At 42.6% G+C, this 56,110-nt stretch carries 58 protein-coding genes, 1 tRNA gene and 2 pseudogenes (2 of these 61 cut by a window edge); 51 read left to right on the plus strand and 10 right to left on the minus strand.

Going from position 1 to position 56,110, the window contains the following annotated elements; all coding sequences use genetic code 11:
* The 5 genes from FKX92_RS05835 to FKX92_RS05855 form a co-directional block, all read left to right on the plus strand.
* Window positions 1-807, plus strand: partial view of a hypothetical protein gene (locus tag FKX92_RS05835; protein ID WP_149565792.1) — the 3' portion only. Its footprint begins 207 nt before the window's first position; only the last 807 of its 1,014 coding nucleotides appear in the window; its start codon lies beyond the left edge, outside the window; its stop codon occupies window positions 805-807.
* Window positions 808-1,155: 348 nt separating this feature from the next.
* On the plus strand, window positions 1,156-1,854 hold the full coding sequence (gene dapD / locus FKX92_RS05840) for a 2,3,4,5-tetrahydropyridine-2,6-dicarboxylate N-acetyltransferase (RefSeq protein WP_072074703.1): 699 nt from the start codon (window positions 1,156-1,158) through the stop codon (window positions 1,852-1,854).
* Window positions 1,855-1,930: 76 nt separating this feature from the next.
* Window positions 1,931-3,064 (plus strand): N-acetyldiaminopimelate deacetylase, encoded by a 1,134-nt coding sequence (locus tag FKX92_RS05845; RefSeq protein WP_149565793.1) that lies wholly within the window; start codon window positions 1,931-1,933, stop codon window positions 3,062-3,064.
* Between the two features lie 20 nt (window positions 3,065-3,084).
* Entirely contained in the window at window positions 3,085-3,621 is a 537-nt protein-coding gene (locus tag FKX92_RS05850; RefSeq protein ID WP_149565794.1) for a 5-formyltetrahydrofolate cyclo-ligase, read from the plus strand.
* A complete protein-coding gene (locus FKX92_RS05855; protein WP_002902117.1) occupies window positions 3,605-4,288 on the plus strand; it encodes a rhomboid family intramembrane serine protease in 684 nt (227 codons plus the stop codon). Before FKX92_RS05850 ends, FKX92_RS05855 begins: the two co-directional genes overlap by 17 nt.
* A 98-nt stretch (window positions 4,289-4,386) precedes the next feature.
* Here the strand turns inward: FKX92_RS05855 and galU are convergent, their stop codons facing one another.
* Window positions 4,387-5,292, minus strand: coding sequence for a UTP--glucose-1-phosphate uridylyltransferase GalU (gene galU, locus FKX92_RS05860; RefSeq protein WP_002893959.1), 906 nt, complete (start codon window positions 5,290-5,292; stop codon window positions 4,387-4,389).
* Between the two features lie 16 nt (window positions 5,293-5,308).
* Window positions 5,309-6,331, minus strand: coding sequence for an NAD(P)H-dependent glycerol-3-phosphate dehydrogenase (locus FKX92_RS05865; protein WP_002922579.1), 1,023 nt, complete (start codon window positions 6,329-6,331; stop codon window positions 5,309-5,311).
* Window positions 6,332-6,490: 159 nt separating this feature from the next.
* On the opposite strand from FKX92_RS05865, the gene FKX92_RS05870 reads away from it, so the two are divergent.
* The 4 genes and pseudogenes from FKX92_RS05870 to FKX92_RS12240 all read left to right on the plus strand — a co-directional run bounded on the left by FKX92_RS05870 (window position 6,491) and on the right by FKX92_RS12240 (window position 9,968).
* The gene (locus tag FKX92_RS05870) at window positions 6,491-8,197 is read left to right on the plus strand and encodes an ABC transporter ATP-binding protein (RefSeq protein ID WP_187759398.1); all 1,707 of its coding nucleotides are present in this window, start codon (window positions 6,491-6,493) and stop codon (window positions 8,195-8,197) included.
* Window position 8,198: 1 nt separating this feature from the next.
* Window positions 8,199-8,337 (plus strand): annotated as a pseudogene (locus FKX92_RS12230) (ABC transporter ATP-binding protein); the annotation flags it as partial.
* Window positions 8,316-9,044: pseudogene (locus FKX92_RS12235) on the plus strand (ABC transporter permease); the annotation flags it as partial. The pseudogenes FKX92_RS12230 and FKX92_RS12235, both read left to right, overlap by 22 nt.
* Window positions 9,045-9,179: 135 nt before the next feature.
* Window positions 9,180-9,968: an ABC transporter ATP-binding protein gene (locus tag FKX92_RS12240; RefSeq protein WP_371621329.1), complete on the plus strand. Its 789-nt coding sequence runs from the start codon at window positions 9,180-9,182 to the stop codon at window positions 9,966-9,968.
* Between the two features lie 116 nt (window positions 9,969-10,084).
* Here FKX92_RS12240 and FKX92_RS05880 read toward each other — a convergent pair whose 3' ends face one another.
* A complete protein-coding gene (locus FKX92_RS05880; RefSeq protein WP_149565797.1) occupies window positions 10,085-12,058 on the minus strand; it encodes a peptide ABC transporter substrate-binding protein in 1,974 nt (657 codons plus the stop codon).
* 228 nt (window positions 12,059-12,286) lie between these two features.
* Between FKX92_RS05880 and FKX92_RS05885 the strand changes: the two genes are divergently transcribed.
* The 11 genes from FKX92_RS05885 (at window position 12,287) to FKX92_RS05945 (ending at window position 20,801) form a co-directional block, all read left to right on the plus strand.
* Window positions 12,287-12,976, plus strand: coding sequence for a gamma-glutamyl-gamma-aminobutyrate hydrolase family protein (locus tag FKX92_RS05885; protein WP_002893948.1), 690 nt, complete (start codon window positions 12,287-12,289; stop codon window positions 12,974-12,976).
* A gap of 265 nt (window positions 12,977-13,241) precedes the next feature.
* Complete coding sequence (locus tag FKX92_RS05895; RefSeq protein WP_002914123.1) at window positions 13,242-13,691, plus strand: 8-oxo-dGTP diphosphatase; 450 nt, start codon at window positions 13,242-13,244, stop codon at window positions 13,689-13,691.
* 84 nt (window positions 13,692-13,775) lie between these two features.
* Window positions 13,776-14,219: a dUTP diphosphatase gene (locus FKX92_RS05905; protein WP_002899178.1), complete on the plus strand. Its 444-nt coding sequence runs from the start codon at window positions 13,776-13,778 to the stop codon at window positions 14,217-14,219.
* Between the two features lies 1 nt (window position 14,220).
* Window positions 14,221-14,736, plus strand: a complete 516-nt coding sequence (locus FKX92_RS05910; protein WP_124765003.1) for a histidine phosphatase family protein — start codon at window positions 14,221-14,223, stop codon at window positions 14,734-14,736.
* Window positions 14,737-14,789: 53 nt separating this feature from the next.
* Window positions 14,790-15,422 (plus strand): methyltransferase domain-containing protein, encoded by a 633-nt coding sequence (locus tag FKX92_RS05915; protein WP_002902135.1) that lies wholly within the window; start codon window positions 14,790-14,792, stop codon window positions 15,420-15,422.
* A 5-nt stretch (window positions 15,423-15,427) separates the two neighbouring features.
* Window positions 15,428-16,795, plus strand: a complete 1,368-nt coding sequence (radA, locus tag FKX92_RS05920) for a DNA repair protein RadA (RefSeq protein WP_080555468.1) — start codon at window positions 15,428-15,430, stop codon at window positions 16,793-16,795.
* A gap of 116 nt (window positions 16,796-16,911) precedes the next feature.
* The gene (locus FKX92_RS05925) at window positions 16,912-17,628 is read left to right on the plus strand and encodes a TIGR00266 family protein (protein ID WP_002902140.1); all 717 of its coding nucleotides are present in this window, start codon (window positions 16,912-16,914) and stop codon (window positions 17,626-17,628) included.
* 113 nt (window positions 17,629-17,741) lie between these two features.
* Complete coding sequence (locus FKX92_RS05930) at window positions 17,742-18,437, plus strand: TIGR00266 family protein (RefSeq protein ID WP_002902143.1); 696 nt, start codon at window positions 17,742-17,744, stop codon at window positions 18,435-18,437.
* 147 nt (window positions 18,438-18,584) lie between these two features.
* Window positions 18,585-19,082, plus strand: coding sequence for a beta-class carbonic anhydrase (locus tag FKX92_RS05935; protein WP_002922537.1), 498 nt, complete (start codon window positions 18,585-18,587; stop codon window positions 19,080-19,082).
* Between the two features lie 97 nt (window positions 19,083-19,179).
* On the plus strand, window positions 19,180-20,046 hold the full coding sequence (locus tag FKX92_RS05940) for an ABC transporter permease (RefSeq protein WP_002902146.1): 867 nt from the start codon (window positions 19,180-19,182) through the stop codon (window positions 20,044-20,046).
* Window positions 20,043-20,801 (plus strand): ABC transporter ATP-binding protein, encoded by a 759-nt coding sequence (locus FKX92_RS05945; protein WP_149565798.1) that lies wholly within the window; start codon window positions 20,043-20,045, stop codon window positions 20,799-20,801. The genes FKX92_RS05940 and FKX92_RS05945 overlap by 4 nt, the downstream gene beginning before the upstream one ends.
* Before the next feature lie 150 nt (window positions 20,802-20,951).
* Here the strand turns inward: FKX92_RS05945 and FKX92_RS05950 are convergent, their stop codons facing one another.
* The gene (locus tag FKX92_RS05950) at window positions 20,952-22,433 is read right to left on the minus strand and encodes a M protein trans-acting positive regulator PRD domain-containing protein (RefSeq protein ID WP_149565906.1); all 1,482 of its coding nucleotides are present in this window, start codon (window positions 22,431-22,433) and stop codon (window positions 20,952-20,954) included.
* 292 nt (window positions 22,434-22,725) lie between these two features.
* Here FKX92_RS05950 and FKX92_RS05955 point away from each other — a divergent pair, with 292 nt between their 5' ends.
* The 5 genes from FKX92_RS05955 (at window position 22,726) to FKX92_RS05975 (ending at window position 24,681) form a co-directional block, all read left to right on the plus strand.
* Window positions 22,726-22,965, plus strand: a complete 240-nt coding sequence (locus tag FKX92_RS05955) for a GlsB/YeaQ/YmgE family stress response membrane protein (RefSeq protein WP_002899160.1) — start codon at window positions 22,726-22,728, stop codon at window positions 22,963-22,965.
* 55 nt (window positions 22,966-23,020) lie between these two features.
* The gene (amaP, locus tag FKX92_RS05960; protein ID WP_002893930.1) at window positions 23,021-23,602 is read left to right on the plus strand and encodes an alkaline shock response membrane anchor protein AmaP; all 582 of its coding nucleotides are present in this window, start codon (window positions 23,021-23,023) and stop codon (window positions 23,600-23,602) included.
* An 11-nt stretch (window positions 23,603-23,613) separates the two neighbouring features.
* Window positions 23,614-23,784, plus strand: a complete 171-nt coding sequence (locus FKX92_RS05965; RefSeq protein WP_002899156.1) for a DUF2273 domain-containing protein — start codon at window positions 23,614-23,616, stop codon at window positions 23,782-23,784.
* Between the two features lie 17 nt (window positions 23,785-23,801).
* The gene (locus FKX92_RS05970) at window positions 23,802-24,392 is read left to right on the plus strand and encodes an Asp23/Gls24 family envelope stress response protein (RefSeq protein ID WP_124764997.1); all 591 of its coding nucleotides are present in this window, start codon (window positions 23,802-23,804) and stop codon (window positions 24,390-24,392) included.
* Between the two features lie 76 nt (window positions 24,393-24,468).
* Complete coding sequence (locus tag FKX92_RS05975; RefSeq protein ID WP_002911569.1) at window positions 24,469-24,681, plus strand: CsbD family protein; 213 nt, start codon at window positions 24,469-24,471, stop codon at window positions 24,679-24,681.
* 112 nt (window positions 24,682-24,793) lie between these two features.
* On the opposite strand, the gene FKX92_RS05980 is transcribed toward FKX92_RS05975, so the two are convergent.
* Complete coding sequence (locus tag FKX92_RS05980; RefSeq protein WP_124764995.1) at window positions 24,794-25,852, minus strand: TIGR00341 family protein; 1,059 nt, start codon at window positions 25,850-25,852, stop codon at window positions 24,794-24,796.
* 1,215 nt (window positions 25,853-27,067) lie between these two features.
* Here FKX92_RS05980 and FKX92_RS05985 point away from each other — a divergent pair.
* The 15 genes from FKX92_RS05985 (at window position 27,068) to rpmH (ending at window position 40,493) form a co-directional block, all read left to right on the plus strand.
* On the plus strand, window positions 27,068-27,769 hold the full coding sequence (locus FKX92_RS05985; RefSeq protein ID WP_002911574.1) for a hypothetical protein: 702 nt from the start codon (window positions 27,068-27,070) through the stop codon (window positions 27,767-27,769).
* A 21-nt stretch (window positions 27,770-27,790) separates the two neighbouring features.
* Window positions 27,791-27,931 (plus strand): hypothetical protein, encoded by a 141-nt coding sequence (locus FKX92_RS12035; protein WP_172633372.1) that lies wholly within the window; start codon window positions 27,791-27,793, stop codon window positions 27,929-27,931.
* Window positions 27,932-28,145: 214 nt separating this feature from the next.
* Window positions 28,146-28,307, plus strand: coding sequence for a hypothetical protein (locus FKX92_RS12040; protein ID WP_002908616.1), 162 nt, complete (start codon window positions 28,146-28,148; stop codon window positions 28,305-28,307).
* A 263-nt stretch (window positions 28,308-28,570) separates the two neighbouring features.
* The gene (locus tag FKX92_RS05995; RefSeq protein WP_149565799.1) at window positions 28,571-30,238 is read left to right on the plus strand and encodes a ribonuclease J; all 1,668 of its coding nucleotides are present in this window, start codon (window positions 28,571-28,573) and stop codon (window positions 30,236-30,238) included.
* Between the two features lie 74 nt (window positions 30,239-30,312).
* Window positions 30,313-31,092 carry an alpha/beta hydrolase gene (locus FKX92_RS06000; protein WP_002911577.1) on the plus strand — a complete coding sequence of 260 codons (780 nt, stop codon included), beginning with the start codon at window positions 30,313-30,315 and terminating at the stop codon, window positions 31,090-31,092.
* 106 nt (window positions 31,093-31,198) lie between these two features.
* Window positions 31,199-32,656 carry a glutamate--tRNA ligase gene (gltX, locus tag FKX92_RS06005; protein WP_149565800.1) on the plus strand — a complete coding sequence of 486 codons (1,458 nt, stop codon included), beginning with the start codon at window positions 31,199-31,201 and terminating at the stop codon, window positions 32,654-32,656.
* A gap of 89 nt (window positions 32,657-32,745) precedes the next feature.
* On the plus strand, window positions 32,746-33,381 hold the full coding sequence (locus tag FKX92_RS06010) for a DUF6287 domain-containing protein (protein WP_149565801.1): 636 nt from the start codon (window positions 32,746-32,748) through the stop codon (window positions 33,379-33,381).
* Window positions 33,382-33,556: 175 nt separating this feature from the next.
* Window positions 33,557-34,756: an argininosuccinate synthase gene (locus FKX92_RS06015; RefSeq protein ID WP_061592456.1), complete on the plus strand. Its 1,200-nt coding sequence runs from the start codon at window positions 33,557-33,559 to the stop codon at window positions 34,754-34,756.
* A gap of 14 nt (window positions 34,757-34,770) precedes the next feature.
* A complete protein-coding gene (gene argH, locus FKX92_RS06020) occupies window positions 34,771-36,156 on the plus strand; it encodes an argininosuccinate lyase (protein WP_149565802.1) in 1,386 nt (461 codons plus the stop codon).
* Window positions 36,157-36,304: 148 nt separating this feature from the next.
* Window positions 36,305-36,664, plus strand: coding sequence for a ribonuclease P protein component (gene rnpA, locus FKX92_RS06025; protein WP_002917781.1), 360 nt, complete (start codon window positions 36,305-36,307; stop codon window positions 36,662-36,664).
* Window positions 36,648-37,457 (plus strand): YidC/Oxa1 family membrane protein insertase, encoded by an 810-nt coding sequence (locus tag FKX92_RS06030; protein WP_149565803.1) that lies wholly within the window; start codon window positions 36,648-36,650, stop codon window positions 37,455-37,457. The genes rnpA and FKX92_RS06030 overlap by 17 nt, the downstream gene beginning before the upstream one ends.
* Before the next feature lie 21 nt (window positions 37,458-37,478).
* Window positions 37,479-38,504: an RNA-binding cell elongation regulator Jag/EloR gene (gene jag, locus FKX92_RS06035; RefSeq protein WP_002905445.1), complete on the plus strand. Its 1,026-nt coding sequence runs from the start codon at window positions 37,479-37,481 to the stop codon at window positions 38,502-38,504.
* The gene (locus tag FKX92_RS06040; protein WP_149565804.1) at window positions 38,476-39,570 is read left to right on the plus strand and encodes a DUF6287 domain-containing protein; all 1,095 of its coding nucleotides are present in this window, start codon (window positions 38,476-38,478) and stop codon (window positions 39,568-39,570) included. The genes jag and FKX92_RS06040 overlap by 29 nt, the downstream gene beginning before the upstream one ends.
* 17 nt (window positions 39,571-39,587) lie before the next feature.
* The gene (locus FKX92_RS06045; RefSeq protein ID WP_149565805.1) at window positions 39,588-40,220 is read left to right on the plus strand and encodes a ribonuclease P; all 633 of its coding nucleotides are present in this window, start codon (window positions 39,588-39,590) and stop codon (window positions 40,218-40,220) included.
* Window positions 40,221-40,358: 138 nt separating this feature from the next.
* A complete protein-coding gene (gene rpmH, locus FKX92_RS06050) occupies window positions 40,359-40,493 on the plus strand; it encodes a 50S ribosomal protein L34 (RefSeq protein WP_002893904.1) in 135 nt (44 codons plus the stop codon).
* Between the two features lie 61 nt (window positions 40,494-40,554).
* Here the strand turns inward: rpmH and FKX92_RS06055 are convergent, their stop codons facing one another.
* On the minus strand, window positions 40,555-41,160 hold the full coding sequence (locus FKX92_RS06055; protein WP_149565806.1) for a helix-turn-helix transcriptional regulator: 606 nt from the start codon (window positions 41,158-41,160) through the stop codon (window positions 40,555-40,557).
* Window positions 41,161-41,196: 36 nt separating this feature from the next.
* Here FKX92_RS06055 and FKX92_RS06060 point away from each other — a divergent pair, with 36 nt between their 5' ends.
* Both FKX92_RS06060 and FKX92_RS06065 read left to right on the plus strand, forming a co-directional pair.
* Window positions 41,197-41,661, plus strand: a complete 465-nt coding sequence (locus tag FKX92_RS06060; protein WP_149565807.1) for a pyridoxamine 5'-phosphate oxidase family protein — start codon at window positions 41,197-41,199, stop codon at window positions 41,659-41,661.
* Between the two features lie 11 nt (window positions 41,662-41,672).
* A complete protein-coding gene (locus tag FKX92_RS06065) occupies window positions 41,673-42,233 on the plus strand; it encodes a DNA-3-methyladenine glycosylase I (protein ID WP_149565808.1) in 561 nt (186 codons plus the stop codon).
* A 130-nt stretch (window positions 42,234-42,363) separates the two neighbouring features.
* On the opposite strand, the gene FKX92_RS06070 is transcribed toward FKX92_RS06065, so the two are convergent.
* Genes FKX92_RS06070 through FKX92_RS06080 form a run of 3 tightly spaced genes read right to left on the minus strand, consistent with a single transcriptional unit; the run spans window position 42,364 to window position 44,485 of the window.
* Window positions 42,364-43,779, minus strand: a complete 1,416-nt coding sequence (locus FKX92_RS06070) for a DUF4153 domain-containing protein (protein WP_149565809.1) — start codon at window positions 43,777-43,779, stop codon at window positions 42,364-42,366.
* 2 nt (window positions 43,780-43,781) lie between these two features.
* A complete protein-coding gene (locus FKX92_RS06075) occupies window positions 43,782-44,000 on the minus strand; it encodes a helix-turn-helix domain-containing protein (RefSeq protein ID WP_002899126.1) in 219 nt (72 codons plus the stop codon).
* A gap of 8 nt (window positions 44,001-44,008) precedes the next feature.
* Window positions 44,009-44,485 (minus strand): DUF2975 domain-containing protein, encoded by a 477-nt coding sequence (locus FKX92_RS06080; protein ID WP_149565810.1) that lies wholly within the window; start codon window positions 44,483-44,485, stop codon window positions 44,009-44,011.
* A gap of 206 nt (window positions 44,486-44,691) precedes the next feature.
* Between FKX92_RS06080 and FKX92_RS06085 the strand changes: the two genes are divergently transcribed.
* The 7 genes from FKX92_RS06085 (at window position 44,692) to FKX92_RS06120 (ending at window position 50,797) form a co-directional block, all read left to right on the plus strand.
* Entirely contained in the window at window positions 44,692-45,774 is a 1,083-nt protein-coding gene (locus FKX92_RS06085) for an ArsR/SmtB family transcription factor (protein ID WP_149565811.1), read from the plus strand.
* 130 nt (window positions 45,775-45,904) lie between these two features.
* On the plus strand, window positions 45,905-47,146 hold the full coding sequence (locus tag FKX92_RS06090; RefSeq protein WP_149565812.1) for an MFS transporter: 1,242 nt from the start codon (window positions 45,905-45,907) through the stop codon (window positions 47,144-47,146).
* A gap of 95 nt (window positions 47,147-47,241) precedes the next feature.
* Window positions 47,242-48,012, plus strand: a complete 771-nt coding sequence (locus FKX92_RS06100) for a TatD family hydrolase (RefSeq protein ID WP_149565814.1) — start codon at window positions 47,242-47,244, stop codon at window positions 48,010-48,012.
* Window positions 47,984-48,583 carry a ribonuclease M5 gene (gene rnmV, locus FKX92_RS06105; RefSeq protein WP_162066087.1) on the plus strand — a complete coding sequence of 200 codons (600 nt, stop codon included), beginning with the start codon at window positions 47,984-47,986 and terminating at the stop codon, window positions 48,581-48,583. Before FKX92_RS06100 ends, rnmV begins: the two co-directional genes overlap by 29 nt.
* Before the next feature lie 3 nt (window positions 48,584-48,586).
* On the plus strand, window positions 48,587-49,441 hold the full coding sequence (locus tag FKX92_RS06110) for an SDR family NAD(P)-dependent oxidoreductase (RefSeq protein ID WP_149565816.1): 855 nt from the start codon (window positions 48,587-48,589) through the stop codon (window positions 49,439-49,441).
* A 20-nt stretch (window positions 49,442-49,461) separates the two neighbouring features.
* Window positions 49,462-50,334: a 16S rRNA (adenine(1518)-N(6)/adenine(1519)-N(6))-dimethyltransferase RsmA gene (gene rsmA / locus FKX92_RS06115; RefSeq protein ID WP_125382586.1), complete on the plus strand. Its 873-nt coding sequence runs from the start codon at window positions 49,462-49,464 to the stop codon at window positions 50,332-50,334.
* Between the two features lie 55 nt (window positions 50,335-50,389).
* Window positions 50,390-50,797 (plus strand): hypothetical protein, encoded by a 408-nt coding sequence (locus tag FKX92_RS06120; RefSeq protein ID WP_149565817.1) that lies wholly within the window; start codon window positions 50,390-50,392, stop codon window positions 50,795-50,797.
* A 15-nt stretch (window positions 50,798-50,812) separates the two neighbouring features.
* Here the strand turns inward: FKX92_RS06120 and FKX92_RS06125 are convergent.
* Window positions 50,813-50,895 (minus strand) — tRNA-Leu (locus tag FKX92_RS06125).
* Window positions 50,896-51,089: 194 nt separating this feature from the next.
* Between FKX92_RS06125 and FKX92_RS06130 the strand changes: the two genes are divergently transcribed.
* On the plus strand, window positions 51,090-55,775 hold the full coding sequence (locus tag FKX92_RS06130; protein ID WP_149565818.1) for a Cna B-type domain-containing protein: 4,686 nt from the start codon (window positions 51,090-51,092) through the stop codon (window positions 55,773-55,775).
* Window positions 55,776-56,009: 234 nt separating this feature from the next.
* Window positions 56,010-56,110 carry the 5' end (the start) of a ribosome small subunit-dependent GTPase A gene (gene rsgA / locus FKX92_RS06135; RefSeq protein WP_149565819.1) on the plus strand. Its footprint extends 778 nt past the window's final position, so the window shows 101 of its 879 coding nt (coding positions 1-101); the start codon lies at window positions 56,010-56,012; the stop codon falls past the right edge of the window.

Consider the following 56,110-nt stretch of genomic DNA (forward strand, 5'->3'; position numbering starts at 1 on the left):
ATGCCTCAGCAGGATAATTGGGGAAATACTGCTTTTCAAGAAGCAATTCCTCAGGGATTTAATCCAGCTGGTCAGAACTTTACCGGACCACAGCAAGCTGCAAACTTCGCTGGCCAGCCAAGTCCAGAGCCAAAGAAAAATAGTACGGGCAAGCTGATAGGATTTTTAGGAATAGGCCTGGCAGCGGGACTATTGCTAGGTGGTCTTGTCGGCTATTTCCTAAATAATTTTATGGGTGGAGGAAGTGTGCCAAGTCTGTCTCGAAAGGGACATCAAAGCGATGTTGCTTCTTTTGTGGCTCCGTCAAAAGAGGATGTGTATGAATGGGAAGTGAAAGACCTTGAAAAGCTGAGCATTGTTAGTGCGGATGATGAAGGATTGACCCCTGAACAAGTAGTCAAAGATTTTGGCTTGGCCAGCAGTGTGACGTTTCAAGAAGAAGGGCTCTCATTGTCTTGGTTACCTGACTCTAGTTATACCACTCTGACCTTTATGAAACACGAGGATGGCAGCTACCATCTTCAGGGTATGAGTATTATGCCCGGCAGTGACGACTATGATAAAAAGGTATCTGGCCAGATCACAGAGAAGTTAAAGGCTGGCGATGGAGAAACAGGCGAGGGCGGTTCTTCCTTTAAAGAAGTAATCAAGGAATACCCAGAATATCAACATATCTCAGTTTATGGGGATGGTGAATCAGAGCCGAAGATGCTTGTAAACTATGAAACCTCTTCAAATAAGGAGATAACTTTGACTTTTATCCGTCAGGAAAATGGACAGTACCTATTGAGTAATCTTTCTAAATAGAATAAATCAATAGGAGTGCTTATCTCACAGCTGGAAACTCTGAACGGTACGCAAAAGATTAAAATGACCATTGATGCCAACAGTGGGAACATTTTGAACGAAAGAATTAAATAATATCGTTGGTATATGGTTTGGAATTGATTTGTTAGGCACGGACGAAAGTTCGTGTCTTTTTACAATCTGTATCTCATGTGGAGAGTCTTATAGGAGTTTTGCAATCCCCTTTTTTGTGTTATAATATTGTCTAATCAAGCTTCTTGGTTTACTTCAATTGTTCTTCAAGTTGTTGGAGATTGAGGAGATAAACAAACTAAAAGGCTAAATCATTCACGAATCGAGGGAAAAATCATGTCTGCTACTAAAATGAACGCTCAAGAAATTATCAAATTTATCGCTGATGCCAAGAAAAAAACTCCTGTCAAAGTAACCTTTGATGGAGAATTGCACGGATCAATCCCTTGGTCTGTTGTGAAGTTAGGCAATGTTCTTTTTGGAGACTGGGAAGAAATTAAGCCGCTCCTAGCGAACTTAGAGGAGAATAAGACCTATGTCGTAGAGCAGGATGCCCGCAACTCAGCGGTGCCGCTTTTGGACAAGCGCGATATCAATGCCCGTATTGAGCCGGGCGCTATTATCCGTGACCAAGTCGAAATTGGCGACAATGCTGTCATCATGATGGGGGCAGTCATCAATATCGGTGCGGAAATTGGTGCTGGAACCATGATTGATATGGGTGCCATTCTGGGTGGCCGAGCGATTGTTGGTAAAAACAGTCATATCGGTGCTGGTGCGGTTCTGGCAGGAGTCATTGAGCCGGCTAGTGCTGAGCCAGTTCGGGTTGGAGACAATGTGCTGATTGGTGCCAATGCGGTTGTGATTGAAGGTGTACAAATTGGCAGTGGTTCCGTTGTTGCAGCTGGTGCGATTGTGACTCAGGATGTTCCGGAAAACGTAGTAGTTGCTGGCGTTCCGGCACGAGTTATCAAGACTATTGACGAGAAGACCCAGCAGAAGACAGCTCTGGAAGACGCTCTGCGTACTCTTTAAAAATAGCATAAATTTGAATTGATTGGGTGCGGCCCGACACTTTGACTGGTCTGACAAGATTTTAAAGGAAAGAAAAATGCTTGATTATCTGAACATTCGCCGTGATTTACACCAGATACCAGAAATCGGTCTGGAAGAATACAAGACCCATGCCTACCTGATGCAGGTCATTGATGGCCTGACAGCTGGCCTAGACTTTGTGGAAATCCGAACTTGGCGGACTGGTATTTTGGTCTTTATCAAAGGAAGTTCACCAGATAAGACGATTGGCTGGCGGACAGATATTGATGGTCTGCCGATTGTGGAGGATACAGGACTGGACTTTGCCAGTACCCATGAAGGCCGGATGCATGCCTGCGGACACGATATGCACATGACAGTCGCTCTAGGCCTGCTGGAGCAAGCTGTGCGCGCTCAGCCTACCCACAATCTGCTCTTTCTCTTTCAGCCTGCTGAGGAAAATGAAGCTGGCGGTATGCTCATGTATGAAGACGGTGCTTTTGGTGACTGGCTGCCAGATGAGTTTTACGGTCTCCATGTGCGGCCGGATCTCAAAGTTGGTGATATTGCGACTAACAGAGGAACGCTTTTTGCTGGTACCTGTGAGGTCAAGCTGACTTTTAAGGGGAAGGGAGGCCATGCGGCCTTTCCTCATGAAGCCAATGATGCTTTGGTGGCAGCTAGCTACTTTATCACCCAGGTGCAGACCATTGTCAGCCGCAATGTCGATCCTATCGAGGGAGCGGTGGTAACCTTTGGTTCGCTCCATTCTGGCACGACCAACAATGTCATCGCAGAAACGGCCTTTTTGCATGGCACCATTCGGACTCTGACTCAGGAGATGAACCTCTTGACTCAGAAGCGCTTACGGGAAATAGCAGAGGGTCTAGCCCAAAGTTTCGGTCTGGAATTGGACTTGGAACTCAAGCAAGGAGGCTACCTACCTGTAGAAAATCATCCTGACCTAGCAGACGAATTGATGGACTTTTTCCAGAAGGAAGAAGGAGTGGAGCTGATTGATATTGCGCCGGCTATGACAGGCGAGGATTTCGGTTATTTGCTCAGCAAGGTCAAGGGCGTCATGTTCTGGCTGGGAGTGGATAGTCCCTATGCTCTCCATCATCCCAAGATGACACCGGATGAGGCAGCACTGCCCTTTGCTATTGAAAAGATTGGGAAATTCCTAGATTATAAAATCAACGAAAGATAAGGAAAGGGTGGACGAGCTGCATGAAAAAAGAGCTGAGACAAACTGTACTGAACCAGATGAAGAAACTGTCAGGAAAAGAAAAAGAACAGGCAGATAGCTGGCTGACCCAGCACTTGCTCAGTTCAACAGCTTATCAAAACGCTCAGGTTATCGCTACCTACCTTTCTATGCCGCATGAAGTCTCAACTGCAGCCTTTATCAAGCAGGCTCAGTTGGACGGCAAGCGGGTTTTAGTGCCCAAAACCTATGGCCAGGGTCGGATGATATTTGTGGATTATGATGAAAGCCACCTGCAAAAAAGCTCTTTTGATCTTATGGAGCCGATAAGTGAAGAGGCTGTGGACAAGACAGAAATTGATCTGATTCATGTGCCGGGTGTGGTTTTCAATTCTCAAGGCTTTCGGATCGGTTACGGCGGTGGCTACTATGACCGTTATCTGGCTGATTTTGCAGGAGCATCCATCAGCAGCGTCTATAGTTTTCAAAAATCTGATTTTGAGCCTGATTATCACGATATAGCAGTAAAGGAAGTGTTGACTTATGAACTACATCTATGATAAAAAATATCCTGTGACCAGTATTTTGCTAATTTTGACAACACTTGTCTTTGTGGGGATGCTTATTTTACGTGGCTTTTCTTATGCTGAAGCACAAACGGTCTTTGAATTTGGAGCAGTGTATTCTCCAACTATTATCATGAATCCCATTCAGATATGGCGCCTCTTTTCTGCTATCTTTGTGCATATTGGCTTGGAGCACTTTGTGGTAAATGTTATTACTCTTTATTTTATTGGACGGCAGGCAGAAGACATTTTTGGCTCACGAAATTTCTTTCTGCTCTATATGATGTCTGGCCTAATGGGAAATATCTTTGTCTTCTTTTTCAGTCCGGATGCTCTATCAGCAGGAGCTTCAACCGCCTTGTTTGGACTTTTTGCCTCTATCGTGACCCTGCATTATGTCGTTCGCGACAGCTACATTCAGCAGCTGGGGCAGTCTTATATGACCTTGATTGTGGTCAATATCATCTTTAGTTTTATGCCTAGTATCAGCTTGGCGGGGCATTTGGGAGGTTTGATTGGTGGCATACTCTGTGCGGTCATTCTCCCTATCAAAGGCTCAAGCAATGCTTTTAAACCTGCTCAGCGCTGGCTAGTCTTGTTTGGCTATCTAGCCTTGGCCGCCCTTCTGATTTTTCTAGGCTTTCATCATTCCTTGATTTAACAAGTATGTATAAATAACTGGCGAAATATAAAAAAAGAGGTTTTTAACCTCTTTTTTATAGCTAAAATTTTATTTTCAAGGCTAGTTGTTTGAATCAATTATTTTTTACTTTGTTTTTTCTCTAATGTATGACCCAAGTCAATGATATACTGCTTCAAGGAGTCTTTGACCTGCGGATGCTTGAGGGCGTAGTCGATTGAAGTCTTCATAAAGCCGAACTTGTCACCGACATCATAGCGATCGCCCTTAAATTCGCGAGCGAACACGCGCTGCGTCTTGTTGAGAGTATCAATCGCATCGGTCAGCTGAATCTCATTTCCAGCACCTGGTGCTTGTTTTTCCAAGATTTCAAAAATTTCTGGTGTCAGCAGGTAACGGCCGATAATAGCCAAATCACTCGGTGCATCCTCAGGTTTTGGCTTTTCGACGAAAGTTTCCACGCTGTAGAGACCTTTGACACCTTCACCTTGAGGAGCAATCACACCATAAGAGGAAACTTCATCATGAGGGACCTGCATGACAGCGATGGTAGAAGCATGAGTAGCTTCGTAGTCATCAATCAATTGCTTGGTCAGTGGCACAGCCTTATCATTGGTGATGTCCATGAGATCATCGCCCAGCATGACAACGAAAGGCTCGTTTCCTACGAAAGCCTTGGCCTGAAGGACAGCATCTCCCAGTCCGCGCGGATGGCTTTGACGGATGAAGTGCAGACCGATACCAGTAGTTTCATCAACCAATTTGAGCAAGTCGTCTTTACCTTTTTCTTTGAGGTTGTATTCTAATTCAAAGTTTGAGTCAAAGTGGTCTTCGATGGAGCGTTTTGACTTACCTGTAACAACTAGAATATCTTCAATCCCAGATTTGAGAGCTTCCTCAACGATAAACTGGATGGTTGGCTTGTCGACAATTGGCAACATTTCCTTGGCCAGTGCTTTAGTAGCTGGCAGGAAGCGGGTTCCGAGACCAGCTGCAGGGATGACGGCTTTCTTAACTTTTGACATAATTATTTCCTTTCTATTAGAACGAAGTCCATTCGTTCTCAGCCTTGAATTCATTGTTCATAATTTCATAAATGGCATCTTTGATATTACAGTTTTGATAAATAACCTTGTAGATAGCTTGGGTAATCGGCATATAAACATCCAGCTCTTGGGCCAGTTCATAGGCTGCCTTGGTGGTAGAAATTCCTTCGATAACCATACCCATATTGGCTTCGATATCAGCTAATTTCTCACCGCGTCCTAAAGCATTGCCGGCCCGCCAGTTGCGGGAGTGGACAGAGGTCCCTGTGACAATCAGGTCACCGACACCAGATAAGCCGCTGTAGGTGAGAGGATTGGCTCCTAACTTGACACCTAGACGCGTGATTTCGGCTAGACCGCGTGTGATAATAGCTGCCTTGGCGTTATCACCATAGCCTAATCCATGGAGAGCACCGGCTCCGACTGCGATGATGTTTTTTAGAGCGCCTGCAGTCTCCACTCCGATAACGTCGGTATTGGTGTATAGGCGGAAGTAGTGATTGCTGAAGAGCTCCTGCACATACTTAGCTGTTTCCAGGTCCTTAGAAGCAGCGGTAATCAGGGTAATATCTCGTACAATGGTTTCCTCAGCATGGCTGGGACCTGAGACAACGACAATCTCGCTACGTAGCTCTGCAGGAATTTCTTCTTCCAGGATAGTTGAAATCCGTTCGTGGGTATTGGGCTCCAGTCCCTTGGAGGCGTGCATGATTTTCACCTTGTGGTCCAGAGCTTGAGCTACTTGTTTGGCTACCAGACGGGTTACCTTAGTCGGCACGACAAAAAGCACGGCATCCGCATCTTTTAAAGCTTCTTCTAGGTCATGATAAGCCTTGATCTTTTCATCCAGTACAATATCTTTGAAATAGCGTTTATTGGTGTGTTCGTCGTTGATTTCGTTGATTTGCTCAGCGATATTTCCCCAAATACGAACCTCGTGTCCGTTGTCATTTAATACTTGTGATAAGGCTGTTCCCCAAGAACCAGGACCAATCACAGCAACTCGTTGTTTATCCATATCTTCTCCTTATGATGAAATTCCGAGTCTGAATTTAAATCGGTTTTAGAGTCTATATCTCATTTTACCATATAATATAAGAAATTTCTTGCTTGACATTGTTTTTATCTATGATATAGTAAGGAAACTAAGTCAAATATGAAAAAAGTAGGAGGAAGCATGTTTTTTAAAAGTCTATTACGGTATAAATGGTATGCCCTGAGTTCGCTTTTGATGACCTCGCTGATGATTGCCAGCTCTCTTTTACTGCCCTGGTTTTTAAAGCACATCTTAGATGCTTTGCAGGAGCAAAATAGCCAGACCATCTACAGTATGGGCGGTTGGCTGATTGGCATCGGTTTTGTCGGACTGGTGGCAGGAGGGATTAATGTAACCTTGGCGGCTTACATTGCCCAGGCTGTCTCATCAGATCTCCGTGAGGAGACTTTCCGCAAGATTCAGACCTTTTCTTATGCTAATATCGAGGAATTCAACGCCGGCAATCTAGTCGTTCGGATGACGAATGACATCAATCAGATTCAAAACGTGACCATGATGCTCTTTCAAATCCTCCTTCGCTTGCCCATCCTTTTTATCGGCTCAGTTATCTTGGCCATTGTGACCATGCCCTCTCTCTGGTGGATTATTTTCTTACTGATTGTGCTCATAGCTGGTCTAACGGCTGTCATGATGGGGATGATGGGCCCTCGTTTTAAGAAATTCCAAACTCTTTTGGATAAGATTAATGCCATTGCCAAGGAAAATCTTCGTGGTGTGCGAGTGGTCAAGTCCTTCGTTCGGGAGGAAGATCAGTTTCATAAGTTCAGTCAGGTGTCTGATGAGCTTTTGTCAGAAAATCTCTATATTGGCTATGCCTTTTCAATCATTGAGCCAATGATGATGTTGGTCGGCTACAGCTCAGTTTACTTGGCTATCTGGACTCTATCTGGCATGATTCAGGCGGAGCCAGGACTGGTCAGCTCTATCGCTTCTTTTATCGGTTATCTGAGCCAGATTATTTTCACCATCATTATGGTTGGTTTTTTGGGAAATGGCGTGACGAGGGGGATCATTTCTATCCGTCGGATCAAGGAAGTATTGGCGACGGAGCCAGCTATGACTTTCCCAGACTCACCAGATGAAGAACTAGAAGGCAGCCTCAGCTTTGAGCATGTGACTTTTTCCTATCCCAATGATGACGAGCCAATGCTAAAGGATGTCAGCTTTGAGGTAGAGCCTGGGCAAATGATTGGCGTTGTCGGTGCGACAGGCGCTGGCAAGTCCACCTTGGCCCAGCTGATTCCCCGTCTTTTTGACCCGCAGGAAGGTTCGGTCAAGATTGGCGGTCGAGATCTGCGAGAGCTTAGTCAGGGAACTCTTCGTAAAAATGTTTCTATCGTGCTGCAGCGGGCGATTCTATTTAGCGGGACCATTGCGGATAATCTCCGTCAGGGCAAGCTCAACGCTTCATTGCCTGAAATGGAGCGAGCGGCTCGTATTGCCCAAGCCAGTGAATTTATCAGCCGTATGGAAGAGAGTTTTGATAGTGCAGTGGAGGAGCGTGGCAGCAACTTCTCCGGCGGTCAGAAGCAGCGGATGTCCATTGCCAGAGGTGTTGTCAACAATCCCAATATTTTGATTTTAGATGATTCGACCTCAGCCTTGGATGCCAAGTCAGAAAAGCTGGTTCAAGAAGCCTTGAACAAAGAGCTGCAAGGAACGACGACGATTATCATCGCTCAAAAGATTAGCTCCGTCGTTCATGCAGATAAGATTCTGGTCCTGGATCAAGGGCGGCTGATTGGCCAAGGGACGCATGCGGAATTGGTCGCCACTAACGATGTCTACCGTGAAATCTATGAAACTCAGAAAGGAAAGGAGGACTAAGATGCGGACGATTGCATTTTTCTGGCAATATTTTAAGCGTTACAAATTATCCTTTACCGTTGTCCTTTTGATGATGATAACAGCGACTGTTTTTCAGGTCCTTTTTCCGGTTTATGTCGGTCAGGCTGTTCAGCATTTGGTTGAGTTGGGACGTGCTTTTGCAGAGAAGGGTGAGACTGATCAAATTCTGTCGACTTTTGGCAGCGTCATGGGCAGTGTATTGGTATCCTTTGTCTGCCTGTCTGTTTCTAGCCTGATTTACATGCTTTTGATGACCCGAGTTATTGCCCATTCGACCAATGAGATGCGCAAGGGCCTGTTTGGCAAGCTGTCCAAGATGACAGTTGCTTTCTTTGACCGCCATCAGGATGGAGACATTCTGTCGCGCTTTACCAGCGACTTGGACAATATCCTGCAAGCTCTAAATGAGAGCATGATTCAGGTTATGAGCAATGCCTTGCTCTATCTGGGGCTCGTGATTATCATGTTTGTCCAAAATGCTAGATTGGCCTGGATAACGGTAGCCAGCACACCGGTTGCTTTTCTTCTCCTAGTGGTCATTGTTAGGCTGGCTCGGAAATACACCAATCTTCAGCAAAAAGAAGTCGGCCGCCTCAATGCTTATATGGACGAGACTATTTCCGGTCAGAAGGCTGTTATCGTTCAGGGGATGCAGGAGGAGGTCATCAAAGGGTTCATTGAGCAGAATGACCGAGTACGCTCAGCGACCTTTAAAGGCCGAACCTTTTCAGGCCTTCTTTTCCCTATCATGAACGGGATGAATTTGATTAATACAGCCATTGTTATTTTTGTTGGATCGGCTGTCTTACTGAGCGATCCTAATGTTGAAACGGCTGTTGCAGTTGGCCTGATTACTACTTTTACTCAGTTTTCCCAGCAGTATTATCAGCCCATCATCCAGATTGCAGCCAGCTGGGGCAGTTTGCAGTTGGCCTTTACAGGGGCTGACCGGATTCAGGAGATGTTTGATGCGCCGGAGGAGGTCCGGCCAGAGAATGCGCCTGCTTTCACAGAGCTCACAGACTCCGTGGAGATCAAGCATGTGGACTTCTCTTATGTAGAAGGCAAGCCTATTCTCAAAGACGTATCTATTTTAGCCCCTAAGGGCAAGATGACGGCTGTTGTTGGCCCTACTGGTTCAGGTAAGACGACCATTATGAACCTGCTCAATCGCTTTTACGATGTGGATAGTGGCAGCATTGAGTTTGACGGTCGCGACATTCGGGACTATGAGCTGGATAGCTTACGGAGCCATGTGGGCATTGTCTTGCAGGATTCGGTGCTCTTTAGTGGCACGATTCGGGACAATATCCGCTTCGGTGTACCAGATGCCAGTCAGGAAATGGTCGAAACGGCTGCGCGTGCGACTCATATCCATGACTATATCGAAAGTCTGCCAGACAAATACGATACCCTGGTAGATGATGACCAGAATATTTTCTCAACTGGGCAGAAACAGCTGATTTCCATTGCTAGAACTTTGCTGACGGATCCGCAAGTCTTGATTTTGGATGAAGCGACTTCTAATGTCGATACGGTGACGGAGAGTAAGATTCAGCAAGCTATGGAAGCAGTTGTAGCTGGACGGACTAGCTTTGTCATTGCTCATCGCCTCAAGACGATCCTCAATGCAGACCAGATTATCGTCCTCAAAGACGGAGAGGTTATCGAACAGGGCAATCATCACCAGCTCCTCAAACTCGGCGGTTTCTATTCAGAACTCTATCACAACCAGTTTGTGTTTGAGTAGATGGTTGGTTTTGCAGCTGGATAATCAGCTAGGCTTTTGAAGAATCAGATAGAAAATTAAAAAAATCCAGCAGGTTTCTGTTCCTGCTGGATTTTTAATTAACATCAAAGTAGTGATTATTTCACATGTTTAGCCAGATCCTCTTGGGCCTTTTTATTGGATTCCTCTTTTTCTTTTTTCCACTTTTCTTGGGCCTTTTGATAGTCTTTAGTCGTGACAATCTCATCACTGATTTCCACGTATTTATGGTAGTTGACATCTTTTGTACCTGTCTGAGCATAAGAGTTGGTAAATGGCACAATCCGAGAAATGAACGGTGCTGCTCCTCTGCTGCTCATAGTTGGCACAACGAGGGCGCTATCTGTCAGCCATGCTTGAGCTACAGCATATTTTTCATAACGCTTGTCAACATCTTGTGTTTCGTTTCCGGCTTCTTCGATCAGCTTGCTGTACTCATCTAGTCCTACAGCTTTAGCAGCAGCATTGTCTTTGCCTTCAAATCCAAGGTAGGTTCTGGTCTGAGTGCTGTTACCTGGCACTAAAATGTCCAGGTAAGTAGATGGATCTTGATAGTCTGGATCCCAGGCAACGAGACCGTTGATATCCCAGTCTTCCTGGCTAGCAGCTTCAGCATTGAAGGTGATGTTTAGTGCTTCGTCCTCAGCCAGCATCTGTAGGTCTACAGAGACATTGTCCTTTCCTAAAGCCTCTTCTAGTGACTGTTTCAGAGATTGCATGCGGTTGACGAAGTTAGTAGAATTCTGAGCGACAGGAACATCTAGGTGGATTGGGAATTGTACGCCTTCACTTGCCAGAGCCTGCTTGGCTTTGGCAAATTCCGCCTTGGCTTTGTCAGTATTGTGGAGACCGTCTTGACCGTCATCTAGCTTGATACCTTTCCACTCGTCACCATAGGAAGCCAGTGATTCTTCGACAAGAGTGCCAAATTCCTTGCCATTGGCTTGAACAAAAGTTGGCGGAACAAAGAGATTACGGACAGCTGGCTTGGCTGCATCTTCTCCGTTGACCTGAGCCGAATAGCTTTCGCGGTTAAGGGCAAAGGCTAGAGCTTGGCGGAAGTCTTTGTTCAGTAGAGCTTTTTTGGTAGCTTCTTTTTGTTCATCGCTGGTTTTAGAAGTGTGGTTATAACTTTGACGGTCAATGTTAAAGCTGATTAGACCGACCCCCGCTCCTGCTTCTGTCATGAAGATATTATCTTTGTATTTCTCAGCGATTGAGGAATAACTGGAAGTTGCTGGGTAGAGTCTTGCCAAACTGTAGCCGCCATCCCCAAAGGTCCGTGCTAATGAATCTTGGTCAGAACCATCGTAGTAAGACAGTTTGACACCATCAATCTTAACCTTGTCCTTATCCCAGTAGTTAGGGTTCTTCTCAAATTCGACAGAGGATTTAGAAGTAATGGACTTCATGATAAATGGACCGTTATACAGAATGGAGTCGGCTTTGGTTGCCTGACCGAATTCCTTGCCTTGCTTTTCTAAAAAGGCTTCGTTGACCGGCATCATAACACCTGATGTTGTTTTAGAGTTCCAGTAGGTTTCAGGCTTGTTGAGTGTATATTGAACCGTATGATCGTCCAGTGCCTTGACTCCAACAGCTGAAAAGTCTTTGTTGGTACCGGCTGCATATTCACTCAGCCCCTTGATAGAATCTTGGATAAGAGGGAGGGCGTCTGATTTGATATCGGCAGCATGTTTGATACCTGCCACAAAGTCCTGAGCCGTGACATCTGCGTATTCTTCGCCATCAGCGGTATACCACTTAACATCTTTGCGCAGCTTATAGGTATAGACGAGACCATCTGGAGAGACTGTCCAATCTTCTGCGATAGACGGAGCTAAGTTTCCATATTTATCATTTTCCAGCAAGCCATCTACACCATTTGTAGTCAGCTCGTGGGTAGACCCCTTTGCCGACTGGATGTAGTCCAAAGTTGTTGGATCAGACGTAAAGACATAGCTGTAGATTTTTTTGCTGGATTGGGAACTTCCACCTCCAGAGCAAGCTGTAAGTAAGCCGACAGAGAGCAGAGTGAGCCCTACGGCAAGAAGAATATTTGATTTTCTCATAGGGACCTCCAAGTCATGAGTTTTTACACTGCTTATTATAACAAATTTCTGCCAAAAGTAAATAATTTTCTGATAATTCTGAAATATTTTTCTAAATTTTAAAAAAGAGATTTATAGTGTTGCATATTCTGATAAAAAATTTTTATAACCAGCTTTAAAAAAATCTATTGGACGGCTTCGCAGAGGAGTGGTAAGATATACTATATCAAAATAAGGGGGAATCACGGTATGTGCAGAACAATTGTTGGAATTTCAGCCAATCTTTGTCCAGTAGATGAAGCTGGAAAGAATATTCACACCTCTGTTTCACGCAAGTTTGTGGACGGCGTACGAATGGTTGGTGGACTGCCGATGGTGATTCCCGTTGGGGATAAAAGTTTAGTTCAGGATTATGTAGAAACGATTGACAAGCTGATTTTGTCAGGCGGGCAAAATGTTCACCCGCAGTTTTATGGGGAAGAGAAGACCATCGACAGTGATGATTACAATATTGTCCGCGATGAGTTTGAGTTGGCACTTTTGAAAGAAGCCCTGCGCCAAAATAAGCCAGTCATGGCGATTTGCCGCGGTCTGCAGTTGGTAAATGTTGCTTTTGGCGGTACTCTTAATCAGCATATCGAAAATCACTGGCAGGGCTTGCCATTTGGTACTTCGCACTCCATTCGTACGGAGAAAGATAGCGTTGTGGAGCGCTTGTTTGGTCAGGCTAGCCAGATTAATTCGGTCCATCGCCAAAGCATCAAAGACTTGGCGCCTAATTTCCGCGCGACAGCTTTTGATCCCAGAGACAATACCATCGAAGCGATTGAATCGGTTGACAATCATCGTATCATAGGTCTTCAATGGCATCCGGAGTTTTTAATAAACGAAGAAAAGGGCAATTTGGAGCTATTTCAGTACCTCTTGCAAGAGCTGTAAAAAATTATTTTATTTTTTTAAGTTACTTTTAGGAAAATTTAAGATAAGTGTTCTATACTAAGACCATAAACAAAGACCTCCTAACTTTGTTTAGAAATCCTAAAACTTTTCTTTTTCATAATAATCTCCCTATAAGAACCGCCCAATTGGCGGTTTTTTTGCTTGAAAGGCTGAGAAATCTAGATTTTCATCAATTTGATGTCTTTTATGTTATAATGAGTCACAAGTAGGCCGAGCGAATCGGTCGGTAGATGGAGGAATAGAGATGTCAAGAGCGGAGCGAGTTATTTTAACAAATATGTGTATGGTTTACGATGGAGACCGCATTTTAGTGCAAAATAAAGTAAATGATGATTGGACCGGCCTTTGCTTTCCAGGTGGCCATGTTGAAAATCGTGAATCCTTTGTCAAATCAGTGATACGGGAAGTCAAGGAAGAAACGGGTTTGACTATCTATGAGCCTCGCTTGTGTGGTGTCAAGCAGTTTTATACCGAAAAGGATGAACGTTACATCGTTTTTCTTTACAAAACCAATCGTTTTGAAGGAGAGCTGGTCTCGTCCGACGAAGGAGAAGTGTTCTGGATTAAACGCGAGGATCTTGATCACCACTCGCTGGCCTTGAGCTTTAAAGAAATGTATCAAGTTTTCACATCAGATTTGACGGAGCAGTTTACCTATCTGGATAATGGAGAGATCATCAGAAATCTATACTAGGGAGAATCGCCAATCGGCGGTTTTTTTGCTTGTTTTTTACGAATTTAGTATAATAGGGACAGCAAAAATAGAAAAGAGAAATACATGAAAATTCGCGGATTCGAGCTGGTTTCCAGCTTTACAAATGAAGATTTGCTGCCCAAGAGAGAGACGGCTCACGCAGCTGGCTACGACTTGAAAGTGGCAGAGCGTACCCTCATTGCGCCAGGGGAGATTAAGCTGGTTCCGACTGGTGTCAAGGCCTATATGCAGCCGGGCGAGGTGCTTTATCTCTACGACCGCTCGTCCAACCCTCGTAAAAAAGGCCTGGTCTTGATTAACTCCGTTGGGGTCATTGACGGCGACTACTATGGCAATCCTGGAAACGAAGGCCATATCTTTGCTCAGATGAAAAACATCACTGATCAGGAAGTCGTCCTCGAAGTTGGGGAACGTGTGGTTCAGGCTGTCTTTGCACCATTTCTGATTGCTGATGGAGATGAAGCAGAAGGTGTGCGGACCGGCGGATTTGGGTCGACAGGACATTAGCATGAAAATCATTTTTATCCGTCACGGAGAACCAGATTATTCACTTTTGGAAGAAGCTGGTTACACTGGATTTGGACTAGATTTGGCTCCCTTGTCGGCTGATGGTCGTCGGATGGCGACAGAGGCCGCTGATAATCCTTTGCTGGAACAGGCGGAAATTCTGATCTCCTCTTCTGTGACGCGGGCTTTGGAGACGGCCTCCTATTTGATTCGAGACCGCCAACTACCGCTTTTTGTGGAGCCTTTTCTACATGAATGGCAGGTATATGAAAGTGGGACAGAAAAGTTTGAGCAGGCTCGGAAGCTGTTTTTTGAAAATAAAGGCTCACTTCCTGCAGGAAGTCCTGTCCGGTATGAGACGGCTGAGCAGATGAAAGCCCGCTTTTTGCGCACCATAAGCAAATACAGAGACTACGAGACGGTAGCTCTTGTAGTCCATCGCATGCTCATCCGCCAGTTTGTAGCTGATCAGCAGATTGATTTTTGCCAGTTTGTTGAATGTGAACTGAAGTTTTAATTTTTTCGCTGTAAAAAGAATCTTAACAAAAGTATTTAGAGATAAAAGAAAATATGAAAGAATTTAAGAACAAGGACTATGCAACAGAAATTCGTCAGAAAATTCCAGGCTATGATGTGATGCTAGATGTGATTTTCCGAGGAGTATTGCTCAGGTTAGCACCCAGTTTAAAAGTCGATAAAGTGTTAGCTTTGGCAAGCCAGACGGATGAGTTGAATGCTTTGGCATCCTTATTTCCTAAGGCAGGGGTGACCGTTGTGGAGCCAAGTGAGGCGATGCTGCAAGAGCTTAAAAGACAGGTTCATCTGCCTCAAGCAGAGTATCTTAATAGTCGATTTGAAGAAGCAGTGCTGCCTTCTGCTTATCAGATTTGTTCTTGCTTGCTAGTGTTGCAGTTTGTTGAGAATCCCAGCTTTTTTCTTCAAAAAATTTATGATTCTTTAGGTGAAGGTGGCCTTCTGATTCTTAGCTTTTTTTCCAACCAGCAACTAGGCTATTGGAAAACACTTGCTTCAGAGCTAGGAGCCAATCAGCAACAAGTTCAGCGTACTTATGAGAATCAAGCTGGTTTGATGAATTCCCTCTCGCCTCAAGAAGTTGCAGACATGCTAGAAAATGCTGGCTTTACTAATATAGAGCAGGTGTGTCAGGTCTTATCTACTTTTGTTTGGATTATTAGAAAATAAGGAGAATCACCATCGCTAAGAAAAAAACGACCTTTGTCTGTCAAAATTGTGAATATCATTCGCCCAAGTATCTAGGCCGTTGTCCTAACTGCGGCTCTTGGTCTTCTTTCGTTGAGGAAGTAGAGGCTGCAGAGGTCAAGCATGCCCGTGTTTCCTTGACAGGCGAAAAGACCCGGCCCATGAAGCTGGCTGAGGTCACTTCGATTGATGTCAATCGGACCAAGACGGAAATGGACGAGTTCAACCGTGTGCTGGGTGGTGGCGTAGTGCCTGGTAGTCTGGTTCTGATTGGCGGGGATCCCGGTATCGGGAAATCCACCCTGCTTCTGCAGGTATCCACCCAGCTTTCCCACCAGGGCATCGTCCTATATGTCAGTGGGGAGGAATCAGCTGAGCAGATTAAGTTGCGGGCGGAGCGTCTCGGTGATATTGACAGTGAATTTTATCTCTACGCCGAGACCAATATGCAAAATATCCGCACGGAGATTGAGAAAATCAAGCCAGATTTTCTGATTATCGACTCTATACAGACGGTGATGTCGCCGGAAATTTCCAGTGTTCAAGGCTCTGTTTCTCAAGTTCGAGAGGTGACAGCTGAGCTCATGCAGCTGGCCAAGACCAATAATATTGCGACCTTTATCGTTGGTCACATGACCAAGGAAGGAACCTTAGCTGGTCCTCGAACTTTGGAGCACATGGTGGACACCGTGCTTTATTTTGAGGGTGAACGTCAGCATACTTTCCGTATCTTGAGAGCAGTCAAGAACCGCTTTGGCTCGACCAATGAGATTGGTATTTTTGAGATGCAATCTGGCGGGCTAGTTGAGGTTGTCAATCCCAGTGAAGTCTTTCTGGAAGAGCGTCTGGACGGCGCGACAGGCTCGTCTATTGTCGTGACCATGGAAGGAACGCGGCCGATTTTGGCTGAGGTGCAGGCTTTGGTGACACCGACCATGTTCGGCAATGCCAAACGAACCACGACTGGACTGGACTTTAACCGAGCCAGCCTCATCATGGCTGTTCTGGAAAAGAGGGCGGGACTCCTTCTGCAAAATCAAGATGCCTACCTCAAGTCAGCTGGCGGCGTCAAGCTAGATGAGCCAGCCATTGATTTGGCAGTAGCGGTAGCCATTGCTTCCAGCTACAAGGATTTACCTACCAATCCTCAAGAGTGCTTTATCGGTGAAATTGGCCTGACTGGCGAAATCCGACGGGTCAACCGCATCGAGCAGCGCATCAACGAAGCAGCAAAGCTGGGTTTCACCAAAGTCTACGCTCCTAAAAACGCTCTGAACGGCCTCAAAGTTCCAGACAATATCCAAGTCATTGGTGTGACGACGATTGGGGAAGTGTTAAAGAAAGTATTTTCTTGATTAAAGTAGTATTGCGAAAAGTTGTTGTGCGTGCTATAATATTGCTAGAAAAAATAGGATTTATCTGGAATTTCCTATAAGTTGTTTTTCCAGATTTTTTAGGAGGATAATCAACCATGGTAGATCATCGTATGAATGTTTCTATTACCAACAATGCTCAATTTCCCTTGGCGGAGATTGCCTTAGATGCATCAGAGTCTGTTCGTATTCAGACCGGGAGCATGATATACCACACTCCCAACGTTGTCTTGAATGCTAAAGTGAATGCAGAGTCTCAATCAATCTTTGGCAAGGCAATCCAAGCTGTGGGCCGTTCTATGGCTTCTGGCGAAGGAGTGTTTATCACTGAAGCAACTGCTCAATCAAATAACGGTCGTCTAGCCTTAGCGCCTAATGTACCTGGTCAGATTGTTGCTCTGGAACTAGGCGAAAAGCAATACCGCCTTAATGATGGAGCTTTTCTGGCTATGGATGGTTCTGCCTCTTATACTTTGGAGAGGCAGTCGGTGGGTCGAGCTCTCTTTGGTGGCCAAGGAGGCTTTTATGTGATGAGTACCCAAGGTCAGGGGACACTCTTGGTAAATTCCTTTGGCTCGATTCAAAAGGTCGAGCTGCATAATGATAGGATAACGATTGACAATGCCCACGTAGTAGCATGGAGTCGAGAGTTGGAATATGATATTCATTTAGAAAATGGTTTCTGGCAGTCCATGGGAACTGGTGAAGGAGTGGTTAATACCTTCTATGGAACTGGCGAAATTTACATCCAAAGTCTCAATATTGAAACCTTTGCAAATGTTCTTCGCCCACACCTGAATATTGACAATTCTTGAAAATTTCTAGGAGAGACTCAGGCTGTCTCTTCTTTTTTGATGCTTCAGTTTTCCTTTGTCCAAAATATATGAAAATGTTATAATCAAGTCATAATAAGAAGGAGGTATTTCTTATGCGATTTTCTATGGATAGTAATATGCAGTTTCCTTTGGTTGAGTTGTCGCTCAATCAAGGTGAAACCGTCTTTATCCAGCGTGGCAGCATGGTCTACCACACGCCGAATGTGACTCTGAATACTCAGCTAAATGCAAGCGGTTCTGGCTTGGGACGTTTTGTCAAGGCTGTAGGTCGGTCAATGGTTTCTGGTGAAAGTACCTTTATTACTCAGGCTGTTGCCCAGTCTGATAATGGCTACCTTGCTTTAGCGCCAGATGCTCCTGGTCAAGTCATTCCCCTTCAGCTAGGCGAAAAGCAATATCGGCTGAATGACGGTGCCTTTCTAGCTCTTGATGGTACAGCTTACTATACCATGGAGCGCCAGTCTGTTGGGAAAGCCCTCTTTGGCGGGCAAGGCGGTTTCTTCGTCATGACGACCCAAGGTCAGGGAACTCTTTTGGCTAATGCTTTTGGTTCTATTAAGAAACTTGAGCTTCATAACCAAGAAGTAACAATTGACAATGCCCATGTAGTGGCTTGGAGCCAGTCTTTGAATTATCATGTTCATTTAGAAAATGGCTTCTGGCAGTCTATCGGAACGGGAGAAGGAGTGGTCAACACCTTCCAAGGTACTGGTGAAGTCTATGTGCAAAGTCTCAATCTTCAAACCTTTGCAGGCTCACTCAGCAAGTTTATTCCAAGAAGCTCATAATAAAGAAAACTAGGACAGAAGATCAGGCTAGATGCTGGATTTGACTGTCCTATTTTTTTTAACAAAGTCGAGAACTGACAAATAGCAGAAAAGATGGTAAGATAATATAAAATTATTTGAATATCAAAGTATCAGCAAGGGGAAAGAATGTCATATTTTGAAAACTTTATGAAGGCCAATAAAGCTTATGTCGATCTGCATGGAACGGCACATCTGCCCATTAATCCCAAGACCAAGGTAGCTATCGTGACCTGCATGGACTCTAGGCTTCACGTGGCTCAGGCTCTGGGTCTAGCGCTTGGAGACGCTCATATTTTGCGCAATGCTGGCGGTCGGGTGACGGAGGACATGATTCGCTCGCTGGTCATCTCTCAGCAGCAGCTAGGAACGCGGGAAATCGTGGTTTTGCATCATACAGACTGCGGGGCACAGACTTTTAAGAATGAGGAGTTTACGGCCTATCTTCATAAAGAGCTAGGTGTCGATGTCAGTGATCAGGACTTTTTACCTTTTACAGATGTAGAGGAAAGCGTGCGTGAGGATATGGCCTTGCTGCGGCAGTCGCCGCTGATCCCAGCTGATGTAAAAATCTCAGGCGCGGTTTATGATGTAGATACTGGTCGAATGACAGTTGTTGAGGAATAGTTGGGAAGTCAATTTCTTTGTCTGCGCATTGGCATTGAAATTGGCTCCTTTTTTATGTTAAAATAGAGAAACGATTTTAATTAGTTAGGACAATGTTATGATTCTTTCCATTATTTCTCAGGGATTGGTTTGGGCCGTTTTAGGTCTAGGTATTTTTATGACCTTCCGGATTCTGGGCTTTCCTGATATGACGACAGAAGGCTCCTTCCCCTTGGGCGGGGCGGTGGCTGTTACCTTGATTACCAAAGGAGTCAATCCTTTTCTAGCAACTGCAGCGGCCGTTTTAGCGGGCTGTGCTGCGGGTGCCGTGACAGGTCTGCTCTATACCAAGGGGAAAATTCCGACCTTGCTTTCAGGGATTTTGGTCATGACCTCCTGCCACTCTATCATGCTGATGCTGATGGGCCGTGCCAATCTGGGGCTTTTAGGCAGCAGTAAAATTCAGGATATTCTGCCTTTTTCAGGGGAAGTCAATGACCTCTTGACTGGTTTGATTTTTGTCAGTCTAGTGATTGCAGCCCTGCTCTTTTTCTTGGATACTAAGCTAGGGCAGGCTTATATCGCGACCGGAGATAATCCGGATATGGCTCGCAGTTTTGGAATCAATACTGGCCGTATGGAGTTGATGGGACTGATTCTATCAAACGGCTTGATTGCTCTGGCTGGGGCGCTGATTGCCCAGCAGGAAGGCTATGCAGATGTTTCCCGCGGGATTGGAGTAATCGTAGTTGGTCTGGCCAGTCTTATCATTGGCGAGGTACTCTTCCGGAGTCTGACCTTGGCAGAGCGGCTGATTACCATTGTAGTTGGTGCGATTGCCTATCAGTTCTTGATCTGGGGTGTCATTGCTCTCGGCTTCAATACCAACTATCTCCGTCTTTACAGCGCGGTGATTCTGGCCGTCTGTCTCATGATTCCAACCCTGAAAAATAAATTCTTTAAAGGAGCCAAGTTAAGCAAATGACAGCGATTGTAGAATTAAGAAATGCAACCAAGCTTGTAAAGAGCGACTTTGATGAAGAAAAAATCATCCTAAATGATGTTTCTTTAGACATTCACGAGCATGATTTTATTACAATTTTAGGTGGAAACGGTGCAGGAAAGTCAACCCTGTTCAATGTCATTGCCGGAACTCTCCCTCTGACCAGCGGCAGCATTCATATCTTGGGGGAAAATGTCACTCATTTTTCACCAGAAAAGCGGGCCAAGTACCTGTCCCGTGTCTTTCAGGATCCTAAGATGGGAACGGCTCCGCGGATGACAGTGGCGGAAAATCTTCTCATTGCCAAATTCCGAGGCGAAAAGCGTGGCTTGGTACCCCGTGGGCTCAACAGTTACAGGGAAGAGTTTCAGGCGACGATTGAGAAAATTGGCAATGGCCTGGACAAGCATCTGGATACACCGATTGAATTTCTTTCTGGCGGGCAAAGACAGGCTTTGAGTCTGCTCATGGCAACGCTCAAGCGCCCAGAACTTTTACTTCTGGATGAGCATACTGCAGCACTGGATCCCAAGACCAGTGTAGCCTTGATGGAGCTGACCAATGAATTTGTCAATCGTGACCGCCTCACAGCTCTTATGATTACTCATCACATGGAGGATGCCCTCAAATACGGTAACCGACTAATCGTCATGAAAGACGGGCAGATTATTCAGGACTTAAACAAAGACGAGAAAGCCAAGATGACCATCGCAGATTACTACGGCTTGTTTGAATAGGTTTGCTCAGAGTTTTGTAAAAACAAGAGAAAGAATATGTACTAAATAATGTACTGTTCCCAAAAAGTTAGACAATTAATGTTCAAAAGACTCTCACAGATTAATAAAAACCGCTAGATTGCGGTTTTTTTGTTATCAAAATAGTCTAAATCACTCATCTAATCGAATAAACATCATTGCGTTAAGTAAGGAGATGAGTGCGACCGTATTAATATTATTGGAATAGATCAGTCTCTTGTTCTCAATTGGTGGAATAATAAAATTAGAAATGATGATATCGTAAGGTGATTCTTTTAAAGAATCAATTGATAGTTCTAATTTATTCCAAACTTCAAGTTCAAAATTGTTGCTGCAATAATAAGAAAGTGTCTCTGCTACTGATTTTGCATGATACTGATCAAAATTACTCATGACTAAAACCTTTAATTTAGGCTGATTTTGTAAAAGATTCAGCACTAAATGTTTGCTATGAGTGATAAAAGTATAAGATAAATGATTGACTTTCATTGAATTATTATCGATACCAAGAGTCTCTAGATAATGTTCAATCCCTTTTTTAATATCTGAAACAAATTGAGGGAAAATATTTTGAAAGTTTTTGATTGTATTCCCTTTTTGATCAAATAGGATAAACTCTGTAGATAGTTCCTGACGGTGCAGATGTGTTGTATTATGCAAATGCCAAATAAGATTGTCCGTATTGTCAATTTTAAGATTATATTTGCTTTCTATCTGATCAATTAAATCACTTAATAATTGATACGAATTTTTTACATAGCTGTCTGTTTTCGCGCAGCTCATAAATAGATTTTCATCAATGAAAAACATTTTTTGAAAATAGGAGACAAATAGTTGACCTATCACTTCTTTATTCAAAGAGATATGGTATTCAGAATCAAAGCTTGCTACAATGTCTTCGATTCCTTCTGCCTGCATGAAAGATTCTAACAATTGATTGTTAAAAGAATCTTTCTCAACTTCTAAGAAATGACCAAACTTTATTCGATATAAATTTGTAACCAGGAGCAATTTTAACATTCTTTGAGTTGCGAAATTGACAGGAAATGCAGTTTCTTTATAGACCAGTGCTAACAGCCTACACAAAGGTTCTACTGAAAAATCTGTAAAGGGCCATTCAAGAAAATAATATTTTTCCGAAAAATATTGTGCAAAAAAATAACGGATATCAATCTCATCTCCAATAATCCGAGCAGGATTGAGACTAATTTTAAAATTATATTGTTTTTTTATGATTTTGTTAATGTGACTGATTATACGATAGAGTGAGGAAGAGCTTATATAAAACTCTTTGCAAATACTCTCAGTTTCGTATCCTTCGTTAAAGAAGATGAATTCTAAAATTGAAAAATGGGTTGAATGCTTTAAAAAATGGTGATAGACCATCTCAATATCACTATCATCGGTATTAATGATACGTATGCCATTAGTAGACGAGTGAAAAATCAATTCAGGAAACGCAGACTTGACATGAGATAAATCATCTTTTACTGAACGTTCTGTACAATTCAATAGTTCAGCCAACTCAGAAATATGAAACCAGCGTTTGTTTTTAAATAGTAGTTCTAGTAGTTCTAATTGCCTGTGGCTCTTTTTAGATAGTAATTCTCGCATTAAAATATTATCTTTCTTTATATAGTGTTTTATTATCAGGCAATTATACCATATTTTATGCATTTAACCTCGTTTAACAACTCAAAAATATATCTAAAAATGCTGATAAAAGCCTATAGAACAAGGAATTCTTATATTTACGTATCTATAGTACAGATAAACGGAAAGAAAACCAAGTTGAATTATTATGTTTCCAAGTTGGAAAATTATATAATTATATTAATCAAAAAATAATAGTAAAAAATATTATTAAACAATTTTGATTTAGAAAAAATTAGAAAGGAGAATCAATATGCTTTGGTCTATTATTGTTGGAGGAGTTATTGGTCTTATTGCTGGATCAATCACTAAAAAAGGCGGCTCAATGGGTGTTATTGCAAACGTTGTTGCAGGTTTAGTTGGTTCTGCTGTCGGTCAGTCACTTTTAGGAACTTGGGGTCCTAGTTTGGCTGGTATGGCCTTGCTTCCTTCTATCATTGGTGCAGTTATTGTAGTAGCTGTTGTATCATTTTTTGTAGGTAAAAAGGCATAAATTGTCTTTTTACTTTCAAAATACAATTTAAAATTTAATGATGTGAGGATTCAATATGTCAAAATCAAGAAAAATACTTTCCCTTATTTTCTGTATTTTAATCTTGACAATTTTGATTCCTGTTTTGCTAGACTTTCATAAAGTCAGCGGTCTGGGGCTCCAGTTATTTAGCTGGAAGTTATTCACTTGGAAGCAGATTCCTTTTGTGGGCTACTATCTTTCTAGGTATGTTTTCTGGGGCACTGTGGTTTTAGCAAGCTTAATCTTACTACTGATGTTAGTGATAGCTTTTTATCCTAAGAGACGTTTGGAAATTCAGCTAGCTGATGCGGATGGGAAACTGATGCTGAAAAATTCAGCCATTGAAGGGTTTGTTCGTAGTCTGTTAACAGAACACGGTTTAATTAAAGATCCTACAGTTTCAGTAAATAGCCGTAAAAACAAATGCATGGTTTCCGTTAAAGGGGCAATCGTTCCTTCGGAAAACATCATCAAGAGAAGTCAGTTGATTCAAGAAGAAATTGCGTCTGGATTGACAGAATTCTTCGGAATCAATCATAATGTCAAGCTTAAAATTTCTGTCTCAGACTTCAAGCCAAAAGAAGCGGCTAAAAAAACTACTAGTCGTGTAAAGTAAGGAAGTAAAAAATGGAATGGTTTAAAAAATATCAATATCCAATCTTGTCTGGATTAGCAGGCATTATTCTAGCGTGTTTTATCCTATCCTTTGGCTTCTTTAAGACTCTATTTGTCTTGATTTGCGCTACTCTAGGGGCAGGAATTGGATATTATATTCAAAACAAAAATATATTTAAATAAGAATAAAGGAGTTTAACATGTCAAATAAAGATGTTAAAGATGTTGCAAAAAAAGAGGTTGCTCAAGCAGCTCACGAAGTAAAAGGTGAATTGACTTACGATGATAAGGTCATTCAAAAAATTATCGGTCTCTCTTTAGAAAAAGTTTCAGGTTTACTGGCTGTTGACGGTGGCTTTTTCTCTAATATAAAAGATAAATTGGTCAACTCTGACAACGTGACTCATGGTGTCAATGTTGAAGTTGGTAAAGAACAAGTAGCTGTTGACTTGAATGTGGTTGCAGAATATCAAAAGAATGTTCCTGCTTTATACAAAGAAATCAAGAAAGTTGTTGTAGAAGAAGTTTCTAAGATGACTAATTTGGAAGTTGTTGAAGTAAATGTCAATGTTGTTGATATTAAAACAAAAGAACAACACGAAGCGGATTCAGTAAGCCTTCAAGACCGAGTGACAGATGTTGCTGAATCAACAGGTGAATTTGCTTCAGAGCAATTCGAAAAAGCAAAATCTGGCATTAGCGGTGGTTTCTCAGCTGTTCAAGAAAAAGTTGGCGATGGTGTAGAGGCTGTTAAAGACGCTGCATCAAATGAAAACGCTCGCGTTCGTTAATTCTCTCACTGAGATTAGGAATTCTTATATTCTTTCATTTCTTTAAAAATTGAAACTAACAACGGAGGTATCAATTATGTCTACAGAAGAAAAATTCAACCAAGCTAAAGGTTCTGTTAAAGAAGGCTTTGGCAAATTAACTGGTGATAAAAAAACAGAAAAAGAAGGAGCTGCTGAAAAAGTAGTTTCTAAAGTTAAAGAAGTTGCAGAAGATGCCAAAGATGCTGTTGAAGGCGCGATCGAAGGTGTTAAAAATATGGTTAAGAAAGACGATAAAGACGTTAAATAATACCAATAGTCGATTTTCCTTATAAAAAGTCTTTGTTAACTATAGTAACTAAAAAGAGAGAACAATTAATTCTGTTCTCTCTTTTTTGTGTATTTGTCTAGGAAAATTGTTTCTATTCCTTGTTTTTAGTTGGAGTTTCTTTCTTCTCCTTCTCCTTATCAATTTTTTGAAGTTCATGGTCATTTTTATATTGAATAATATACTCAACGATGTCTTTTTCGGTTAAGCGGTCATTGGATAATTGTGAAATTTGAATTGAAATATTTTTCAAGCCATAATCGTTTTGTTTACTAAGAATTTCTTTCAATTTCTCATCTGAAAGATAGTTTCCTGAAATAGTTAACTTTAGAGTATTATCTTCTTTATCATAGTTCTTTTTTAGGATTGTGTTGTCTTTAAACTGATCAGATAAGTATTTATTTATAGATTCATTGATTAAGGTCTCTCTCACTAAGGTAGTCGCTGAAACCAAACTTGGAATAATAAGAATAAGCGAAACTAGAATTAATATTTTTCGCATTTTATAGGCTTCTTGATTGTGTTTAATGTAATGATTTTTCACCATAGTTAAGCTCGTCCCTATGTATGTAGCAAGCATAATGAAACTACAGTTAATGAAAAATAAGTAGGATGCTCCTAACATAAACTCAAAGTTTCCCGTTGCTATAGCATAACCGACAGTACATACTGGGGGCATAAGAGCTGTTGCGATAGCAACTCCAGGTACAATGTTATTTGCTTCTTTTTTTCGTGCTCCAATAACTCCAGCTACCCCACCCACAAAAGCTATAACTACATCCCAAATTGTTGGTGAAGTTCTGGCAATAATTTCTGAACTTGCATAAGAAATTGGAGAAATAAAAAAATAAATCGTAGATGCTAAGAGGCTTAACAAAACTTGAATAGAAAGAATTTTAAATGACTTTCTGAGCAGTTTCATATCTAGTATTGCTAATGAAAAACCAATTCCAATAATAGGTGTCATTAATGGAGAAATCAACATTGCCCCAATGATAACTGGAGTGGAATCCATGTTTAAGCCAATAGATGCAATCAACATTGCACATAACAAAGTAGCTAAATCGCTTCTTGATAAATCTAAATCATCATAGAGCTTATCTCTAAATTCAGCTAAAGAATAAAGTTTATCCTCTTTTAAAATTTTTCTCATAATAGTATTCCCTTTATTAAAGTTGTCTAAATTATAAATTCATGCGAAGCAATGAATGAAATAAGTAATATTCCAAATAAAATACTGGAAGAGGTATATAATCGCTATTTATTTTAACATAAAAAAATTGCAATTAGAATCTAATTTCTGAGAAGAGGATTCTTAACATTCTTACTGGATTGAAAAAGCAACATATACTGAATTATTAACCGCATAACAAAACAGCATCTAGTTTGTCAAGGCCTTTTTTCTTTGTGTAACTACTTTTTCAAAATTCTTAAAATATTTTTGTATTTTTATTGTGTAAACGCTTGCAAAAATCTGAATAGAGTACTATAATAGAATTAAGGAAATAGAAAGAAAGGAAACCAAATTCATTCGCTTTTAAGTTTACTTTGTTGGTATAGTTGTTTGTAATACATAAGTAGTTGCTTTACTTGACATATTGGTTGAATTGTCAGACAGGCCTGCTTAGCTTGCCTGATTGTAACGATAGTATAGAAAGTAGAAGCTTTTAGATGGTTTTCAAACTTCGAGAATTCAATCAATAGCGCTTTATTATATTATAGAGATTTCCAATGCTAAGATAAAAAGAAAATCATTAGCGGTTGAAGGAATTAAAAGTTTATAAAAAATAATAAAAACAATAAATCAAAAAATTGTTATTCAGTTACACCTTGGATGAACTGATTGCTCTCATACCAGCGAAGTAAACCAGACCTCTAGCCGAGTAAAGCTAGAGGTCGTTTTTTTGCTACGATTGGCATGCCGTGTATCTGGGGTGAAAACCCTCTGGGAACTGTTTTCTTGTACTTTGCAAGTATAAGATACCGTTGACGGGAAAGGGTTTTCATTGTATATTTATATTAGGGATGATGATTGGAAAACAATTAGCAGTTAGGAGGGTATGATTATACCGATTATAAGAAAAGTTCAAGTGTATCTTTTGCTTCTGTTTTTCTCTTTGAGCGGTGTCTTGCCAAGTCAGATTGTCTTTGCGGAGCAGTCGCAGAATGGTGTCTAAAGATTTGATTGACAAATACCGCTGGATTTCGCTGATTCAGTACAATGGCATGCGGGTCAGCAAGCGGATGCTCCGATACTATGGTGCTGACTGGTGATAAGCAATTTGCAAGACCAAGTGAGCCAATAAAAGGTGAGAAACCCGAATATCATACAGCTTGATATTCGGGTTTTTGGAAAGGTAAAGAGAAAATGAAGCTGAAAAAAGAAAAATGTCGGCACCAGCTGTTTGACTATGAGGCCGACTATGTCATCTGCCCGGCTTGCGGTGAGCCTATTGCGGAGAATATAACGAATAATCCCAATTTCAAGCTGCAGATGATTCGGCGGAGTCGGAAGTATAAAAGATTTTTAAGGTGGAAAAAAGGTTATTTCTTTTTCTTGTTTTTAATATTATTTTTAATGTTATTCATTATCTTCAATTATCAATTCTTGGATAGTTTAGTGATTAAAAGCTACGGGATTACAGGTATTGATTCTTTTGAGCCTATTCTCAAATGGAGCTTCTATCCCTTCAAAGATGTTGTAGAGACAGCGGCCGTCCTCACTTTTATTCTTGCAGGACCTCAGCTTGATAGACGAGAATGGCTGAGACGCTGGCATCTTCAAAAGCATGCACATTACTATTTGGCATCATATCTGTATCCAGTAATCAGAGTAGCAAATTATATTCTGTTAATTTATCTAGGCAGTGAATTTTGGAGTAAGCTTATTTATTTAGAAGAGATGGACTTGTTGAATTATCACTTAGGTGGTCAGGAACTGATTTACGCTAGCGCGGTCTATGCTAAGGAAAATCTTCGCGGCCTCTACATTGTGCTGGGCCTTAATTTTCTTGCAGACTGCTGGCTCTTTTTCTACCAGCGCTTGGCTATATGGGTGAATCGTTTTTAGGATTTATGAAAGAGTATGAATATGAAAAAAGAAAAATGCCGCCACCAACTGTTTGACTATGAATCCGACTATGTCATTTGTACGGCCTGCCTCTTTCTGCCTCTGATCTTTCCTTGCCATATCGGTCTTTGGGTAGCAGTGATTGGAATTTTGACGACCTAAATCCTGCCCGGCTTTCTCAGTAATCCCAATCACAGTTTTGTCTCGGTTGATCTCAGCCCTATCGATTTTCCTCATTTGATTGAGCGGCTGTTTCTTTTGGACATTATCACTTTTGGGTAGAAGTTGATTGGGCTTTCCGAGCATTTCGGTAATGAAAATTTCTCCCCCCTGTCTGTCCTACACTACTTGTAATAAGCTAGAACGTAGATTTTCAATGAGGTTTCTGCTTATAGAGGTAGCGCTTCCGATTCTAAGCTTGATAGCTAGCCTGCTGTTCTTTTCTGCTCATGCTCTGGCAACGGTCGGGCTGGCTTTCTTGGTTACAGCTGCGATAATGGTTTATTTTGTCCGTTTTAATCTGACTGGCAAAGCCTAACCCTAAAAAGGGACAGTTTGCGGCTGTTTCTTTTTTGCTGTCGGTGTGTTTTTCGTGGTTAGAAAAATAGCTTCATTCTAAGTGACAATGGAAAAACAATTTTTCTTTGTTTTGAAAAAACATGAAAAAATGCTATAATAGGTTAGATATGCAAACCATAGGTTTGCAAGACTGTAATTCGACTTGGCTAGCCAAGGACCGTTAGTAATAAAATAAAGAATCTTTGATAAAAGTGAGGTTCTGAAAATTGAATAGGAGAAAAAATGAGCAAGAGCAATATTAAACTGATTGCTTTGGGCGGCGTACGTGAAAATGGTAAAAATCTTTACGTTGCCGAAGTGGATGATTCCATTTTTGTATTGGATGTTGGGCTGAAGTACCCAGAAAATGAGCAGTTGGGCGTGGATTATGTCGTTCCCAACATGGACTATTTGTTTGAAAACAAGAAGCGGATTGCGGGTGTCTTTCTGACGCACGGGCACGCAGATGCGATCGGTGCTCTGCCTAATCTTTTGGCAGATGCTAAGGTGCCAGTTTTTGGATCAGAGTTGACGATTGAGCTTGCTAAGCTTTTTGTTAAAAACAACGATGCGGTTAAGAAGTTCAATGATTTCCATGTGATTGATGAAAATACCGAGATTGAATTTGGCAAAACAGTGGTTTCCTTCTTCCGGACGACTCACTCGATTCCTGAGAGTTTGGGAGTTGTCATCAAGACCAGAAAAGGCAGTATCGTTTATACAGGTGATTTCAAGTTTGACCAGTCTGCCAGCCCGTCCTATGCGACAGACTTTGGCCGTCTGGCTGAGATTGGCCGCGAGGGTGTTCTGGCCTTGCTCAGTGATTCAGCCAATGCCGACAGCACTGTTCAGGTGGCTAGTGAGAGCGAGGTCGGCAAGGAAATCGAAGATACGATTGCTGACTGGGATGGTCGTGTGATTGTTGCGGCGGTTGCCAGCAACTTATCTCGTATTCAGCAGGTCTTTGATGCAGCTGCAGAGACTGGCCGCCGAGTGGTTTTGACAGGCTTTGATGTTGAAAACATCGTTCGTACGGCTATCCGTCTCAAGAAGCTGTCCTTGGTGGATGAACGCCTCTTAATCAAGCCCAAGGAAATGTCTAAGTTTGAAGATCATGAGCTGATCATCTTGGAGACTGGCCGGATGGGTGAGCCTATCAATGGCCTGCGCAAGATGTCGATCGGACGTCACCGCTATGTGGAAATCAAGGAAGGCGATTTGATTTACATCGTAACGACGCCGTCTATTGCCAAGGAAGCGGTCGTAGCTCGTGTGGAAAATATGATTTATCAAGCGGGGGGCATTGTCAAGCTGATTACCCAAAACCTGCGGGTTTCAGGTCATGGAAATGCGCGTGATTTGCAGCTCATGATTAACCTGCTGCAGCCTAAGTACCTCTTCCCTATTCAGGGTGAGTACCGCGGACTGGATGCTCATGCCAAGGCTGCCATGGAAGTTGGCATGCTGCCGGAAAATATCTTCATTCCTAAGCGGGGCAGCATTATGGAATACGACCATGGTGATTTTGTGCCAGCTGGTGCTGTGTCAGCAGGAGATGTCATGATTGATGGGAATGCGATTGGTGACGTGGGTAATATCGTCCTGCGCGACCGCAAGGTCTTGTCTGAAGATGGTATTTTCATTGTGGCACTCACAGTTAACCGGAAGGAAAAGGAAATCATTTCCAAGGCTAAAGTACACACCCGTGGATTTGTCTATGTCAAGAAGAGCAGAGATATTTTGCGTGAAAGCTCTGACATTATCAATAAAACTGTGGAAGACTATCTGGCGCAGGATAGCTTTGACTGGGGTGAGCTGAAGGGTGCTGTCCGTGACAGTCTGGCCAAATATCTCTTTGACCAAACCAAGCGTCGCCCAGCTATTTTGCCGGTCGTTATGGAAGTGCGGTAAAAATCTGAACACAAATACAAGAAAAGTCGGGCTTCGGCTTTTTCTTGTCAGGAAGATACGAAGGAGAAATGCGAATGGCAGTGATGAAAATAGAGTATTATTCTGAGGCTTTGGAGATGGAATGGGGTGTCAATATCCTCTATCCGGACGCAGCTCGTGTGGACAAGCCGGATGATAAGGACATTCCTGTTTTGTACTTACTTCATGGTATGAACGGGAATCACAATAGCTGGCTCAAGCGCTCGAATATTGAGCGTCTGGTTCGCTCGACTAATCTGATTGTTGTCATGCCTAACACCAGCAATGGCTGGTACACCGATACTCAGTACGGCTTTAACTATTACGAAGCCATCGCTGAGGAGCTGCCTCGGGTGCTCAAGCGCTTTTTCCCAAATATGTCGGATAAGCGGGAGAAGAATTTTATCGCAGGCCTTTCCATGGGCGGATATGGAGCCTTTAAGCTGGCTCTCAAGTCTAACCGCTTTTCATACGCGGCTAGTCTTTCTGGCGCTTTGAGTTTTCTTGATGCTCGTCCAGATAATGCTGAAATGGCAACGCCAGCCTATTGGCGAGGAGTTTTTGGAGACTATAAAGACTGGACCAGCAGCCCTCATTCGCTGGAAAGTATAGCCAAACAATCTGATAAAAAAACCAAGCTTTGGGCTTGGTGTGGCGAAGAAGATTTTCTCTACAAGGCCAATCAGGAGGCAGTGAAAAACCTGCAAGACTTAGGCTTGGAGATTACTTATAGCCACAGTCCAGGTAAGCATGAGTGGTATTACTGGGAAAAGCAGTTGGAGAATGTGCTGGCCTGGCTTCCTATCGACTTCCAGCTGGAAGAGCGCCTGTCGTAAAAATAGACTGTAAAGTCGTATTCTGCCCTCAGAGTATGATATAATGATTACGTTTGAAAATCGGAGTGGGATTGATTCCCCAAAATACAAATAGGAGAATGGAACTTTGACAAAAGCGATTCGAGTGCGTTATGCACCAAGTCCGACTGGACTTTTACACATCGGAAATGCGCGGACTGCGCTCTTTAACTACCTCTATGCTCGTCACTATGGTGGAACCTTCATTATCCGTATCGAGGATACAGACCGCAAGCGCCATGTAGAAGACGGAGAACGCTCACAGCTTGAAAACTTACGCTGGCTGGGTATTGACTGGGATGAAAGTCCTGAGACTCACAAAAACTACCGCCAGTCTGAGCGCTTGGATATTTACCAAAAATATGTCAATGAACTCTTGGACAAGGGCTTGGCTTACAAGTCCTATGTAACTGAGGAAGAATTAGCGGCTGAACGCGAACGTCAGGAAGCAGCTGGTGAAACACCGCGTTATATCAATGAGTTTCTAGGTATGTCAGAGGAAGAAAAGGCAGCCTACATCGCTGAGCGTGAAGCAGCGGGGATTATTCCGACGGTTCGTCTGGCTGTCAATGAAGTTGGTGTCTACAAATGGACTGACATGGTCAAGGGCGAAATTGAGTTCGAGGGTGGCAATATCGGTGGTGACTGGGTGATCCAGAAGAAAGACGGCTACCCAACTTATAACTTTGCTGTGGTTATTGATGACCATCTGATGGAAATTTCGCACGTTATTCGGGGGGATGACCACATTGCCAATACACCTAAGCAACTCATGGTTTATGAAGCTCTAGGCTGGGAAGCACCAGAATTTGGCCACATGACCCTGATTATCAACTCTGAAACAGGTAAGAAGCTGTCTAAGCGCGACACCAATACCTTGCAGTTTATTGAGGATTATCGCAAGAAAGGCTACCTGCCAGAAGCAGTCTTTAACTTTATTGCACTGCTGGGCTGGAATCCTGGTGGCGAGCATGAGATTTTCTCTCGCCAAGAGTTGATTGAGCTCTTTGATGAAAAACGTCTCAGCAAGTCCCCAGCAGCTTTTGACCAGAAGAAGCTGGACTGGATGAACAATGAATACATCAAGAATGCAGATTTTGACACAATCTTCGCTCTGGCTAAGCCGTACTTGGAAGAAGCGGGCCGTTTGACAGACAAGGCAGAAAAGCTTGTAGAGCTCTACAAACCACAAATGAAGTCTGTGGACGAAATTGTGCCGCTGACTGACCTCTTCTTTGCGGACTTCCCAGAGTTGACAGATGCGGAGCGTGAGGTCATGGCTGGTGAAACGGTACCGACCGTGTTGACAGCCTTCAAAGAAAAGCTAGAAGCTATGTCTGATGCAGATTTTGTGACGGAGAATATCTTCCCGCAAATCAAGGCTGTCCAAAAAGAGACAGGGATAAAAGGCAAAAACCTCTTTATGCCGATTCGGATTGCTGTTTCAGGTGAAATGCATGGACCAGAGCTGCCAGATACGATTTACCTGCTAGGTCGTGAAAAATCTATCCAGCATATCGATAATATGCTAAGTCAAATTCAATAAGATAAACCAGCTTTCGAGCTGGTTTTTACTTTGCAAATTTTTGTTTTTATGTCACAATTGTAATAAGAAAATACCTTAAGGAGAGAAAAATGAAAAAATGGATCATTATCTTGGTTGGAGGACTAGTAGCCTTGCTCGTGCTAGTAACCTGTAACCAAAAGAAAGAGCAGACGAATCCTGCTTCCAACAATTCTAAAGCAAGTTCGACTAGTTCTGCATCTTCTAAAAAGTCTGAGAGAGGGGCCAGTTCGAGCGAACTTTCTGGCGACTCAGATAATCAAGAAACTTCTGATGCTGGCTCTCAGCAGCATTCGGAAACAGAAAGTGAAAAGTCTACCAAGGGAGCTAGCAAAGGGGAGAAAGAGACGGCATCAACTTCTAGTTTGGATATGAAGGCTATTGCTTCTGGAGATTTTTCCAGTATGATTGGTACTTGGCAGGATGCTAAAGGGAACAGTTATACATTCGATGCGTCTGGTATCGAGTCAGATGTTGCCAAGCTTGAGACAGGAGATTACTCTGGGCCAGATGAAAATGGGATTTACCGAGCAGGGATTCGTTGGAAAAACCAAACCGGTGCTGCCTTTCTCATCATTCCAGCAGGAAAGAGTCTGCCAGCTGGGGAGACTGTCAATGGGACAGATCCGACTGATACCAGTCAAGATCGCTTTATCATCACCCAGAGCGTTTCCGAACATCCTGATGTTTTTTACCGCGTAAAATAAGGAGTCTTGATGGACTCTTTTTTTCTTATTTTGAGTTCAGTATATAATATATTGATTTTGAATAAAAATTGATAAAACGCTTTTATTTTAATAAATATTAAATTTCCTCTTGACATTCGCATTTTCATACAGTAGAATGTTTAAAAATAAAATGTAGAAGGATAGAGGTAATCATATGGTTAAAGAGAAAGTCATTTTAGCATATTCCGGTGGCTTGGACACTTCGGTGGCCATTACTTGGCTGAACAAGGATTATGATGTGATCGCAGTCTGTATGGACGTAGGTGAAGGAAATGATTTGGATTTCATTCATGACAAGGCGCTGAAAGTTGGCGCTATCGAATCACATGTTATTGATGTTAAAGACGAGTTTGCAGAAGACTATGTCTTGGTTGCTCTGCAAGGACACACCTTCTACGAACGGAAATATCCTCTAGTGTCCGCTCTGAGCCGACCTTTGATTTCCAAGAAATTGGTTGAAATTGCTCACAAGACGGGGGCGACGACCATTGCCCATGGCTGTACCGGAAAGGGAAATGACCAGGTTCGTTTTGAAGTCGCTATCGCATCCTTGGATCCCAGTCTCAAGGTCATTGCTCCGGTTCGGGAGTGGAAATGGTCTCGGGAAGAAGAAATTAATTATGCCAAAGCTAATGGCGTGCCAATTCCTGCAGATCTGGATAGTCCTTACTCAGTCGACCAAAACCTTTGGGGACGGGCCAATGAGTGTGGTGTCTTGGAAAACCCATGGAATGAAGCACCGGAAGACGCCTATGATTTGACGGTTGCGCCAGAAGAAGCGCCAGACAGTCCAGTCTATGTAAATATTGATTTTGAGGCTGGTGTGCCAGTTGCTTTAGATGGCGAAAAGATGAAGCTGGCGGACTTGATTCTTGAGCTAAATGACTTAGCTGGACAACACGGTGTTGGGCGGATTGACCATGTGGAAAATCGTCTGGTAGGGATTAAGTCTCGGGAAATCTATGAATGCCCTGGTGCGGTGACTCTCTTGGCTGCCCACAAGGAAATCGAGGATCTGACTCTAGTCAGAGAATTGGCTCATTTCAAGCCGATTATCGAAAATGAGCTGTCTAATCTCATCTATAATGGCCTCTGGTTTAACCCAGCGACAGAAGCTTTGATTGCCTACCTTAAGTCCACCCAGCAGGTGGTCAATGGCACAGCTAAGGTGAAGCTTTATAAGGGGTCTGCGATAGTCGTAGCGCGTAAGTCTAACAATTCTCTCTACGACGAAAGTCTGGCTACCTATACCAGTGCAGATACTTTTGATCAGGATGCCGCAATTGGCTTTATCAAGCTATGGGGTCTTCCGTCTAAGGTTCATGCAGAGGTTCAGGCTCACAAGGACAAATAGAAAGGGGCTTTCCTATGGCGAATCATAAACTGTGGGGCGGACGTTTTGAAGCCTCTCTGGAAGGCTGGGTAGAGGAATTTGGCGCTAGCATTGGCTTTGACTATCGTCTGGCTCCTTATGATCTGCAGGGCAGCCTAGCCCATGTCAAAATGCTGGGTCAGACAGGAATCATTGCTCCTGAGGAAGCGGCTGCTATTCAGACAGGCTTGGAAAAGTTGTTGGCACGTTTTGAGGCTGGAGAAATTGAGTTTGATGTGCGTAATGAAGATATTCATATGAATATGGAGGCTCTTCTGACCGAGGAGATTGGGCCAGTAGCTGGTAAGCTTCATACGGCTCGCTCCCGTAATGACCAGGTGGCGACAGATATGCACCTCTATCTCAAGGATCAGCTCGGCCAGATTGCGGATAAACTCTTGAATCTGCGTCAGGTGCTATTGGACTTGGCAGAAGAGCATGTAGAGACCATCATGCCAGGCTATACCCATCTGCAACATGCCCAGCCGATTAGCTTTGCTCATCATCTGCTGGCCTATTATCAGATGTTCAGCCGGGATAGTCAGCGCTTTGCCTTTAATCTGGAGCATACGGATTTGTCTCCTTTAGGAGCAGCAGCTCTGGCGGGGACAACGTTTCCGATTGATCGAGAGCTGACGGCTGATTTGTTGGGCTTCAAAGGGCTTTACCACAATTCCTTGGATGCGGTAAGTGATCGAGACTTTATCTTAGAGTTTCTATCTAACAGCAGCATTCTCATCATGCATCTGTCTCGTCTCTGCGAGGAGCTGATTAACTGGTGCAGTTATGAATATGGCTTTGTCAGTCTGTCAGACACCTTTAGTACAGGATCATCCATTATGCCGCAAAAGAAAAATCCGGACATGGCGGAGCTGATTCGGGGTAAGAGCGGCCGGGTCTATGGCCATCTCTTCAGTCTTCTGACGGTTATGAAATCCCTGCCCTTGGCCTATAATAAGGACCTGCAGGAAGACAAGGAAGGCATGTTCGATACAGTAGATACTATCCAAAAATCGCTGGATATTATGGCGGGTATGCTGTCTAGTATGACAGTCAATAAGGAAAAAATGCTGGTTTCAACCCAGCAAGACTTCTCCAATGCGACAGAATTGGCTGACTATCTGGCCAAGAAAGGACTGCCTTTCCGGGAAGCCCATGAGATTGTCGGAAAGTTGGTGCTGGAATGCAGCAAGGCAGGCTATTATCTACAGGATATTCCGCTGAGCCGCTATCAGGAAGTGTCGTCGCTGATTGAGGAGGATATTTATCAAGCACTTGAGTCGCAGACCGCTGTACAAAAACGGGATTCCCTTGGCGGGACGGGATTTGCACAGATCCGTCAGGAGTTGGAAAGAGCGAAAAAACAGCTGGAAAAGGAATAAGATATAGGGAACATCGCAAGGAAATTGCGGTGTTTTTTTGGTGAATCAACCTTTTAAATATTTGCAAAAACGGCGTCATAGCGGCTCTTATTGGCATTTTCGAAAAATATGGTATAATAGATATAATTTTGGTGGATGGAGTTGAGTTTTGAGAAAAAACTATCGCGTCAAGAGCGAAAAAGATTTTAATGCGATTTTTAAAAGAGGACAGAGTTTTGCTAATCGAAAATTTGTCGTTTACATGTTAGAAAAAGAGCAAAAGCATTTTCGAGTTGGAATTTCCGTCAGTAAAAAGCTGGGGAATGCAGTAGTTCGTAATCGTATTAAAAGAAAAATCCGCCATGTCTTGATGCAGCATCAGAAACAGTTAGTCCAGGCGGACTTCGTAGTTATCGCTCGCAAAGGAGTGGAAGAGTTGGACTACCACCAAGTTGAACAAAATTTATTGCATGTATTAAAGATTGCTAAACTTTATCAGGAAGGATTCATTTGTGAAACAGAAAAGTAAATTAGGGATTTTGCTGGTTGCCTCGTTGCTCTTTCTTACAGCCTGCGGAACTAGTCAAGTAACGGCCGATTCACATGGTTTCTGGGAGAAGCTGGTCTATTTCTTTGCGGACACCATTCGTTTTCTATCCTTTGGCGGAAGCAAGGGAATTGGAATTATTCTCTTTACCTTGATTATCCGGACAGTTCTCCTGCCGGTCTTCCAATTCCAGACGACTTCTTCGCGCAAGTTGCAGGAAGTACAGCCGCATATCAAGCGCCTGCAGGAAAAGTATCCTGGTAAGGATATGGAGAGCAGAACAGCCTTGGCTGAGGAAACTCAAAAGCTCTACAAAGAAAAGGGTGTCAATCCTTATGCCTCATTCATTCCGCTCTTTATCCAGATGCCAGTGCTCTTGGCTCTGTTTCAAGCCCTGACTCGGGTTGATTTTATGAAAACAGGTCACTTCCTCTGGCTCAATCTAGGAGCGACAGATCCGACCTTTATTCTTCCGTTATTGGCAGCTCTCTTCACTTTCTTCAGTACTTGGCTTTCAAACAAGGCCTTGCCTGAGAGAAATGGCGGGATGACAGTCATGATGTACCTAATGCCAGTTGTGATTTTCTTTTTTGCCCTCTATGCGGCGAGCGGGGTAGCCCTCTACTGGGCGGTCTCAAATGCTTATCAGGTGGTTCAGACCTTGCTGCTGAGCAATCCTTTTAAAATCATTGCCGAGCGGGAAGCCAAGGAACGGTCAGAGCGTCAATTGGAACAGAAAAAGAAACGTGCCCTGAAAAAAGCACAGAAAAAGTAAGTAAGAAGGAGGACTCTTGCAATGGTTATTTTTACAGGAGCAAGTGTTGAAGAAGCCATTCAAAATGGTTTGAAAACGTTGGATATTCCACGTATGAGAGCGCATATCACTGTTATTTCACGTGAGAAAAAAGGCTTTTTAGGTCTGTTTGGCAAGAAGCCAGCTCAGGTGGATGTCGAGCCGATTGCTGAGACGACAGTTGTCAAGGCCAATCAAAAGGCTGTAAAAGGTGTTCCCGAAGAGATTAACGCTCAGAATGAGCCTGTGCAGTCTGTCAGTGAAGCAACGGTTGATTTGGGCCGTGTGGTAGCTGCCATCAAGAAAGTCGAAGGAGAAGGCGAAGTTATCTCAGATGAGGTCAAGGCTGAAATTCTCAAAAATGACAAGCAAGCCAATACGATTTTAGAAGAGACAGGCACCATTGATCTTCTCAAGACCAACCAAGCTATCGATGAGTCAATTGCTCAAGCAGAAGCGGACGATAGCAAGGTTATCTCTTTTGAACAAGCAGCTAAAGACAAGGCTGAACCGACAGAAACAGAAGAAAGTTCTTTTGCTGACTTAGGCATCCAAGTCGAAGCTGACTACGATATTGAAGAAGTGGTTGACAACGTAACGAACTATGTTCAGAAAATCGTTGATGAGATGGATGTTGAAGCTGGTATTTCCAGCAGCCACAACCGCCGTACCATTAACATGCAGATTGATACCAATGAACCGGGGCGCGTGATTGGCTACCACGGAAAAGTCTTGAAAGCTCTGCAGCTATTAGCGCAAAACTATCTTTATAACCAATATTCTAAGAGCTTCTATATTTCCATTAATGTCAATGATTATGTTGAACATCGGGCAGAAGTACTGCAAAGCTATGCGCAGAAACTGGCTCAGCGGGCTTTGGAAGACCGACGCGGTCAGCACACAGACCCTATGTCTAACAGCGAGCGCAAAATTATCCACCGCATCATCTCTCGCATCGATGGCGTGACTAGCTATTCCGAAGGCGACGAGCCTAACCGCTATGTCGTTGTGGATATTGACAGCGAATAAAAAGAAAGCCAGCAGAGATGCTGGTTTTTGTAGTAATAAACTAGGAGAAAGAATTATGAAGAAGAGAGTTTTTCTAATTATTTTAGGGTTAGCATTACTTGCTGCCTGTGGCCAAAAGAAAATAGAGAATCAGGATAATACTCCTGATTCGAGTAAGAGTGCATTGGATAAAGAGCAAAAGAGTTCTTCAATTTCAGTAGAACAAGATGAAAAATTATATGCTTCGACTTTGGAGAAATTAACAAAAGATACTTCAGAAGGCCGTGCGCAGATATACACATTCTATGATATTGATAAAAATGGGACGAATGAATTAATCACAGGCCATCATTCTGACGGGGCTTATTATTTAGCGGCTATTTATTATTTGAATCAAGGGGCATCAACTTATTTAGCTCAATCAAAAGTAGCTTCAGTAGGTGGAAGTCGAGAAAGCGCCACAATATATACAGATGGAACAGTCTTTTATGCTCAATGGCACTCTCTGAGTCCTGATGCTAAGGGGTATCTTTATCGACTGAGATCTGATAATAGTGGTATAGATGTGCTAAAAGAAGCAGATTTTCAAATAGCAGGTGTAGATTCAAATTCTGAAAAAAGCGCAGCTTCAGTTTTTGGGTTAGCTTCTAAAAAAGAGCTTGATTTATCTTCGTTGACTTGGAAAGATATTGAATCTTATCAATCAAAAAGCTCCATAGGAGCAGAGGACAATCCAGAAATTTCAACTCAAATGGATTTATCGAGCATTCAAAACGGTGATTTCTCAAGTATTGAAGGTACGTGGAAAAATGGAAATGGAGAAGAGCTGACCTTTGATAAAAATGGTTTGGTGACTAATGGGCTAAAATTAGGAAATCAGTTTAAAATGGTCAACTCCTATTTAGAGGGTGGTGTATCCTATGGTGGTCCGGGTGCAGCAATATTATTTATTCCTGCTGGTGTAGATATGACTATGACTTTGGATAATCAAAAAATAATGGATGCTTCTAATCGTAAGAGGGACAGGATTCTTATCACGCAAAGTGTTAACGTTAATAAGTCAGAAGTATTCTATTATAAAGAGTAAAAAAGAAAGGATTTTTTATGTCACTTTTTCCAGCTATTGAAAGTTATCTGCCTCATCAAGGGGCTAAGTATATGTCTCCAGATAAAGCAGGGCAACTGCGTGAGTCTATGTTGGAGTTGAGAGCTAAGGGCCAGGCGGCACGCAAGGAATTTGCGGATTTGGTCAAGGATTTTCAGAGCCTCTATCCTAAGCTGACCTTGGAGCGAACCAGCCAGTGGATGAATCAAGCGCAGATACTGCGGCCCCATTTTTGGAATTATCTTAAAGGCTATGGAGAAATCACAGAACCGATGTTTGCTCTGCGATTGTATGGAACTGCAGAAGATTTTGGGGTATCGCTGGAGGTGAGCTTCATGGAGCGCAAGAAAGATGAGCACAGCCTCAGCAAGCAAAATCGGGTCTTGGAGTTGCCTATTCAGTCGCCAGCTTACTATTTTGCTCAGATAGATGGTGTGAGTCAGCGCTTTGAAGGAACAGAGGAAAATCGCCAGTTCCTTACTCGGCAGTTAGCGGCCGGTCAGGTTCGTAAGGTCTTAGTCAAATACGATATTCCCCTTTCTCAGGCTGCTTCAAGAGAGCAAGTGCTGTCCCAGCTGCAGGAGGCCATGACAGCCTTGATTCCCTTTTATGAAGCGACTCGGGTTATATGATTACGTTTACAAAGAGAAAGTTATTTAAGTAAGTATTGACAAAAGCCCCGGAATCATATAGAATAGTAAAGTATGTTTAGTAACTGATCACAACTAGCCGGCTAAACGAATACAAGAATCTAAGAGGAGGTATTCATCGTGAAACGTACTTATCAACCAAGTAAAATCCGTCGTGCGCGTAAACATGGTTTCCGCCACCGTATGTCAACTAAAAACGGTCGTCGTGTATTGGCAGCTCGCCGTCGTAAAGGACGCAAAGTTTTGGCTGCTTAATCCAAGCGATTTATCAAGAAACCAGCGGAGACTCGAGACCGCTGGTTTTTTTGTGTTAAATTTATGGGTGAAAGTCAATAGACTGGCAGGAAAGTTCCCCTTTTTGGCCAGTGTCTTTATTTAGGACTTCTACATACCAGTCTCCTTTGTAGCTAAATAGTTTGATAAATTGAACCTGAAGAGACTGCTGTTCATACTTAATTGGAAAAAATTCTCCCTGCCTGTGCAATAAAATATCAAGAATGATTCGCAACTGAGAGTTGTTGATTGTTTTCCTGACTTCTGGTTGAAGGATTTTCTCAATTTTTGTAATCTTGCTTAACTGCTGTTCTGAAATTGAGTTTTCAAATTTTTCTTTTAATTTTTGCAGATCAATATCAAAAGGGCACATATTGTAGTTTTCTAGAGTCAGCATGGAAAAATACAAGGCAGAAATTTCATCTATGGAGAAAATAATAGGAGATAACAAGTCGTTGCTAAGAATTTTATAACTGCCATTCCGGCCTAAGTCAGAATAAATTGGAATGCCTAACGTTTCAAGGCTGACAATATCACGAAGGGCAGTGCTTTTTGAAATATGATATCGATTCATAATATCTTTTAGATTGAATTGTCTTTTCTTATTGAGAAAAATAAGCATATCGATAATTCTTTGAGATTTATTCATGAGCAACTCCGTGTTTTTATTAAATGGTTTCAAAAAATGACACTTTTTTATATTATACTAGTTTTAGAGAAAATAATAAAGGAGTCAAATATGAATCAATATTTTAAGGTCTTACTGGCAGAACAGACAGAAATGGCCCTAGCTACTTCTGTAAAGGGTATCCCAAATGTAAGAATTGTAAATTTTTACTATGATGAGGAGACAAAGAAATTGTTCTTTATCTCATTTAAAAATAGTCATAAAATTCAAGAGTTGGCAACCAATAATCGTATTGCTCTTACAACAGTCCCGAAAGGTGATGGAAGGTATGTCCGCATTCAAGGGAGAGTCAAAGAAAGTCAGCTTTCTATTGAGGATATAAGAAGCGTTTTTGTCCAGAAGTATCCTTATTATCAAGATATTATTGAACAGCATAGCAACTCCTTGCAACTTTTTGAAGTCTCTTTTTCTGATGCTTTCTTGGTTTTAGATAATAATCAAGTTGAGAAAATCAAACTATAAGGAGAAAATAGATGGTTGAGATGAAAAGATGCGATTGGGCTGAAAATAGTGAGCTTGAGAGAAATTATCATGACCATGACTGGGGGCGACCTGTGCATGACGAGCATAAACTCTTTAAAATGTTGATTTTGGAAGGTCAGCAGGCGGGCTTGAGCTGGCAAACTATTTTGTCAAAAATGGATGCTATGACAGATGCTTATGAAAACTTCGATCCTGAAATACTCTCCAATTATGACGAGCAGAAGATTGAAGAATTGCTTAGTGATCAAAGAGTGATACGAAATAGGCTAAAAATAAAGGCAGTTATAAAAAATGCTAAAGCCTATTTAAAACTAAAAGAAGAATATGGTAGTTTGGATTCTTATATTTGGTCTTTTGTAAATAATGAACCGATTCTTAATTCATGGTCCAGTATTGAAGAGGTGCCCGCTCGAACAGATCTATCCGATAAAATCAGCAAAGAACTCAAAAAGAAAGGTTTTTCTTTTGTTGGTTCTACGACTGTATATGCCTTTATGCAGTCAATTGGCATGGTCAATGATCATTTGCTGACCTGTGATTTTAGGATATAATTTTTTTCCTTTGAATTAGAAGAATGAGCGGTCTATTATTGAATGCCGGTAAATGATAGAAAAAGAGAAAAAAACCAGAAAGAAATTGATTTTCTTTCTGGTTTTTTTGTGTATAGTTAAGTACAGCTATTTATTTTGCTACTGGTAAAAGTATTGGATACAGATAGCAGAGCAAGGTAAAGCTTATCAGGGCGTAAAAGATACCGATGCGGATGGCTTGGATAGGTTTGTAGAAACGAATCAGGGTCAGTAGGCACCAGACTAAGAGAACTAGGATGAACCATGCTGAAATCAAGCGCAGCGGTGTTGGTCCGTAAAGGTAGATGTAGATGCCAAATAATTTCCAGCCAGCTAGCAAGGCCAGCAGACCCGTAAAGATAAAGAGGATAGTAGCTGCGAATCGCGTCCCTTTCTGATTCCAGAGCGGTTTTTTGGCAATCAGATAGAAGACGCCTAGGACTGCAAAGTTAAGGATAGACACCCGAACCAGTTGCCAGAAGCCAGCCACGGCAACAGTCGAAGCATTCTGCGGAGAAATAGCCTGAGCTACTGTTCCAGCGCTTAGGAGCTGACCGAGTTCCCCCAGACCCGTCAGGAAAAAGAGCGCATAGGTCAGGCAGAGGCTGCCGATGATAATGTAGGCTGCGAAAGCGGGTGCTACTCGCAAAGGGCGGATGCTTGCTTGGAATTTTTTGTAGCTAAGTTTAGTATCTTTTTTGCCTAACAGACTGCCGGCTAGGAGGCCGTACAAGTACAGACTGACAGGAACAGCCAGGCAGGCCTTGAAGAGAATCATGCTGCTATCAAGACTTGAAAAGAGGGAGTCAAGGAGGTTCTCAATGAAATCAGCGGTATTGCTGAAGAAAGAGGCAAAGCTGTCTGAAACCTGACTCAGTTGGGACCAGACAAAGTAGACCAAGATTCCTGCGACAAAGAAGCTGCTGACGATAATCGCGAGCTGTTGGGCTTTCTTTGAAGACAGACTGTCAGAGCTTTCGGAAGAGTCCTGCTGCTTGCCTTCTATAAAGACTAGAATGGCAGCAATGAAATTTTTAAAGGGCAGGATGCAGAAGGCTTGAATGGCATCAAACCAGACCAGGATCCCCAAACGCCCCTGGCTTAACCAGCCGGTGCGAGACAGAATATAGAAGGCGAATGAGATGTGGATGGCTAGAAATTGGAAAAATTCTAGCTGACGATAAAGCCCCCAGAGACTTAAAGCCAGAGCTTGAGCTAGCGTCATGATCAGAAAGCTTCTGGCCTCTAATCTGCTGTCAAGATTTTTTATCTGCAGAGATGGATAGGCTAATTTCCTGATTAAGGCCTCGCTTAATAATATAAGGCCGATTGCAAAAGGGAAAAAGGATGCAGTTTGATAATTAAAAAATACTGCAGAGTAAAAGTAGGTTAAAAGATAGAGGATTAGATAGCTGATTTTAAAGAATCGCAGTTGTTTGTCCTCTAGGCCAGTGAAGATGGTCTGTCTTTCCTCCTCTGCGGGCAGACAAGGCTGGACATTCATCTGATCTGGTGCTGGATATTCCATAATTATTTCTCCTCCTCATCGTCAGGGATATACTCCAAAATATCGCCAGGCTGGCAGTCTAATTCACGGCAGAGAGCGTTGAGTGTTGAAAAGCGGACAGCCTTGGCTCGATTATTTTTTAGGATAGATAGATTGGCTGGTGTTAGGTCAATTAACTCTGCTAAACGGCCAGCGCTGATGCGCTTTTGCGCCATGACAAGGTCTAAATTTATCTGAATCATAAGACCTCCTAAATAGTGTAGTCCACTTGATCCTGCAGCTCAATGGCCTTGCCAAAGGCGTTGCGGATGACACGGATAATCAGGGTCAAGATACTGCAAGAAACAGTGACTAAGAGCATAGGGAAATAAGCTGTCAGTCCCATAAAGAGGGAGATAAGAGCCACAGTACCCACTTCCCAGCCAAGGTAGCGCATGTACTGAACATTTTGTGTGATAAAGACCTGATTTTTACCGATGCGGCTCAGGAGTCGATAGAGATGGACAATGCAGGCCAGTGCTAGGCAGCCGAGGACATAGCCAAACAGCAGCAAGATCCAAAAGCGTGTCTCTCCTTGAAAGAAAGGAGAGGGAAATTCAATAACTAGGTTGACGACCCAAGGTCCTAGGGCTATCAGGATAATGGAAGCAATAAATAAAAGGCTGATACTGATTTTTGTAAGAGTAATGCTCATATCTTCAGCAGTCTTTTTCATTTTGTCTGTCATAATTTCCTCCGACTAACGTTTCATTTCTTAGTAACTATAACACGAATATTATCGATAATCAATAAGAAAATATCGAAAAAAGATAAAATCGGTCTTAAGGACTAGATGAAAGTTTCTAAAAAAGTTCTTATTTTATAGAGATGGATTTCTTGTCTGGAGATGAACAGAGTAGAAGACGATGAATATTTCGCCTGATTTTTGGTATAATGAAAAACAGGAATTGTATACTATTTCTGGTCAGAAGCGGAGTATGTGTAAGGAGGGAAGAGTCTGTGGGTGTAAAGCTTGTTCATTATCGTAGTAAGTTATATGAATTTCTCATGGTTCCTGCCATCGTTTCAAGGGATGATAAACATATGTGGAAGGATTTACGACAGAATCAAAAGGAGCTGCTTTTTGATGTACAGCCTCACTATGATAAGCTCTATCAGGATTTACTTCCCTTGAAGAGAGAGCTTGTTGCGGTTAGTTTGTTTGAAGGAGCTACGGTGGGACTGGCTCCGCTCCTCTACCTCTACTTGCTAGAAAAAGGAGAAGATCCGGCCAATTTGCATGACTTGTTAGAATGTTTGAAAAAACTAGACGCAGAGCAAATCCTCTATTGCTTATCACTTAAGCTTTCTAAAGGGGAAGTTACCAAGGGATATCCTGAAGATCTACTGTCTCTTATAGAGAATAGTGACAAGTCTCCGGAAAATAAATGGTACTGGTACCAAGCTATTCAGCATCCAGAGAAGCTTCGGGACCAATTGGTTTCCTTGCTGGAAAGAGTGTTCGAGCTCTATCAGCCTATTTATGAGCAGTTTGAGCAGGAAGTATTAGCTTTTGAACAAGAATTTAGCCTATTTGATGTGATGGATGATGAAGAGCAGAATGCCAAGCTTCTTGAAAAGGACACTCAAGTCTTTGTTCTGTCACCCATGTTTATTGACTCTTTTCTCGAAAAGGTTCCTGATTTCACCTCCTATTCCTTAGTCCTTTCGACGAGAAGTTCCCAGTTATCAAAGGCGGAATCGGAGCTTAACGATGAAACATTGGCTCTGACCTTCAAAACTCTTGGTGATGAAACCCGCTATAAAGTCTTGATTGAATTGATTCAGCCGCATGCCAAGAATAAAGATATAGCTAAAAAACTGGGGCTTACAAGAGCCTCTATCTCATTCCATACGCAAAAGCTCCTAAATTCAGGCTTGCTGGAGCTTGTGGTGGATGATGATTCTATTAAATACACGGTCAATAAAGAACTGATTCGAAAGATTATAGAGAAGTTCAAACAGGACCTAACATAGTTTCAGAAGACCTGGATTCATTCTAGGTCTTCTTTCTGTAAAATAATAATCTAATAAAAATTTGACAACCAACTAATTAATTGTTATGATTTGTTAAACAAAAATCTAACAAGAGTAAAGGAGATGTCATATGATTGTTTTTGCAAAAAACAAAAATTTTCGCCAGTTGCTCATCAATCAATGGATTTCAGGTTTCGGAGACATTGTTTTTTATTTGGCTTTGATGAACTATGTTTCTGCTTACTCCTTTGCTCCACTTGCGGTTTTATTGATTTCTCTTTCTGAAACGCTGCCCCAGTTAATTCAGGTTTTTACTGGAGTTGCGGCGGACTTTCAGAAGAATCGTATCCATAAATGCCTGCTTATACAGTTTAGTAAGGTCGTGTTATATAGCTTGGTAACGTTTTTGCTGCTTGGACAAGATTTCTCCTTCTTGATTCTGCTTGTGATTTGCTTGATTAACTTTCTGTCGGATAGTCTGAGTTATTTTTCAGGGGCCATGCTGACCCCAGTTTATGTAAAGGTGATTGAGCAAGATATGACCTCTGCAATGGGCTTTCGGCAGGCTAGTATGAGTCTGGTTCATATTTTGGGGAATCTAGCTGGCGGTTTTCTCATCGCTTGGATGAGTATCGGAGCTTTGGCGGGACTGAATGCTCTGACATTCTTGCTAGCTTACCTTGGATTTTGGCATATTAGTCAAAACTTACAGGACTTAGAACCGGAGCTCAGCAGTGCCAAGGAGCTAAATAAAGAGAATTATTGGCAGCATTTATTGGATTCTCTAAAAGTCTTGCTGGGATTGAAAAACGTTGTGAGGTTGTTATTGGTTTCAACCTTTGGGCAGGTCACTCTGAATATTCTGACGCCGGTAGCGACTCTTTTATTGCTGAAAAGGCCTTTTTGGAATCTGCAGGTCGGTCAGTCCGTTGCCGTGTTAATTGTTTTAAGTTCTGTTGGTCTGATCTTAGGGAATATTTTGAGTGGCAGTTTGCTGAAAAAACTTTCGACGAAGCTTGCTATGTATAGTAGCCAAGTATGTGAAAGTTTTATTCTTTGCGGTTTTTTCTGGCAAAACTTTTTACTTGTCCTGATAGCGAGCTTTGCTTGCTCTGTTACAGTCGGTTTGCTGAGTCCAAGATTGCAGAAATCTGTATTCAGCCTAATACCAGAAGAAGCAATGGGAGCCATCCAGTCGGCTATTAATCTATTTAGCATGGCTGTTCCGAGTGTTTTATCTATGCTGTTAATAGCTCTTGCTAGCAGTTTGGGGGTTATTTATATTCTCCTCCCGCTTGTGTTAATGCTGGCACTGTCTTTCTACTTGATTATTCCAATGAAGAACTTGAAGGCAGATTCGGATAGCTGTTGAATGGCAGCTGTCTTATTTTTCTGCTTTGAAGAGACTTCTGATTTTTCAGGTCATTTTTGGTATAATAAAGGACAGGAAATACAAGGAAGTAAACCATGAAGATTTTTGATACACACACGCATTTAAATGTGGAAGAATTTGCTGGTCGAGAGGCAGAGGAGCTCCAGCTGGCTACAGAAATGGGCATCAGCAAAATAAATATTGTGGGTTTTGACCGACCGACCATTGAGCGCGCCTTGGTGCTGGCAGATTGCTATGATCAGCTTTATGCTACGATTGGCTGGCATCCGACTGAGGCTGGGACTTATGATGAGGCGGTGGAAGCCTATCTGCTGGATAAGCTTCGTCACCCCAAGGTTGTGGCTCTGGGCGAGATTGGGCTGGACTATCACTGGATGACTGCGCCCAAGGATGTTCAGGAGAGGGTGTTTCGACGCCAAATCCAGCTCTCCAAAGAGCTGAACCTGCCCTTTGTCGTTCATACGCGTGATGCTTTAGAAGACACCTATGAGATTATCAAGAGTGAGGGTGTCGGCCCTCGAGGTGGTATTATGCACTCTTATTCCGGTTCTTTGGAAATGGCAGAGCGCTTTATCGAGCTAGGGATGATGATTTCCTTTTCTGGAGTCGTTACTTTTAAGAAAGCGACGGATATTCAGGAGGCTGCGCAGAACCTACCTTTGGACAAAATCCTCGTCGAGACGGATGCGCCTTACTTGGCGCCTGTTCCCAAGCGTGGCCGAGAAAACAAAACAGCCTATACCCGCTATGTGGTAGAGAAAATTGCTGAACTTCGTGGGCTGACGGTCGAAGAAGTGGCGCAAGCGACCTATGAAAATGCAAAGAAGGTGTTTAGGCTTGACTGAGAAGATAAAAATCCCTCAGGTGATTGTCGTTGAGGGCAAGGATGACACAGCTAATCTGCAGCGATTTTACCAAGTGGACACTTACGAAACGAGAGGTTCCGCTATCAATGAAGAAGACCTAGAGCGGATTGCGAAACTGCACCAGCTGCGTGGTGTTATTGTCTTTACCGATCCAGACTACAATGGAGAGCGTATCCGTCGAATGATTATGAAGGCAGTGCCAACTGCTCAGCATGCCTTTCTTCGTCGAGATGAGGCAGCTCCCAAGTCTAAGAACAAGGGTAAATCGCTTGGGGTAGAGCACGCTTCATTTGAGGATTTGCAGCAGGCGTTAGCTGGGCTGGTTGGATATTTTGATGATGAGGATAATTTTGATATCACTAAAAGCGACCTCGTACGATTAGGTCTGCTTATGGGAAACGATAGCCGACAGCGTCGAGAGTATTTGGGTGAGCAGCTCCGTATCGGCTATTCTAACGGCAAACAGCTGCTTAAACGCTTGGAATTGTTTGGGGTGACTTTGGCGGAAGTGGAAGAAACCATGCTCAGATATTCAGGTCTAACGGAGTAAGAAATGAAAAAAGTAATTATTACAGGTGGCAATAGTGGGATTGGCTATCAGGCTGCAAAACAGTTGGCTGAAAAGGGGTGGTCAGTGACCCTATTTTGCCGGCGAAAAGCAGCTGCTGAGCAAGCCTGTGAGGAAATCCGTCAACAAGCAGAAAATCCGCATGTAGATTATATCTTGGTTGATTTATCTGATATGAAAAGTGTCAGGCAAGCGGTAGAACAGTATATCCACAAAGAAGAGAATTTAGATGTTTTAATTAACAATGCGGCCGATTTTGATTTATCGGTCAAAAAGCCGATTCTTACCAAAGACGGATTGGAAAAACAATTTGCGACCAATGTGGGCGCTCCTTTCTTGCTTTCTTCCTTATTGAAAGACTTGTTGGGAAAGTCAGAAAGTGGTCGGATTATTAATATTTCTTCCCAAGGGCTGGTGCTTTATCCTTTCATGAAGCTTGATTTTGAAAATTTATCTGGACAAAAACATTACAGTCCTGCTAAGACCTATTATCAGAATAAACTGGCCTTGTTGATGCTGTCGCTTTATATGCGGAAGCATTGGAAAGGTATCAAGGTTCAGGCCATCCGTGTGACCAATGTCAAAGTAGATATGCGCCGCTATGATCACCTCAGCGCTTTTATGAAAAATCTGTATAAAATTAAGTCGAGATTTTCGATTAGTCCTGAAGAAATGGCGAAAGTCTATACAGCCTTATCTACAGAAGATGGCTATGAGGGTTTTTTGTATGACGAGAAATACAGAGAAGTTAAGGCTAATGCATTTGCTTACGAGGAAGAAGAGCAGAAAAAACTCTACACCTTGCTAGGGCAAATGACCTCCTTAAAAGATAATGAATAAAGAATTAGAAAAGAGAAAAGATGCGAATTGCAGACCATAGTGTGACCCGTGCCATTCTGGAGCGTCACGGTTTCACTTTTAAAAAATCTTTCGGTCAGAATTTCCTGACTGATACCAACATCCTCCAGAAGATTGTGGACACAGCTGAGATTGATAAAAAGGTCAATGTCATCGAGATTGGTCCTGGTATTGGGGCGTTGACAGAATTTTTGGCCGAAAGTGCCGCCGAAGTCATGGCCTTTGAGATTGATGAACGGCTGGTACCGATTTTGGCGGATACTCTGCGCGATTTTGACAATGTGACCGTGGTCAATCAGGATATTCTCAAGGTTGATCTGGCTCAGTACATAGCAGAGTTTAAAAATCCAGACCTGCCTATCAAGGTAGTGGCGAACTTGCCCTACTACATCACAACACCGATTCTCATGCATTTGATTGAGAGCGGGATTCCTTTTAGTGAGTTTGTCGTTATGATGCAGCGAGAAGTGGCCGATCGGATTTCGGCTCAGCCGAATACCAAGGCTTATGGTAGTTTGTCGATTGCGGTGCAGTATTACATGACGGCCAAGGTTGCCTTTATCGTGCCGAGGACAGTCTTTGTGCCAGCGCCTAATGTGGATTCGGCTATTCTCAAGATGGTGCGCAGAGAGCAGCCGGCAGTTGAGGTTCAGGATGAGAAATTCTTTTTCAAGGTCTCCAAGGCCAGTTTTGTCCACCGCAGGAAAACTCTCTGGAATAACCTGACCAGTTGTTTTGGGAAGTCTGAGGAGACTAAAGGCAAACTGACAGCAGCTTTAGAACGAGCGGAGTTATCTCCAAGTGTTCGGGGAGAAGCTCTGAGTTTAGAGGAATTTGCTCGCTTGGCAGACGCTTTGAAGTCAGAGGGATTATAAAAAATAGAAGATCTGCTCTATATAGCTGGTCTTCTATTTTGCTCATGAGGTACATATGAAAGTGAAATTTCTGTCTTTGTTTTCTGCCTTGCTCTGGTTTTCGCAGTCTTTACTCCATTTCCTGCTTATGCTAGGTCTGCCTCTGGGACGTTTGGTATTTGGCGGCGCTTATATAATATTTCCTTTATGGTTGCGGCCAGTTAACTTCCTGCTTTTCTTGCTGTGGGGTTTCTTTAGTCTTAGTTATCTATCTTTTGGTGGTTGGCTAAGAAGTAGCTTGAAGTCTTCTGTTTTGGGAAAGATCATCTTAAGTGGAACTGTTTTTCTCTTTTTGGCTACTGTTTTCAATTTCTTTGTGACCACGAGTCTATTAGAGAAGTATTTAACAGGGGGACTGACCTTTCTGGCTTTTCTCAGCAGTGTAATTTTACTTCATAATAACAAAAAATCCTATCAATCATGATAGGATTGCTTTTTATGCGGAGGAAGGGATTTGAACCCTCACACCCGTACGGGCACATGCGCCTGAAGCATGCGTGTCTGCCGTTCCACCACCTCCGCTTGAGATTCTATTATAACTTATTTTTGTGAAAATGCCAATAGAGAATATCAGTTTTTTTCACTGTATGAAAAAAGCAGAAAAATTTCTATTTTTTCTTTACTAAAATAGTTCTATGATATTGCCATTATAGCAAGTATTTGTTACAATTAGATTAATTACTTATTTAGGTAACGAAATAAAAAAGGAGAATGTTATGAAACTGAAAAAATGGCTGCTATTTTTGATGCTGCCCCTTCTGTTTTTGCTGGATTTGAAGCTATTTACAGCAACTGCTCAAGCCGATGCTTTGAAGAATGCAATCACAGATATTAAAATCTGGGACCATTCTAATGGCCGCGAAGCAACTAAGGTTAATGGTGCTTACAATTTGGTTCAAGGGGGAAATTATCGCTATGAGCTAGTTTTTGATTTGTCTGCTTACGATAACCAGCTCAAGGATGGGGATACCTTTACCTTTACAGTACCGAACGGTGCAACCATTGCTGATGGTACAACCTTTACCCTGACAGATAATGAAACGCAGGTCCAGCTCGGAGCTGCTAAGATGACATCGAATGGTTCAGGTAAGGGCGGTCTGATCACGGTTACTATTCAGAATTTGGCAGATTACAAGTCTAAGACAACTGCTAGTGGAGTAAGAGGGAGCTTCTTCTTTGACTTTCAGGCGACGACAGTAGGCGCTGATCAGGACTGGAATTATAATCCCGAGGAAACTCAAGGCGCGATGAGCCATAAGGTAACCATTAACGAGCGCAAACAAAGCAGTTTTTCAACAGCCGGTGAAAACTACGCTAAGATTGGAGGGGTCATTGCTAAGAAGCCATATAATTCGGCTATTCTTGGCAAGAGCGGAGACTACTCCCATAACTGGACTGTTCGTATCAATACTCAGCAAAAGACTTATAATTCTCCGATTGTTATCAAGGATGTAATTCCAGATAGCAGTGCACCAATGCAATTCGTTCCGGAGCAATTTGTCCTTCGCCAAGGGGAGTACACGCAGAGTTTATCAAGTATTGCGAATTCTGTTATCTTGAAAGAAGGTCAAGATTATACGGTTGCCTATAATGACACTTATACTGAGTTTACTCTAACCATCAATAACCCAGGCAATCGTGCCTTTATGTTGAACTATATGACAACTTCACCAGCTGATGGTTCTTTAGTATCCAATACGGCTGAGATGGAAGTTGATAATACAAAACTGCCATTCAGAGACGATCGTCCTAGTCAGACGAGTTCTACGATAGAGCGCAGCAGCCGGATTACAGAGGGCGGTGTCATCACAGCTGATATTAGCAACAGTCTGGTTCTCTACAAGCAAGATTCTAAGACTGGCAAAATGCTGGAAGGTGCTGTCTTTAAGGTGACAACTCCTAGCGGTGAAGAGATTACTCTGCCGCCGACAGATGCTAACGGTCGGGTTTCTACACAACCTTTCTCAAGTGAAGAAATCAAGAAAGGTCAATTCACAGTAGAAGAAGTAACAGCTCCGGAAGGCTATGTACTGGACAGCAATCCGATGAAGGTGACTATCAAGGCTGATGGAGCGGTTAAGACAGTCAAGAACACGGTTGATCCAAATGCCAGCAAAAAGCTGACAGTCAAGAAAATTTGGAAAGATGAAAACAATCAGGACGGCAAGCGTCCAGCTTCTATTGCTGTAGATGTCTACGCTAACGGTCAAAAGCTGGCTGATAAGACAGTGACCGTAACTGGTGGCAGTACAGATGCGGAGTGGACAGCTCAGACAACTGATTTACCAATCTTTGATGCAAGCGGTCAAAAAATCACCTATACAATCGGTGAAGATCAGTTTGATGGCTACGATGCTCCAGAAGTAGATCAGGAAAATCTCACTGTTACCAATAGTCGTACGCCAGAGAAAATCGCTATCAAAGCCAGCAAGAAATGGGATGACGCTGAAAATCAAGACGGCAAACGTCCTGCCAATGTTGTTGTAAAACTTTATAAAGAAGTCGGTGGTCAGAAATCAGAAGTTGCGAACCGAACTCTGACCGAAGCTGACCAGTGGGCAACCGAGTTCACCAACTTGAACAAATATGAAAAGGGACAAGAAGTTGTTTATTCTCTGGAAGAAGACGCGGTCCCTCACTATCAATCTCAGGTAACTGGCAATGCTGCTGATGGCTTTGTAGTGACCAACACTTACAAGCCAGAAACCATCAAGATTTCCGGTCAGAAGAAGTGGGATGATGCGGAAAACCAAGACGGCAAGCGTCCAAATGCTGTTAGAGTCAAGATCTTGAAAGGCCAAGATATTGTCGATGTACAGGAAGTGACTGCTGCTAACGGTTGGAAATATGAATCTAATCCTCTTCCTAAATATGCAGCTGGCCAAGAAATTGCTTATACTGTTGCAGAAGAAGCTGTCTCAGGCTACACGAGCAAGGTGGACGGCTACAACATCACCAACTCTTACACTCCAGAAACGGTCAAGATTTCTGGTCAGAAGAGATGGGATGATGCGGACAACCAAGATGGTAAGCGTCCAGCTTCTGTTAAGGTTAAAATTCTGAATGGTGATACGGTTGTTGATGAGCAAAATGTTACTTCCGCTAACGACTGGAAGTATGAGTCTAAGGCTCTACCTAAATATGCGTCAGGTCAAGAAATCACTTATACCGTAAGTGAGGAAGCTGTTCCAGGTTATACTAGCAAAGTGGATGGTTACAACATTACCAACTCTTACACTCCAGAGACAACGACTGTGTCTGGAAGCAAGACTTGGGAGGATGGCGATAACCAGGATGGCAAGCGCCCAGCTTCTATCACAGTTAATCTGCTGGCTGACGGTCAAAAAGTCAATACCCAAACAGTCAGTGAGGCAGAAGGTTGGTCTTACAACTTTACTGGCTTGCCAGTCTATAAGGATGGCCAACGGATCACCTATACAGTGACAGAAGAAGCTGTACCGGGTTATTCAACCAATCTCAACGGCTACAATATCACTAACTCTTATACACCAGAAAAGACAGAAATCACTGCCAGCAAGACCTGGAATGACAGCGATAATCAAGACGGTAAGCGTCCAACTAAGATTAGCATTAAGCTGATGAAGACAGTTGGCGGTGTCAAGACAGAAGTCGCTAGCAAGGAAGTGACAGCTGCTGATCAATGGCAAACCAAATTTGAAAATCTGCCAGTCTATGAAAATGGTCAGAAGATTGATTACTCTATTGAGGAAGATGATGTAGCTGGCTACACTAAAGAAATCAAAGATTTCACAGTTACCAACTCTTACACTCCAGAGATGATTAAGATTTCCGGTCAAAAAGTTTGGGATGACGCTGATAACCAAGACGGCAAGCGTCCAGCTTTTGTTAAGGTTAAAGTGAAAAATGGCGATACTGTCGTAGATGAGCTGGAAGTAACAGCTGCTAACGATTGGAAGTTTGAGTCTAAAGCCCTTCCTAAGTATGCAGCAGGTCAAGAGATTGCCTACACTGTTACTGAAGAAGCAGTTGCGGAATATCAAACTAAGATTGATAAGTTCACCATTACTAATTCTTACACTCCTCAAAGTACAGAATATGCTGTGACTAAGGTCTGGGATGATGCTGATAACCAGGACGGCAAGCGTCCAGCTTCTATCACAGTGCAGCTGTATCGCTCAGTAAATGGTCAAGATCCAATTGCTGTCGTAGGTAAAACGTTGACCTTGACGGCTGATAATGAGACAGCTGCTAACACTTGGAAAGCAAGCTTCACCAATCTGCCTCAATTTGACAAGGGACAGGAGATTACCTACTCTGTCAAAGAAGATGATGCAACAGTAGCCGCTTTGAAAGAAAAAGGTTACAGTCCGAAAGTAGAAGGTCAGACAATCACTAACTCTCATACTCCAGAGCAGGTTAAAGTTTCTGGTCAGAAAGTCTGGGATGATGCAGACGATCAAGACGGCAAACGCCCAACATCTATTACAGTTAAGGTAATGGATGGAAGCACTATTGTTGATACACTTGAAGTAACAGCTGCTAATGGATGGAAGTTTGAATCTAAAGACCTGCCTAAATATAGAAATGGTCAAGAGATTGTCTACACGCTTTCTGAAGTGTCAGTTGCTCAATATGAAACTAAGATTGATAAGTTCACTATTACCAACTCCTACACTCCAGAAACTGTTAAAGTCTCTGGTCAAAAGGTTTGGGATGATGCTAATAATCAAGACGGCAAGCGCCCAGCATCTATCAAGGTAAAGATTTTGGACGGAGACAAGGTGGTAGATGAGCTGGAAGTGACAGCCGCTACTGACTGGAAGTTTGAGTCTAAAGATCTGCCTAAGAATAAGAAGGGCAAGAAAATCAACTATACAGTCCTTGAGGAAGTGACAGTTGAGGGTTATAGCAGTAGCCAAGAACAAGCAACAGATGGCAGCTTCACTTTGACTAACAGCTATAAACCAACACAGATTGCTGTTAAGGGAACTGCGGTATGGTCAGATGCTGAAAATCAAGATAAGGTGCGACCTTCTAAGGTTACTGTTCGCCTCTTGGCAGATGGCAAACCAATCAAAGAAGAGGTTGTGTCAGGAGAAAATGGTTGGCAGTATAACTTTAGCGACCTTCCTAAGTACAAGGATGGCAAGGAAATTGTCTATAGCGTTGCGGCTGATCCAGTAGATGGCTATAAGCTTGAGATCAACGGTACTCAGCTGACCTTTAGTCATGTCCCTGCTAAGAAAGAGAGTGTTGAAGGGAAGGTTTCTGCTGATAAGCCAGGCGGTCAAGCTCCGAAAGTCGGAGGAAAAGCTCTTCCGCGTACTGGACAGGAAGAAAATCTCCTTGTTACTATTCTTGGCTTCCTAGCAGCGCTTCTCGCAGGAGGAATGCTGGTAGCTAAGGCAAAACGCAGCTAATCAGTTTTGTGACTTACTGAAAATTACAGTGAGCATCTCATTCGATATAAAAAAGCGAACAGGTTCTTTTAAGCTTGTTCGCTTTTATCATGCCAGTTTTATTACAAATATTTTAAAGCGATTGTTTTCTATGAAAAATGAAGCCAACCTTAAGAAATGTCTTCTATGCAAAACAAGCAAGCTAAATCTCGCTTTTTTTGTTATAATGAGTGTATTAACTTTTAAGGAGCAATCTTGCAAGGAAAAATCATTAAGGCTCTGGCTGGTTTCTATTATGTAGAGTCGGATGGACAGGTTTATCAAACCAGAGCGCGGGGTAATTTTCGCAAAAAAGG

Origin of the sequence: Streptococcus sanguinis (assembly GCF_008329445.1) — a bacterium.
Taxonomy (GTDB): Bacteria; Bacillota; Bacilli; order Lactobacillales; family Streptococcaceae; genus Streptococcus; species Streptococcus sanguinis_O.

What these genes read in the sequence shown, in the direction of transcription:
- FKX92_RS06045 (WP_149565805.1), top strand. Translation starts at nt 39,588, where the DNA reads ATGTCACTTTTTCCAGCTATTGAAAGTTATCTGCCTCATCAAGGGGCT.
- FKX92_RS06110 (WP_149565816.1), top strand. Translation starts at nt 48,587, where the DNA reads ATGAAAAAAGTAATTATTACAGGTGGCAATAGTGGGATTGGCTATCAG.
- FKX92_RS05850 (WP_149565794.1), top strand. Translation starts at nt 3,085, where the DNA reads ATGAAAAAAGAGCTGAGACAAACTGTACTGAACCAGATGAAGAAACTG.
- FKX92_RS05845 (WP_149565793.1), top strand. Translation starts at nt 1,931, where the DNA reads ATGCTTGATTATCTGAACATTCGCCGTGATTTACACCAGATACCAGAA.
- FKX92_RS05930 (WP_002902143.1), top strand. Translation starts at nt 17,742, where the DNA reads ATGCGATTTTCTATGGATAGTAATATGCAGTTTCCTTTGGTTGAGTTG.
- FKX92_RS06065 (WP_149565808.1), top strand. Translation starts at nt 41,673, where the DNA reads ATGGTTGAGATGAAAAGATGCGATTGGGCTGAAAATAGTGAGCTTGAG.
- FKX92_RS05870 (WP_187759398.1), top strand. Translation starts at nt 6,491, where the DNA reads ATGTTTTTTAAAAGTCTATTACGGTATAAATGGTATGCCCTGAGTTCG.
- FKX92_RS05980 (WP_124764995.1), bottom strand. Translation starts at nt 25,852, where the DNA reads ATGAGAAAAATTTTAAAAGAGGATAAACTTTATTCTTTAGCTGAATTT.
- amaP (WP_002893930.1), top strand. Translation starts at nt 23,021, where the DNA reads ATGTCAAAATCAAGAAAAATACTTTCCCTTATTTTCTGTATTTTAATC.
- FKX92_RS12040 (WP_002908616.1), top strand. Translation starts at nt 28,146, where the DNA reads ATGAGGTTTCTGCTTATAGAGGTAGCGCTTCCGATTCTAAGCTTGATA.
- FKX92_RS05885 (WP_002893948.1), top strand. Translation starts at nt 12,287, where the DNA reads ATGTGCAGAACAATTGTTGGAATTTCAGCCAATCTTTGTCCAGTAGAT.
- rnmV (WP_162066087.1), top strand. Translation starts at nt 47,984, where the DNA reads ATGCAAAGAAGGTGTTTAGGCTTGACTGAGAAGATAAAAATCCCTCAG.
- FKX92_RS06040 (WP_149565804.1), top strand. Translation starts at nt 38,476, where the DNA reads ATGTCGTTGTGGATATTGACAGCGAATAAAAAGAAAGCCAGCAGAGAT.
- FKX92_RS06080 (WP_149565810.1), bottom strand. Translation starts at nt 44,485, where the DNA reads ATGACAGACAAAATGAAAAAGACTGCTGAAGATATGAGCATTACTCTT.
- FKX92_RS05985 (WP_002911574.1), top strand. Translation starts at nt 27,068, where the DNA reads ATGAAGCTGAAAAAAGAAAAATGTCGGCACCAGCTGTTTGACTATGAG.
- FKX92_RS05965 (WP_002899156.1), top strand. Translation starts at nt 23,614, where the DNA reads ATGGAATGGTTTAAAAAATATCAATATCCAATCTTGTCTGGATTAGCA.
- FKX92_RS06075 (WP_002899126.1), bottom strand. Translation starts at nt 44,000, where the DNA reads ATGATTCAGATAAATTTAGACCTTGTCATGGCGCAAAAGCGCATCAGC.
- FKX92_RS05915 (WP_002902135.1), top strand. Translation starts at nt 14,790, where the DNA reads ATGAAAGAATTTAAGAACAAGGACTATGCAACAGAAATTCGTCAGAAA.
- argH (WP_149565802.1), top strand. Translation starts at nt 34,771, where the DNA reads ATGGCGAATCATAAACTGTGGGGCGGACGTTTTGAAGCCTCTCTGGAA.
- FKX92_RS06100 (WP_149565814.1), top strand. Translation starts at nt 47,242, where the DNA reads ATGAAGATTTTTGATACACACACGCATTTAAATGTGGAAGAATTTGCT.
- FKX92_RS05955 (WP_002899160.1), top strand. Translation starts at nt 22,726, where the DNA reads ATGCTTTGGTCTATTATTGTTGGAGGAGTTATTGGTCTTATTGCTGGA.
- FKX92_RS06055 (WP_149565806.1), bottom strand. Translation starts at nt 41,160, where the DNA reads ATGAATAAATCTCAAAGAATTATCGATATGCTTATTTTTCTCAATAAG.
- FKX92_RS12035 (WP_172633372.1), top strand. Translation starts at nt 27,791, where the DNA reads ATGAAAAAAGAAAAATGCCGCCACCAACTGTTTGACTATGAATCCGAC.
- FKX92_RS06060 (WP_149565807.1), top strand. Translation starts at nt 41,197, where the DNA reads ATGACACTTTTTTATATTATACTAGTTTTAGAGAAAATAATAAAGGAG.
- FKX92_RS05925 (WP_002902140.1), top strand. Translation starts at nt 16,912, where the DNA reads ATGGTAGATCATCGTATGAATGTTTCTATTACCAACAATGCTCAATTT.
- FKX92_RS05950 (WP_149565906.1), bottom strand. Translation starts at nt 22,433, where the DNA reads ATGCGAGAATTACTATCTAAAAAGAGCCACAGGCAATTAGAACTACTA.
- FKX92_RS06085 (WP_149565811.1), top strand. Translation starts at nt 44,692, where the DNA reads ATGAAAAACAGGAATTGTATACTATTTCTGGTCAGAAGCGGAGTATGT.
- FKX92_RS05905 (WP_002899178.1), top strand. Translation starts at nt 13,776, where the DNA reads ATGAAAATTCGCGGATTCGAGCTGGTTTCCAGCTTTACAAATGAAGAT.
- FKX92_RS05970 (WP_124764997.1), top strand. Translation starts at nt 23,802, where the DNA reads ATGTCAAATAAAGATGTTAAAGATGTTGCAAAAAAAGAGGTTGCTCAA.
- FKX92_RS06015 (WP_061592456.1), top strand. Translation starts at nt 33,557, where the DNA reads ATGGTTAAAGAGAAAGTCATTTTAGCATATTCCGGTGGCTTGGACACT.
- FKX92_RS05945 (WP_149565798.1), top strand. Translation starts at nt 20,043, where the DNA reads ATGACAGCGATTGTAGAATTAAGAAATGCAACCAAGCTTGTAAAGAGC.
- rsmA (WP_125382586.1), top strand. Translation starts at nt 49,462, where the DNA reads ATGCGAATTGCAGACCATAGTGTGACCCGTGCCATTCTGGAGCGTCAC.
- FKX92_RS05865 (WP_002922579.1), bottom strand. Translation starts at nt 6,331, where the DNA reads ATGGATAAACAACGAGTTGCTGTGATTGGTCCTGGTTCTTGGGGAACA.
- FKX92_RS06010 (WP_149565801.1), top strand. Translation starts at nt 32,746, where the DNA reads ATGAAAAAATGGATCATTATCTTGGTTGGAGGACTAGTAGCCTTGCTC.
- FKX92_RS05910 (WP_124765003.1), top strand. Translation starts at nt 14,221, where the DNA reads ATGAAAATCATTTTTATCCGTCACGGAGAACCAGATTATTCACTTTTG.
- FKX92_RS06130 (WP_149565818.1), top strand. Translation starts at nt 51,090, where the DNA reads ATGAAACTGAAAAAATGGCTGCTATTTTTGATGCTGCCCCTTCTGTTT.
- FKX92_RS12240 (WP_371621329.1), top strand. Translation starts at nt 9,180, where the DNA reads ATGTTTGATGCGCCGGAGGAGGTCCGGCCAGAGAATGCGCCTGCTTTC.
- FKX92_RS06070 (WP_149565809.1), bottom strand. Translation starts at nt 43,779, where the DNA reads ATGGAATATCCAGCACCAGATCAGATGAATGTCCAGCCTTGTCTGCCC.
- FKX92_RS05975 (WP_002911569.1), top strand. Translation starts at nt 24,469, where the DNA reads ATGTCTACAGAAGAAAAATTCAACCAAGCTAAAGGTTCTGTTAAAGAA.
- FKX92_RS06000 (WP_002911577.1), top strand. Translation starts at nt 30,313, where the DNA reads ATGGCAGTGATGAAAATAGAGTATTATTCTGAGGCTTTGGAGATGGAA.
- dapD (WP_072074703.1), top strand. Translation starts at nt 1,156, where the DNA reads ATGTCTGCTACTAAAATGAACGCTCAAGAAATTATCAAATTTATCGCT.
- FKX92_RS05935 (WP_002922537.1), top strand. Translation starts at nt 18,585, where the DNA reads ATGTCATATTTTGAAAACTTTATGAAGGCCAATAAAGCTTATGTCGAT.
- FKX92_RS05855 (WP_002902117.1), top strand. Translation starts at nt 3,605, where the DNA reads ATGAACTACATCTATGATAAAAAATATCCTGTGACCAGTATTTTGCTA.
- FKX92_RS05895 (WP_002914123.1), top strand. Translation starts at nt 13,242, where the DNA reads ATGTCAAGAGCGGAGCGAGTTATTTTAACAAATATGTGTATGGTTTAC.
- FKX92_RS06090 (WP_149565812.1), top strand. Translation starts at nt 45,905, where the DNA reads ATGATTGTTTTTGCAAAAAACAAAAATTTTCGCCAGTTGCTCATCAAT.
- FKX92_RS05940 (WP_002902146.1), top strand. Translation starts at nt 19,180, where the DNA reads ATGATTCTTTCCATTATTTCTCAGGGATTGGTTTGGGCCGTTTTAGGT.
- jag (WP_002905445.1), top strand. Translation starts at nt 37,479, where the DNA reads ATGGTTATTTTTACAGGAGCAAGTGTTGAAGAAGCCATTCAAAATGGT.
- galU (WP_002893959.1), bottom strand. Translation starts at nt 5,292, where the DNA reads ATGTCAAAAGTTAAGAAAGCCGTCATCCCTGCAGCTGGTCTCGGAACC.
- FKX92_RS05995 (WP_149565799.1), top strand. Translation starts at nt 28,571, where the DNA reads ATGAGCAAGAGCAATATTAAACTGATTGCTTTGGGCGGCGTACGTGAA.
- FKX92_RS06120 (WP_149565817.1), top strand. Translation starts at nt 50,390, where the DNA reads ATGAAAGTGAAATTTCTGTCTTTGTTTTCTGCCTTGCTCTGGTTTTCG.
- FKX92_RS05880 (WP_149565797.1), bottom strand. Translation starts at nt 12,058, where the DNA reads ATGAGAAAATCAAATATTCTTCTTGCCGTAGGGCTCACTCTGCTCTCT.